Here is a 57,671-nt window from a genome sequence, read left to right as displayed (position 1 = left end):
CGAAGGTGTGCCCGTCGTCGCTTTCTGCAGTGACGCCCGCTTCCAGGGCGGCGCGATGGGCGGCGAGGGCTGCGAGCACATCGTGCACGCCTACGACGTGGCCGTCCGCGAACGGGTGCCGGTCATCGGGATCTGGCACTCCGGCGGTGCGCGACTCGCCGAAGGCGTCGAGTCGCTGCACGCCGTCGGCCGGGTCTTCGCCGCGATGACCAAGGCCTCGGGCGTGGTGCCGCAGATCTCCGTGGTCGTCGGGCCCGCCGCCGGTGGCGCCGCCTACGGCCCGGCGCTGACCGACCTGGTGATCCTGGCCGACTCCGGCCGCATCTTCGTCACCGGCCCCGACGTGGTCCGCAGCGTCACCGGTGAGGACGTCACCAGCGCCGCGCTGGGCGGCCCCGAGCCGCACAGCAAGCGCAGCGGCGTCGTACACGTCGTCACCAAGTCCGAGACCGAAGCGCTGCTACGCGCTCGGCAGCTGGCCGTGCTCCTCGGCCATCAGGGACGGGTGCGCACGACGGGCATCGGCGAGGTCGACTTCTCCACGCTGCTCCCGGAGTCGGCGCGGCGGGCATACGACGTCAAGCCGCTGGTCAACGGCCTGCTCGACGAGCCGGGCATCGAGCTGCACCCCAAGTGGGCACCGAACATCGTCACGTCGCTGGGCCGCCTCGGTGGCCGGACGGTCGGCGTGATCGCCAACAACCCGATGCGGCTGGGTGGCTGCCTCGACGCCACGTCCGCCGAGAAAGCTGCCCGCTTCGTTCGTATGTGTGACGCTTTCGGCGTCCCATTGGTTGTCCTCGTCGACGTGCCCGGTTATCTCCCTGGTGTCGGACAGGAGCACGACGGCGTGGTCCGCCGCGGCGCCAAGCTGCTGCACGCCTTCGCCGAGGCGTCGGTGCCGCGCGTCACGCTGGTCACGCGCAAGGCGTACGGCGGCGCGTACATCGCCATGAACTCCCGCGCGCTGGGCGCCACCAAGGTGTTCGCCTGGCCGACGACCGAGGTCGCGGTCATGGGCGCGGTCGCGGCGGTGCGCATCCTGAAGCGCCGCGAGCTGGCCGCGGCTCCCGAAGAGGAGCGGGCCGAGCTGGAGCAGCGGCTGGCCGAGGAGCACGAGAAGCTGGCCGGCGGGCTCGAGCGGGCGCGACAGCTGGGCGTGATCGACGAGGTCATCAAGCCGGAGGAGACCCGGAGGGCGATCGCCAAGGTCCTCGCCCAGGCCACCCCGGCCAGGGGCGCCCACGGGAACATCCCGCTGTAGCCGCCCCTTGTAGCCGTATGAGTTGGGCCCCGCACCTCCTTTGGTGCGGGGCCCCTTTCATGTTCAGGCGGGTGTCCCTCGGACGTTCTGGCGGGTGCCTCTCGGACTTTCAGGCGGGTGCCCGTCGGACGTTCTGGCGGGTGCCTCTCAGACGGGCGCCGGCGTGTGTGCCTCAGGCGTTGTGGCGTGTGTGTGCTTCAGGCGGCCTCGTGCGGGTCTCAGACGGCGGCGTGCAGCCAGCGGACGGGTGCCCCGTCGCCCGCGTACCTGAACGGCTCCAGCTCCTCGTCCCACGGCCGGCCGAGCAGCTTGTCCAGCTCGTCCTCCAGCACCGCGCGCCCCTGGGCGGCCATCATCATCGCGGTGCGGAGCCGGTCCTCGGGGATCATGATGTCGCCCGCGGCCCCGACGACCGCGCTGAAGGCGCCGAGCGTCGGCGTATAGGCATGCCGGGACCCGTCGACCCCCGGTGAGGCGTCCTCGGTGATCTCGAAGCGGATCCGCTGCCAGCCCATGAGGGAGGAGGTGATGGCCGCCGCGATGCCCGGACGACCCTCCCACTCCGCCTGCGCCCGCACGACATTGGGCGCGGCGGGTTGCGGCGTCCACGTCAGGTCCACGGGTACGCCAAGAACACCCGCGACCGCCCATTCGATATGAGGGCACAGCGCGGGCTGAGCTGAGTGGACGTAGAGCACGCCACAAGCAGACACCGGACCTCCCGATTCGGTACGAGGTGCGCCTTCCCCAACGGCCTCGCCCCGGGATGATCACAAGTGACTAGGGAGAGACTACCGTCGGTCGCTACCGGGCACCAGAGGGGGGCCATACCAACTTGGTGCCGCAGTGGCGTGTGACACGCGGGTGAGCGCGGAAAGATACCCGCTCATGGACATCCAATCTGTCGGCGAGTCGCTCATCCGGCCAGGTCAGATACTGACCGACCGGGGCGCGCTGTCCGCCGCGGCTCGCTGGACTCAGGCCGTCGCCGACGCCGACGGCGTCTGCGTGATCCACCTGTCACCTGGCGTCGACCCCATCGAGATCACCATGGATCTGCGGGAGCGCGGCTTCAGAGCCTCCCCCAACCATCTGCTCACGGGGCAGCCGCTGTTCTGGGGCGGGCCGGCGTCCCGGCCGTTCCCCACCTCGACCGTGCCGTACAAACCGGGCAGAGCGCGCTCGGACGTCGTCGTGGGCCTGCTCGACACCGGGATCGCCCCGCACCCGTGGTGGGCCGACAGCGATTGGTACAAGGAGCAGCCCGGGGACGACGCCGAGATGCTCGAAGGCCCCCAGGCGGGACACGGGACCTTCCTCGCCGGGCTGCTGCTGCGGCAGGCGCCGGGCGTGTCGCTGCGGGCGTGGCGGGTGCTCGACGGCCAGGGCGTCGGCGACGAGGCGGGCGTGGTCCGCGCCCTCAACCGGCTGCGCGAGCGCCCGCCGCAGATCCTGAACCTGTCATTCGGCTGCCACACCTTCGACGACCGGCCGCCGCCCCTCCTGGCCGACGCGCTGCGGAGCCTGACCGACACCGTCGCGGTGGCCTGCGCGGGTAACACCGCCGGCGACCGGCCGTTCTGGCCGGCCGCGCTGTCGGAGGTCGTGGGCGTGGGCGCGGTCGACGCGACGCAGGAGCACCGGGCGCCGTTCTCGGCCTACGGCTCCTGGGTCGACGCGTGCGCCCGTGGCGAGTGGCTGGCCAGCAGTTTCCTGGAGCGCGACGACTTCTCCGGCTACGCCGTCTGGAGCGGCACCTCCTTCGCCACCGCCCTGGTCGCGGGCGCCATCGCGAGCGCCGCCAAGGACCTGCCCGTCAAGGAGGCGGCCGGGCGAGTCCTTGACCCTGAGACGACCCGGCAAATTCCCGATCTGGGAGTTCTCATCAGGTCGAGTCTGTAGAGTTTACGCTCAGTCCTCGGCCAATCACGAGGAGGCAGGGTGGCCTCCTCGTCCGTCACGGCGAAGGAGGCCGCATGCACGAGCCACGCGATCCCGCGGAGCTGCTCAAGGCCGCGGCCGAAGGCGACCACACGGCCTGGGACCAGCTTGAGTCCAGGTTCGGCTCGCGCATGTGGGCGGTCGCCCGCGCGTGCGGGCTGAACGAAGCCGACGCGGCGGACGCGGTCCAGGGTGCCTGGCTGCGGCTGCTCGAAAACCTCCACACCATCAGGGAACCATCAGGCGTCGGCGCGTGGCTGGCGACGACCACGCGTCGCGAGGCGCTTCTGATCATCAGGAAGGAACCACCCGGATTTCCCTCCTTCGACGTCGTACACGACCCTGATCCGGCGTCTGCCGTCCTGGAGGCCGACGGCAGGCACCTGCTTTGGAAGTCGGTCTCCGCCATGCACGAGCCTTGCCGCACCCTCCTCCAGCTGGTGGCGACGGATATGGGGAGCCAGCAGGTGGCGATGCGGCTCGGCATGCCCGTGGGCACCGTGGGTCCAACCAGGATCCGGTGCCTGGAAAAACTGCGCACCCTGCTCTCACTACAGGAGACGGTGCAATGATCAACGATGAGTATTTCCTGGCGGCTCTCCGGCTCGCCGCCGGGAGTGATCCGATCCCTGGGCATGTTTCCGCCGCCGCACGCGATGCCTTCGGACTCCGGGTCTCTCAAGCCGTGACCGCCCCGCCCGCCGACTGCGCCGCACCCCGTGGCGTACGAGGCGGCGACGGTCCCGGCATGATCCGCTTCGTCGCGGCCGGCCTCACCTTCGATCTGGAGGTGACGGTGGGCGACGGACTCATCGACGTCGCGGGACAAGTGTTCCCGCATCCCGGCGAGGGCAGCCACGTCGATGTGAGGACCCCGCATCTGACGCTCACCAGGCGTCTTTCGCGTTCGGGCCAGTTCGCGGTCACCGGCCTGCCTCCGGGCTGGCTCAGCGTGGTCTGCCACCGGCCCGGCTTCGCACCCGTCCAAACCAGGTGGGTGCGGATCCGCCCATGACCAGCCGGGAGCCAGGCACCGCGTCCCACCCCCTGGCTCCCAACCCCTCCCCTACGAAGCCCAAGGCGCCATGATCGCAACGTCGGACGACCGTTCCGCCCCCGACACCATCGGGCCGCTGGTGGTGGCGGCCGAGACGGCGGTGCTGCGTTCGGTGGTCGATCCCCAGCAGGCGCTGCACGCCGGCCGCACCGTCCTGGCCGCCGCCCGGGCGGCGGACTGCGCCGAAGCCGCGGTGGTCGCCCACAGAGCGATGGCCCTGGCCGCCCGCGAGCTAGGCGATCTCGAAGCCGCGGAAGACCACCTCCGGCTGGCCATCGGCACTCCCGGCGCCACGCGACAGCGTCTGGCCCAGGCACGGCTGTCCTTGGTGACGGTACGCACCGAACGCGGCCATCCCCTGCAGGCGCTCCGGGTCGCCGCCCTGGCCTGGGCCTACCTCTCCCCGCTCGACCGGGCCAAGCTCGACACCCAGCGCGCCGTCGCGCTCGCCCACCTGGGCCGCTACCAGGAGGCCATCGCCTCGTGCGACCGCGCGCTCCAGGCGCTCGTGGCCGCGCCGGGCACCATCGACGACCGCCGCTTCCTGGCCGGCGGCCTGCTCAACCGCGGCCTCGTCCACGCCTACCGGAGCGACTGGGACGCCGCGACCCGCGACATCACCGCCTGCCTGGAGATCTCCCGTCACGCCAGGCTCGACCACCTGGCCCGCCTGGCCGCCGCCAACCTGCCCTTCCTCGCGGTCCGCCAAGGCGACATCACCGGAGCCTTCGCCCACTACCGGGCGGCCGAGAACACCCTGTTCGGCTTCCCCGAGCGGCTGGCCACGATGCGGGCCGACTTCGCCGGGGCCTTGCTCGCCGCACACCTCCCCGGCGAGGCCAGGGCGCTGCTCAGCCTGGCCGTACCCGATCTGGAATCGTCGGCCGCGCTGGTGGCGCTGGCCGAGGCGCGGCTGAAGCTGGCCCAGGTGGAGCTGCTCACCGGCGACGCGCGCCGCGCGCTGGCCGTGGCCGAGCAGGCGGCGGTCGAGCTGGCCGAGCAGGACCGCCTCTCATGGCTGCCGCTGGCCACGGAGGTGGTGCTGCGGGCCCGCCTCACGCTGGAGGGCTCCTCCCCGGACCTGCTCGACCAGCTGATCGCGTGCGCCGACGACCTCGAGAACGGTCCCGCCTTCCTGGCGGGCGCCGCCGCGCTACGCCTGGTGGCGGCGGAGGCGGCGCTGGCGCTCGACGACCACCCGACGGCGTCGGCGCAGCTGGCCCGCCTCACCGTGCACGCCCAGCGCGTCGAGCGCTGGGTTCCCGCCGGGACCCGTCTCACGTCATTGGCCTCGGAGTTGCAGGCCAAGCATCTCGAGCAGGTGTCACAGATCCCGGTGCTGGTGCGTCAGCACGCCCTCGCGCTGGAGGCGGCGCTGCGGGAGGACGTCACCCAGGCGTTCCGCGCGGTCCACGACGGGCTGGCCGACATGGGCGGCAGCATGGACTCGTTCGAGGATCCTTCGCTGCGGGCCCACGCGGCGCGGGCGGGTGAGCGGCTGGCGGCGTTCGGGCTGACGATGGCTGTGCGTGACGGGTGCGCCCGGGAGGTGTTCGACTGGGCCGAACGCTGGCGGGCGGTGGCCGCTCCCGCGCACGCCTGCGGGCTGGCCGATCCCGACGCCGTGCGGGCCGGGCTGGGCGGCGCGGCGCTGGTCGAGTTCGTCGTCGAAGGCTCCTCGCTGCTGGCCGTGCTGATCATCGGCGAACGGCTCACGCTGCGGCGGCTGGGCGATGTGCGGCCGATTCGCGAGGCGCTCGTCCGCCTGCGCTACGCACTGCGCCGGGCCGCGCTCGGCGACGGCGGCGCCGCCGCTGCCCGGGTCGAGCCGGCCGCGGCGGAGCTCGAACGCCTGCTGCTCCGGCCGCTGCACCCCGAGCTCGCCGACCGGCCGCTGGTCCTGGTGCCCGCCGGCCCGCTGCACACGGTGCCGTGGGGGGCGCTGCCGAGCCTGCGTGATCGTCCGGTGTCCGTGGCCGCGAGCGCGGCCGCCTGGCTGGCGGCTGGGCGGCGCGCCACCGTACCCGCTGAACGGCCCGTGATGATCGCCGCGGCCGGGCCGGGGCTGGCGCATGCGCGCGCGGAGGTCGCGCAAGTGCTCGCCTGTCATCCAGGGGGACGCGAGGTGCCCGCCCGCTCCGGGGCCGTGCTGGCGGCGCTGACCAGCGCCGACGTGCTGCATCTGGCGGCGCACGGGGTGTTCCACGCGCGTAGCCCGCTGCTGTCGGGCATCACGCTCTCCGACGGGCAGCTCATGGCGTACGACCTGCTCGGGCTGTCCCGGACGGCCGGGCTCGTGGTGCTGTCGGCGTGCGACTCGGGAATGGCGCACACGCCTACGGACGGCGCACCGCTCGGACTGGCCGGAACGTTCCTGGCCAGGGGTACGTCCTGCGTCGTCGCGGGGATGGTGCCGGTGCGCGATGAGGAGGCGTTGGCGGTGATGTCCGCCTTCCATGAACTCCTCGCCGACGGCCGGGCTCCCGCCTCGGCCCTGGCATCGGCCTCGGCCAAGACGGGAGTGCTCGGCTTCGTGTGCTTCGGCGCGGGAAACCGGCGGTTCACCAGAGGCCGGGCAGGGGCTCAGCACACCGGGGACTGGGCGGGAGCTCAGCCGGTGACGACCGACGCCGACGCTCAGCCGATGGCGATCGGCGCTCAGCCGATGGCGATCGGCCGGGTGGGGTCGGCGACCCACTCCGACCACGAGCCCACGTAGAGCGCCGCGGGCAGGCCCGCCACCTCCATGGCCAGCAGCTCGTGCGCGGCCGTGACGCCGGAGCCGCAATAGGCTCCAGCCCGCACTCCCGCACCCACCCCGAGGGCGGCGAACCGCTCGCGCAGGTCGGCTGCGGGACGGAACCGGCCGTCGGGGCCGATGTTCTCCGTGGTCGGCGCGCTGACGGCGCCGGGCACGTGCCCGGCGACGGGGTCGATGGGCTCCACCTCGCCCCGATAGCGCTCACCCGCCCGCGCGTCCAGCAGCACTCCCGACGTCGCGAGCGCCCCGGCCTCGGCGGCGCTCAGCAGTGGCATCCCGCCCGGCCTGGCGACAAAGTCACCGGGCGCCACCTCGGGCGTCTCCTTGACGACCGGCAAACCCGCGTCGGCCCAGGCGGACAGGCCGCCGTCCAGCACCCGGACGTCCGGGTGACCGAAGTAACGCAGCGTCCACCAGGCCCGCGCGGCGGCCATCGAGCCCGTGTCGTCGTAGACGACCACCGGCCGTTCGCCGGACACCCCCAGCCGCCGCATCGCGCTCTCGAAGTCGTCCGGCTCCGGCAGCGGATGCCGCCCGCCCGCTCCGGCCGGCGCGGCGAGGTCGGCGTCAAGGGCGCAGAAGACGGCGCCCGGCAGGTGCCCCTCGTCATACATCTCGATCCCCGGCGGGCCGCCGAGCCGCCACCGCACGTCGAGCAGGGTCACGCCGTCCAGCGTGGCGAGCTCCTCGGGCGTGATCAACGGGCTCATCGGGTGCTCACCCCAGTTGCCATGAATGACGTCATCGACTGCTTACCTCCAAGAGTGGTACGTGCTGTTCGGCCGTCGTCATCGAACCGTGGTAGCCGGTGAACAGCGCCTCGATCGGATGCGCGCTCGGCGCGGTGAGCGCCAGGTCAGCGTATGGGACGGCCACGACGTCGCCGATGCGCTCCAGCCATTCGGACCGCACGCGCGGCCCGAACCAGCCGGACTCGACCGCCTCCTGCCTCGACACCACCCATGCCCTGCCCGCCAGGGTCTCACGCCACGCGTCGAGCACCTCGGAGGCGGCGCCCGGCTCGGCGTACACATGCCTGGCCCGCGCCTCCCCGCCGAGCATCGCCACGCCCCGGCTCAGCGCCGGGTCGGTCTCGGCGTCGACCTTGTCGGTCACGTTGACCATGCCGTGGTCGGCGGTGATGTAGAGGGCGGAGCCGGCAGGCAGGTCCGCGGCCATGCGCTCGGCCATCCGGTCGACGATTTCCAGCTGGTCGAGCCACTCCTCGCTGCCCCAGCCGGTCATGTGGCCCATCGCGTCGAGGTCGCCGTAGTAGACGGTGACGTGGGCCCTCGGCTCGGCCATCGCCGCGCGTACCCTGGCCACGCGCTCGTCGACGCTGTCAGCGGCCAGATAACGCACGCCGCGGTAGACGGCCTCGGTCAGGCCGCTCCCCTCGAACTGGGCCGGAGCCACATAACTCGGCACGATCCCCGCGGCGGCGGCGCGCTGGAAGACGGTCTCGGCGGGCTGCCATCGGCTCGGCTCCATGAAGGCGCCGCCGGGCAGCGTCCAGCGCAGGCAGTTGAACAGGTGCCCGGCGCCCGGCACGGCCAGCATCAGACCCAGCATGCCGTGCTCACCCGGCGACACACCGGTGCCCAGCGAGCACAGGCTGGTGACGGTGGTGGCGGGGAACCCGGCGGTGAGCGTGGTCCGGGTGGCGGCGGCGAGGAAGGGCGCCCGGTCGGCGTGCGCTTGGAGCAGCTCATCGCCGAGCCCGTCCACGAGGAACAGGCAGACGCGGTCGGCGGGGGCGAGCTGGAGGGTGTTCGGCTCGGCCATGCCCAGCGCCGCGAGCAGCGCCCCGGGCAGCTCGGCAAGCGACGCGGTGCCGTAGCTGGGAATCAGTGGCGCGTATCCGCCCATGACGCTCCATTCCGTTCGTCCGAAAACTCGATCATCCAATCCCCCGAACCCGCTTGATCGCCGCAAACCCAAAAGCTGATCTTGTTGTACGGCACGGCCAAGTGGGCGCCACCCGCCGCACGGCCACTCCCAGCAAACCCCAGAAACCGACCTTCTTGTACGGCACGGCCAAGTGGGCGCCACTCGCCGCACGTGGCTGGGGGCCTCCAGGAAAACGGCCGCTGAGCCCGCACATGGCTGGGCGACGTTACGTGCGTATTCTTGGCCGTCTTCTTCGCCTGATCGGCTGGGCGCCGTACATATGGTGCGGGACCGTTCGTGGGGAATGTCCGGCTGGAGCGGCGCGCCCAAGCGCGGCCGCATGGGCACCGCAGACACCGTGGATGCGGTAGACACCGTGGATGCGGTAGACACCGTGGATGCGGTTGATGCCGTGGAAGCCGTGGCCGTGGAAGCCGTGGCCGTAGATGCCGTGGGGCAGCTGGGGCAGCCGCCATCGCAGGCGCACGGCCGCCGCCGTGGACTGGACGGCGCCGCCGGGACGCTGGTGCCTGGGCGTGGCTCATCTACCCCGCCCGAGAGCGCCGTGCGCTGTCGCCGAGGTTCCCTCCTGGGCGCGGTCCCACGGACCGGAGTGCGCGTTGTCTGCATGCCTCTTGCCCTGGTGGCGCCGAGAGGGTGGGCGCCTGGGAGTGGTCTTGTCAGGTCGTGGCGCGGGCGGTGGCTTCGGAGAGGGACTTGGAGAAGGCAAGGACGTGGTTGACCGCGTCGGGGCCGTCGGCCGCCTCGCTCACCCGGAGCGAGAGGTCGTCCGCGGTGATGGCGCCCGTGTAGCCGTGGTCGGCCTCGCAGTTCTCGTCGCCGCAGGTGGCCGGCTCAAGATCGACGTGGGAGATGGCGCCCCAGCCGATCGTGAGCGTGACCTCCGTGGGAGGGACGCCGGGCACGTAGGACGCGGGGTCGGGGACGACACGGGTGACCGCGACCGACTGGACGCGGCTCAGGCGCACCGCCTCCGTGGTCGTGGAGGCGTGTGAGGTCGAGACGCCTTCCACCGCCGGGTGTTCGTCGGTGTGGCAGACCAGCAGCCTCGTCGTCGACAGCACCAGTACGGTGACGTGTCTGCGCACTTCCATCGCGGGATCGAAGGTGGCCTCATGATGGACCACGAATGCGGTCACAGCCTCCTTCCCCAGCGCGGATTCGACCGCATCGGTGACGAGGTCGGGGTAGTAGCCGCTGCGCTCGATCGCTTCACGCAGGCCCGCGGCTGAGACTCGGGTTTCCCTCATGGGTCCATCCTGCCAGGACCGCGCAGTGCACTCACCCACCAGACATAACGCTCTATAACGTCTTTTATCCGTTATCTACGCGTACGGCCATGTGCAATTACCGGACGTGCCATTGCGCCTCATCACTGTCGCCACGCCGACCACTCGAGTGACAAATGGTGAAATTTCATAGAAATGAGGTTTGGCGAGCCTCCGAGAACCACCGTCCAGGCGGACGCCTGGGAACCCCAAGTTCGCGAACAGTGAAACGATCACAAGCTCTCAGAAGGAGCTAGTTACGGTCAAGACCCAAATTTTCCCGCAACGAGTCGTCTCCGCCACGGAGCACTGTGCACCCTATTGACGAGGCGTGCGTCAAAAGTTACGGTCGGGGCCGAAACTGAGCGAAATCGAACACGCTCGCTGGAGGTACGGACATGCCGCGATCCCCTCTGGTAACCCTGGCCGGGTTCATCCCACGCTTGTCGTCACCGCCACCGCCTGAAGCCGACGGCCGGAACCCGGCCGGCCTCAGGCCCGATGAGCACCGTCTCGCCGTGAGGGGGACGTTATGAGGCGCCTGCTGGCGGGGGCACTGTCGACGGCTCTGCTGGCGGCGCTGCTCACCGTCCCGCTCGCGCCGGCGCAGGCCGCCGACCTGCGGATCGTCAACGGCGGTTTCGACGACGGACTGACCGGGTGGAGCGGATCGCACAGCCCGGGCGGTGTCACGGCCGTGGCCTGGGACGGCCGCAGCACGGCGCGCATCGCCGACACCGAGCCGGGCAACGCGTACGGCAGGGAGAGCCAGCCGGGCCTGCCCGCCACCGCGGGTACGCGCTACACCGCCTATGCCCAGGTCTGGGCCGACAGCGGTAGCGCCGAGCTGTACCTGCGCTTCAGGGGAACCTCGGGCCAGCTCCTCGGCAGCGCGAACGCCTCGGTCACGGGCAAGCGGTGGAACGGCGTCACGGCCTCCGGCGTCGCGCCCGCCGGCACGGCCACGGTCTCGGCGCTCATCTACTCGGGCGTCGCCAATGTGGGCACCGCCTACTGGGACGAGGTGCTGATCACCAAGGACACGACCGATCTCGGCGTGCAGCTCGAGAGCAGCGTGCCCAACGCCACCACCTTCGCGGGAGGCGACGCGTACGCGATCTACACCGGCACCGCGGACGCCAACCCGCAGCTCGCGGAGATCGACCTGGCCACCGAGAAGGTGACCAAGAAGATCACGATCCCGGACAGCGCCGCCACGCCCACGGTCGGCGGCTGGGCGGCGACCACGGCCACCGACGGCAGCGTCTACCTCGGCACTTACCCCAACTCCAAGCTCTACCGGCACGTCCCCGGCCAGACGACGGTGACCGACCTCGGCAGGGCGGAGGGCGGTTACTCCTTCATCTGGGACCTGGAGGCGGGAGCGGGCGGGAAGGTGTACGGAGGCACGTACAACGACGGCCGCTACTTCAAGTACGACAACGGCGCCTTCACCACGATCGGCAGCGTGCCCATCGTGGCCGGTGCGCAGTACGTGCGCAGCCTCGCCCACGATCCGGTCGCCAACGCCACCTACCTGGGCACGGGGACGAATGCCGCGCTGGTCAGGTTCGACAACGTCACAGGGCGGACCGACAGCCTCCTGCCCGCCGCCTACGCGCACAACTCCATGGTGGGCGGCCTCACCTGGACCGGAGGCAGGCTGTTCGCCTGGATCGACCGTACGCTGCTCGTCCTGCAGATCATCAAGAACGCCGACGGCTCCTACCGGGCCGTCACCGACGCCACGATCACCGATGTGGACCTGCACCACTCACCGGCCGCCGACGGCAAGGTCTGGCTGGTCAAGGACGGCCTGCTGCAGTCCTATGACCTGGCCGCCAAGGCCGTGCAGGCGACGACCGTACAGCCCGGCTTGGACGTCACCGGCTACACCTGGGTGGACGGCACGCTCATCGGTCTCGGCGCGGCCGGCGACGGCACCAGGATCTTCAAGTACGCGCCCGCGACCGGTCAGTGGAGCAGCCGGGTCGTCGGCGGCACCCCGGTCCTGCCCGCCGCGATCAACGCGCTCGGCGCCGGTCCCGACGGGAAGATCTACACCGGCGGCTACCTGACGGGTGGCACCGGCGTGTACGACCCGCTACGCGGCGACGCTGACGATGGCAACCCGGACACGCCCACCCGTACCGGACTCACCCAGACCGACAGCCTGCTGGCCCACGACGGGCGGCTCTACATCGGCGCCTACCCCTCGGCCAAGCTCTACAGCTACGACCCGGCGGGACCGTGGCCGCCCACTCTCAAGTACACCGGCGGCGCGGTGGGCGACAAGGCCGACGACTGCGAGCCGGGTAACGGACCGCCGCCGCAGGACCGCCCGTACGCGCTGGCCGGCGGCCCCGACGGCACGGTGTACATGGGCACGGTGCCCAAGTACGGCAAACGCAGCGGCGCGCTCACCATCTGGAAGGACGGCACGGCGGGCCGGACCGTGTGCGTGGTGCGGGACCAGGCCGTCGTCTCGCTGGCCTACGCGGGCGGCAAGGTGTTCGGCGGCACCTCCACGCGCGGGGCGCTGGGCGTCGACCCTGTCTACGCCCCGGGAGCCTCGGCCACCCTGTTCTCCTACGATCCCGCGAGCGGCGCCGTACGCACCCACCCGCTGCCGCTGACCGCGCCCAAGGCCGTCACGGCCCTCACCGAGGTGGACGGCGGGCTCTGGGGCCTGGCCGGTGGGTCGCTGTTCACACTCGACCCGGCCAGCCCCGACGCGATCACCGTGAAAAGGCTGTTCGCCGACCCCGACTACACCGCCAAACCCAGCCTGGCCTGGCGCGACGGGGTCCTGCTGACCGTGGACAAGGATCCGGGCGGTGTGTACGGCACCTCCGGCGACCAGCTCTTCCGGATCGACAAGTCGACCAAGGCCATGACGGTGCTGCTGACCGACCCGGGGATGGAAGGGCTGACGGCCGACCGGTTCGGCAACCTCTATTACAAGATCAACGAGCGGCTGCACAGGCTCACGGTGACGGCGCCGTAACCGATCTCCCCCTGCACCACGTCCCAGAGAAGGACTTGAGCCCGTGAAAAGATTGCTTTCGGCGTTACTCTCGCTGCTGGCAGGCGTGGCACTCGCGGTGGTCGCCGTGCCTGCCCTCCCAGCCCAGGCCGGAATCTGGCACGAGTATCCGTCCGCGGCCAACAGAACCTGCAATGACACCCAGACGTACAACGGGACCGCCTACCAGGTGTGCCTGGAGTTCAACGACCACCGTACGCAGGTACGCGCGGTGGCCTTCATCAACCCGGGCGCGTACACCAACTTCCAGGTCAACCTGACCCTGAAGTTCGGCGGGGGCGGCCCGACCATCTCCGATTCGTGCCCGACGATGACCACGAACGCGAGCCGGGCGTGCTACACCGCGTTCACCGATCTCAGACGTCCCTACGCCGTCGCCGACGCCACCTTCGGCATCGCCGGAACCTGGCGGCCGACCGTCAGGGCCCTGGACATGAGGCTTTCGCTCAAGCAGCAGGAGAAGGCGAACTGGTGCGGGCCCGCCGCCGTGCAGATGACGCTGGCCACGATGGGCTACTCGGCTCCGCCGCAGGCTGAACTGGCCGACAAGCTGGGTACCGACGAGGCGATCTACGGCATCACCTGGCCGGGACGGATCCCCGGCGTCATCAACCAATACCTGTCGGCCTCTGACTGGCAGTATTCGTTCGAGGGGCTGGACGTCAGCATCGACCAGACCCGCAAGATCGTCTTCGACCGGATCATCACCTCCCTGTCCCGCGGCAATCCAGTGATGATCATCGTGAAACCTGGCGAGTTGCCATGGAACAACCACGCCTCTCTCTTGCGGCACTACCTCGTCATTCACGGATACGGCGGCTTTTACGCCGACGGGTCCTTCTATCCCACGACGTTCAAGGTCGCCGACCCCGCGGACGCGACCGAACACTCCATCGACGCGCTGAACCTCGTCCTGGACAACGCGGGCACGGCGTGGAACTGGATCGACAACGTCGCGATCGTGCACGGCTGACCGAGCCCTTGGCCGCCCTCGGGGCTCCTCGAGGGCGGCGGACCTCCAACTAGCAGGGGTGATCAGGCCAGCCTGCGGGGGCCGCCGTCCGGGCGGGGGCCGGGTGGGGTGCGGATCGTGGCGCGGGCGCCCAGGATGATGACGCCCTCCCTACCCACCAGGACCTGGTCGAGCTCGAGACGGGCCACCTCCGGCAGGTCGTTGGCCAGGCGACCCACCCTGACCAGGAGGTCCTCCAGGGCGTCGACCGCGACGGGCGGGTAGCCGTACTCGCCGAACAGCAGCGGGGCCCCGCGGACCGAACGCACCAGCCCGGCGGCGTCCTCGCCCGTCAGTGGTGCGAGCCTGAAGCCCTGGTCAAGGAGGAGTCGCGCCGTCACCTCGCCCAGCCCGAACGACACGACGGGGCCGAACGCCGGGTTCTCGGTGACGCTCACCACGGTCGGTACGGCGGGCTGCGGCGCCATCCGCTGGACCGCCAGCTCCACGTCCTCGCCGAACTGGGCGACGAACTCGGCGTGGGCATGCCGCACGCTGTCAGGCCCCGCGAGCCCGAGGCGTACGGTCCCGGCCCGGCGGGCGGCCTCGGCGCCGGCCACCTTGAGCACCACCGGCCAACCCAGCCGTTCGGCGGCCACCACCGCCTCGTCCGGGGATCGCACCACCTCGGCCGGCCAGACGCTCAGCCCGTAGCAGGCGAGCAGCTCGGCGACATCGGCCGCGTCGGCCTCGACCGGCGGGCCGGGCTCGGCGAAGAAGCTCCGCGCGGACGGGGACGCAGCGGAAGCGGAAGCGGAAGCGGAAGCCGCAGAAGCGGGAGTCGTGGATACGGAAGCCGCGTCAACGGCGGGGGCAGCGGTGACGGCCTGCTGGAGAGCGTGGTGGATCAGGGTGCGGGCGCGGTGGGGGTCGATGTCCGGGAGTTCGGGGGGCGGTAGAGACGGCCGGGCGCGCCATCTCGCGTAGCGGACCACGTACTCCAGTGCCCTGACCGCCTCCTCCGGCGCCGCGTACGAGGGAATGGACCCCCGCGAGGGCACCGAGCCCACCACCAGGTCGGGATGCATGCCGAGATGCCCCTGGAAGGTGGCGAGCACCGGCTTGGCCGAGTCCTGAGACACCCGCAGCAGTTCGGCCGCGACCGCCGAGTCCTCACCGGGGATCGGCGGCATGTAGATCACCACCACCGCGTCCACCGACGGCGAGTCGAGCCGGTCCGCGAGGGCCGTACCGAAGGCGGCGGCCCCGGCGCTCGCCCCCAGGTTGACCGGTGGCAGGGGCTCCAGGCCCGCGGCGACGCAGGCGTCGGCGGCGAGCAGGCCCAGGGCGTCGGAGTTGGTGACCAGCCCGACCCGAGGACCGGCGGGCAGCGGCTGATAGGCCAGGAGCTGGCCCACGTCGAACAACTGGATGAGGTCGTCCACCCGGATCAGCCCCGCCTGCGAGAACAGCGAGCTGACCGCCGAGTCGGGCAGCCCGAGCGCCTCGGCGGAGTGACCGGCGGGCGTGCCGCCGCTCTTGACGACCACGATCGGCTTGCTGCGGGCCAGGCGCCTGGCCAGGCGGGTGAACTTGCGTGGATTGCCCAGTGACTCCAGGTAGAGCAGGATCACCTCGGTAGAGGCGTCCTCCTCCCAGTATTGGAGCAGGTCGTTGCCCGACACGTCGGCCCGGTTACCCGCCGAGACGAACGACGAGATGCCCATCCCCCGCTGCGCCACCCGCTGGAGCAGGGCGGTGCCGAGCGCGCCCGACTGGCTGAAGAAGCCGACCCGCCCCCGGCCCGGCAAGGTCGCGGCGAGTGTGGCGTTGAGCTTGACGGCCGGGTCGGTGTTGGCGATGCCGAGGCAGTTGGGCCCGACCACGCGCAGGCCGTACGCGCGCGCGATGCGGGCCAGCTCGTCCTGCCGCTCACGACCCTCGGCGCCCGTCTCGCCGAACCCGGAGGAGACCACGACCAGCCCGTGTACGCCCTTCTCCGCGCATTCCTTGACCACCTCGATGACGCCGGAGGCGGGCACGGCCACCACAGCCAGGTCCACCTGGTCGTCGATGGCGCCCACGCTCGGATAGGCGCGTACGCCCGCCATGGCGCGTACCTCACGGTGAACCGGGTAGACGGGACCGCTGAAGTCGGCGGCGAGCAGGTTGCGCAGCACGGTGTGACCGACTCCGCCCGGCTCGCGCGAGGCGCCGATGACCGCCACCGAGCCGGGCGCGAGCAGGCGGGCGATGGACCTGGCCTCGGCGCGGTGTTCGCGGGCGGTCGTCACCCCGGTCGAGGTCTCCGTGGGGGTGAGGTCGAGCGTCATGCGGACGACACCGTCGGCGAAGGAGCTCTCGGCCGTGTATCCGGCCTGGCGCAGGACGCCCATCATCTTCATGTTGGCCGGGAGCACGTCGGCGACGAAGCGCTCGATGCCGCGCTCGCGGGCCGTGGCGGCCAGGTGCTCCAGCAGCACCGAGGCCACTCCCCTGCCCTGGTGGGCGTCCTCGACGAGGAAGGCCACCTCGCCCTCACCGGGCCCCGTCTTGTCGTAGCGGATCACGGCCACCATCTCGGTGCCGATGGTGGCGATCAGCGCGACCCTGTCGACGTAGTCGACGGTGGTGAACCACGAGACCTCCTTGTCGGAGAGCCGTGGTCTGGGGCCGAAGAACCGGAAATAGATGGATTCGTCGGAGAGGCGAGAGTAGAAGGCGCGCAGTCTGTCGGCGTCGGCGGGCTTGATGGGACGCACATGGGCGGTGCCGCCGTCCGCCAGGACGACGTCGGCCTCCCAGTGTGCCGGGTACGGAGCCTCCACAGTCCCGAGCGTAGACCCGCGTCCCGAATGCCACGCCCGGCAGGGCCTATTGGGCAACGCTTGTGCATCGACTGCCCCCCTGTGTCCGGGGTCCGCCCCACGGGTAGGCCGGAAGCTGTTAGTTTTGCCGTGGCCAGGCTCGTTCTGAAGGCAGCAAGGTGGTGGCATCATGACGCGGGTCGTCGTGGTGGGCGATCTCATGACCGACGCGGTCGCTCGCGCCCGTTATGCGCTCGCCAGGGCGAGCGACACTCCGGCGATCGTGACGATGCACGGCGGTGGATCAGGGGCGAACATCGCTTCCTGGCTGGCCGTCGAGGGTGCCGAGGTGGCCTTCATCGGCCGCCGGGGCGCCGACATCACCGGTCGCAACCGTGACATGGAGCTGATGGGTTACGGGGTCGATGCCCGGCTTGTCATGGATCCTGAGCGGCCGACCGGCACCTGCGTGGTGCTCGTCACGCACAAGGGTGAGCGGACCATGCTCTCCGACCCGGGTGCCAACGCGGCGCTCTCGCCGGAGGATCTGCCGCGCGACCTGTTCGGCGGCGGTCATCTGCATCTGTCCGGCTACACCCTGATCAACGAGGGGTCCCGCGACGCGGGGCTGGCCGCGCTCGACATGGCTCGCCGGTCCGGGATGTCCATCTCGGTCGACTGCTCGTCGTCCGCGCCGTTGGAGCGTACGGGGGCGGAGCCGTTCCTGGAGTGGACCAACGGGGTCAAGCTGCTGTTCGCCAACGTCGATCAGGCGAAGGTGCTGACCGGCCGCGACGATCCCGAGGCGGCGGCCAAGGTGCTCACCGCCTGGTTCCCGCAGGTCGTGATCAAGATGAACGATGAGGGCGCGCTCTGGTTCGGCAACAGCCGATCCGAGCCGATCCGGGTGGATGCCGAGCCGGTTGAGCGGATCGTCGACGGCACGGGGGCGGGCGACGCGTTCTGCGCCGGGTTCCTGCCGCCGTGGCTGGAGGGCAAGCCGCCGGCCGAGGCGCTGACGGACGGCTGCCGCCTGGCGGCCAAGGCGATTGTTCATCTGGGAGCGCGCCCGCGCCTCTAGTGCGATCTTTCCGGCGCCCTTTATCGTAAGAATCCTTATCGTAAGAAGCCCCGATAAGGGGCGATCCCCGATAAAGGACGATAAGGAGCCGGATGCTGGGCGTGCGTCCGTTACGGCCAGGCGACCCCGTGTCGGTTGGCTCCTATCAGGTCACCGGGTTCCTCGGCGAGGGCGGCCAGGGCAGCGTCTATCTGGGGACCTCCCCGAGTGGCGAGCGGGTGGCGATCAAGCTGCTGCACGCCAGGTTCGCCGACGATGAGCAGGCCGTACGACGCTTCCGGCGCGAGGCTGAGGCCGCCCGGCGGGTGGCGGAGTTCTGTACGGCCCGAGTGCTTGAGGTGGGCGCCGTCAACGACCAGCCGTACATCGTCGGCGAGTACGTGGACGGCCCGTCGCTGCAGCGCCAGGTGTCCGGGGAAGGCCCGCTGCGGGGCCAGGCGCTGGTACGGCTGGCCATCGCGACCGCCACCGCGCTGGCCGCGATCCACCGGGCCGGGGTGATGCACCGCGACTTCAAGCCGAGCAACGTGCTGCTGGCTCCCGACGGCCCCCGGGTGATCGACTTCGGCATCGCGCGGGCGCTGGACGTGAGCCAGAGTCTGACGACCAGCGTGGTGGGCACGCCCGCGTACATGGCGCCGGAGCAGTTCCACGGCGAGCCGTCACCGGCCAGCGACGTGTTCGCGTGGGCCGGGACGATGGTGTACGCGGCCACGGGGCACAGCGCGTTCGGGTTCGGGGCGCTGCCGGTGGTGATGCACCGGATCCTGAGCATGGATCCGGACCTGTCGGGAGTGCCGGAGCCGCTCGGGGCGCTGCTCTGGACGGCGCTGGTCAAGGATCCCCGGCGGCGGCCCACGGCGGAGCAGGTGCTGGGAGAACTCATCCGGACGAGCGCCCCTCCTCCACCGCCACCGGCCATGGCCTACCCACAGGCCAGGCCCCACCGGCAGTCCGGGCCGCAGGCGCCTGCCGGGCCTCAGGTGCCTGGGCCGTACCCGCGACCCACGGATCCCGGTGGTGTCACGCCCGTGACCGCGCCCGGCGTCCGGCGGCGCGGTGTGCTGGTGTCGGTGGGGGCGGTGGCCACGGCACTCGTGGTGGGCCTCGCGGCGTGGATCTTCATCCGCAACCTCCCTGAGACGGGACCGAATGGCGGGCCGACGACCCCGGCCACGACAGGGCCCACCGGCTTCGACGCGGCGGTCGCGGCGGTCGCCAACCCGTCCACCAAGACCGGCGGCACACTCCACCTGGCCTCGGCCTACAGCCTGGACTCCGCCGACCCGGGCAACACCTACTACCCCGACGCCATGAACGCCATCCGCCTCTACGGCCGGTCGCTGACGATGTTCAAGCCCGCGCCCGGTCAGGCCGGCACCCAGCTCGTTCCCGACCTGGCCGAGTCCCTGGGGCAGGCGAGCGACGGCGGGAAGACGTGGACCTACCGGCTGCGCGACGGCGTGAAGTTCCAGGACGGCACGCGGATCACCGCGGCGGACGTGAAGTACGCGGTGCTGCGGAGCATGGACAAGGCCACCTTGAGCAACGGCCCCACCTACTTCGACACCATGCTCGACCTGCCCGCCGGTTACCAGGGACCGTACAAGTCGCCCGACGCGAACACGGACTCGGCCATCCAGACGCCGGACGACCGTACGATCGTGTTCCATCTCAAGCAGCCGTACGGCGCCTTCGACAACCTCGCTCAGCTGCCCGAGACCGTCCCCGTACCCAAGGCCAAGGACACCGCCGCCAAGTATCGGTACGCGGTGATCTCGTCGGGACCGTACAAGTTCGAGAGCGCGACGGACAACAAGATCGTCCTCGTCCGCAACCCGAACTGGGACCCCGCGACCGACCCGAACCGCAAGGCCCTCCCGGACCGGTACGAGCTCCAATTCGAGCTGGCCGCGGCCGACGCGAGCGCCAAAATGCTGATCGGCCAGGCGGAGGTCAGCTCGCCGATCGCGACCTTGGACTCGACCAAGATCTACGACAACCCCGCGTACAAGAGCCGCGCCGACGCCCCTGTCGGCTCCCGGATCCGCTATCTGGCGATCGATCCGCAGGTGCCGCCGTTCGACCAGGTCGACTGCCGCCGCGCGGTGATCCGCGCCCTGGACCTGGCGACGATCAACCGGGCCTCCGTCGGCGGGCTGAACCAGGGCGGCCAGATACCGACCTCGCTCGTACCGCCGCTGATCCCCGGCACGCACGCGCCCCTGCCCGGCCTCTCTGCGTCCGGCGACACGACCGCCGCCAAGGAGTCACTCGCCGCCTGCGGCAAGCCCGGCGGGTTCAGCACCACCTACATCTACCGTGACACCTTCGGGGAGTCCGCCGTCGCGCAGGCCGTGCAGGCGTCACTTGCCAAGATCGGCATCAAGGTGCAGCTGCGGGGCTACCCGATCGCGGACTTCCACGCGAAGTACGGGGGCAATCCCGAATATCTCAAAAAGGCGGGTGTCGGCCTGATCGCCAGGGCGTGGGCGCCCGACTGGCCGGACGTGGAGACGTTCGTCTCCCCGCTGGCCGACAGCAGGGAGATCCTGGAGAAGGGTAACTCGATCAACGTGAACGTCCGCCTGCCCGCGCTCGACGCCCTCATCGACACGGCCAAGCGCGAACTCGACGCCACCACGCGCGCCCGGCGCTGGAACGAGGTCGAGCAGAAGATCGCCGACGAGGCCGTGCTGGTGCCGCTCTCCTGGGAGCGGTCACTGCTCGTACGCGGCCTGAAGGCGACCAACGTGCACGTCAACCCGGTCTACGGCGGCTATGACCTGGTGACGATGGGCGTCAGCTGACCGTCGCCAGGGCGAGCGGCAGCACGGCCGGGGCGCCCGCGTGGCGGACGAGCGCGGCGGCGAGCGTCATCGTCCAGCCGGTGTCGATGCGGTCGTCGATCAGCAGGACCGGACCACCGCACGCCGCCACGGCGGCGCCGACCTCCTTCGGCATGGCCAGCGTCGCCCTGACCGCCTGAACCCGCTTGGCGCTGTTGAACTGCTTGCCCGGCGAGCCGTCGCGGTAGCCGAGCTCGCCCAGGTAGGTCAGCCGCCCGACCTGCGCCAGCCGCTCGGCGAAGCCGCGCACGAGCAGAGGCCGCGACGTGGACGGCACGTTGACCACGGCGACGGGCCGCTCCCGCCAGTCCCAGGCGGACAGCACCTGGATCACGGCCTTGAACATGTCGTCGGCCATCGGCCCGTCGGCGCCGTTGAACAGCTCGCGCAGCCGGTTGCCCCAGCCGATGTCGGTGAGCCGCCCGAGCGCCCGGCCCGGCTCGGCGCCGAGCTCCGGCTTGATGCGGCCGGACAGGTCGGCCAGGCCGGTCGGCCACTGCCTGCGCGCGTCGATCTCGACGCCGGGCCTGGTCAGCCGCTCGCGGGCGCCCGCCACGGCCTGCTCGGCGATCTGCGGCGAACGGTGCTCGCCGGTGCAGTTGTCGCACCTGCCGCATGGGCCGGCCGTCTCGTCGTCGAGGTGGCCGCGCAGGTAGCGTTCGCGGCACTCGGTCGTGGTCAGGTAGCCGAGCATGGCCTCCTGCTCGGCCTTGCGCTCTCCGGCGATGCGGGCGTAGCGCTCGGCGTCGTAGTCCCATGGCTCACCGGTCGCCTCCCAGCCGCCCTTGACCCTGCGGACGGCGCCGTCGACGTCGAGGACCTTGAGCATCATCTCCAGCCGACTCCGGCTGAGGTCGACGGCCGACTCCAGCGCGGGGGTGGAGAGCACGCCCCGCTCTTCGAGCGCCTGGAGCGTGGCCCGCACCACCGGCTCTGGCGGGAACGCCAGTGAGGCGAAATAGGCCCAGATATCGCGGTCTTCGGTGCCGGGCAGCAGGATCACCTCGGCGCGTTCGACGCCACGCCCGGCCCGGCCGACCTGCTGGTAGTAGGCGACGGGCGACTGCGGCGCCCCCACGTGGACGACGAACCCGAGATCGGGCTTGTCGAAGCCCATCCCGAGCGCGCTCGTCGCCACCAGCGCCTTGATCTTGTTGTTGAGCAGCGCCTCCTCGGCCGCCAGCCGCTCGGCGGGATCGGTCTGCCCGGAGTAGGAGGCGACCTCATATCCCTGGTCACGCAGATATCCGGCGATCTCGTGGGCCGCGGCCACGGTCAGCGTGTAGATGATCCCGGAGCCGGGCAGCTCACGCAGCGCCTGGGACAGCCACGCCAGCCGCTGCTCGGCGGTCGGCAGCCGCACCACGCTCAGGTGCAGGCTCTCCCGCTCCAGCGGCCCCCGCAGGACCAGCGTGCCCTCGCCCATCTGCTCGGCCACGTCCCGCGTGACCCGCGCGTTGGCCGTGGCGGTGGTGGCGAGCACCGGAATGCCCGGCGGCAGCTCGTTGAAGAGCGTGGCGAGCCTGCGGTAGTCGGGCCGGAAGTCGTGCCCCCAGTCGGAGATGCAGTGCGCCTCGTCGACCACGACCAGGCCGGCGCTCTCGGCCAGCTCGGGCAGCACGTTGTCGCGGAAGTCGGGGTTGTTGAGCCGCTCGGGGCTGACCAGCAGCACGTCGATCTCCCCGTCGGCCACCTGCCCGTAGATCTCCTCCCACGCCTCGGGGTTGGCCGAGTTGATGGTGACGGCCCGGATCCCGGCCCGCTCGGCTGCGGCGATCTGGTTGCGCATCAGGGCGAGCAGCGGCGAGACGATGACGGTGGGCCCATCGCCGAGCTCGCGCAGCAGGGCGGTGGCCACGAAGTAGACGGCCGACTTGCCCCAGCCGGTGCGCTGGACGACGAGGCACCGCCGCCGGTCGATGACCAGCGCCTCGATGGCGGCCCACTGGTCATCGCGCAGCCGAGCGTGCTCACCGGCGAGCGCTCGCAACCGGGTCTCGGCCTCTTCACGCAGCATCTCGGCGTCTGGGGCGTCAATCATGAAGTCCTTGTTACCAGCTCCCACCGACCATTGGCGCATTGTTACTGTCCTGACAACCCTTTTCATCCGTTACGGCAAGCCACACCCACCGCCACCCACGTTGTTACGGCCCCAAACCCCTTCCATCCGTTACGGCAAGCCGCACCCACCGCCACCCGCCGCACATGGCTGAGGGCCTCCAGGAAAACGGCCGCTGAACCCGCACCGGGTCGGGCGCCGTTACGTGCGCATTCTTGGCCGGTGGCGGCCAGTGGTTCAGCCGGTGGTTCCCCCAGCGGCTCGGCCGGTGGGGCGGCTTGTCGTAACGAAAGACGACGGTTTATTGGTGTTCTGGGAAGGCGTTGATAGTCACGCGGTGCATGCGGCGGCGCTCCGTGTAGTCGGCCACCGCGTAGTGCTGAGTGGGGCGGTTGTCCCAGAACGCCAGTGTGCCCGGACGCCAGCGGAGTCGCAGCTGATACTCAGGCGACCGTATGTGGTCGATCAGCAGCGGCAGCAGCGCCTCGTTCTCCCGGTCGGACAGCCCCACCAGCCGGGTCGTGGACGCCCGGTTGACGAACAGCGCCTTACGGCCGGTCTCGGGGTGTACGCGTACGACGGGACGTTCGAGCGGCGGCCACTTCGCCTGGACCTCCGCCAGGTCGAACGGATGCCCCTTGGAGATGGCCTTCTTCATCGACATCGTGATGTCGTGCACCGCAGTGAGCTCGTCGCAGAGCCGTTGCAGCGGCGGGGACAGCGTCTCGTAGGCCAGGTAGGTGTTGGCCCAGCACGTGTCGCCGCCCACGCTCGGCAGCTGGACGCAGCGCAGCAGTGACCCCATCGGCGGCGTCGGCTCGAAGGTGTTGTCGCTGTGCCACTCGTCGCCGCCCTCCCCCTTGGGGTCGGTCTGGTCGAGTACGTGGATCGGGCTGGCGCTGTCCTTCTTGAAGGCCGGATGGTTGAGCGTGCCGAAGTTCAGGGCGAACTGCAGGTGCTGCTCGTCGTCGATTTCCGCGTCCCGGAAGAACAGCACGAGGTACTTGAGCCAACCGGCCCGCAGGGTCTCCACCTGTTCCTGGGACAGCGGCTTGCGCAGGTCTACGCCTGTCACCTCGGCGCCGATGTGCTTGGTCACGGGATGGAATTCGATCATGACGCCTCCGGAAGCGAGTCTGCCGCTTTCATTTCCGAACGTAAGCCCCAAGCAATTGCTTGGTCAAGGACACTTATCCGGACCGGCGCGGCCGATGCGTCGCGGGCACTCAACTTTCTTCGGCACAATGTTCGACATGGCCCGACGTACGACTGCACCCCCACCCGAGGACTTCGAGGAGCGGATCGTCGACATCGACGTCTCCTCGGAAATGCGCGCAAGCTATCTCGAGTACGCCTACTCGGTGATCTATCAGCGCGCGCTGCCCGACGCACGCGACGGTCTCAAGCCCGTGCAGCGGCGCATCCTCTATTCGATGAGCGAGATGGGCTTGCGTCCCGAACGCGGCCACGTCAAGTGCTCGCGGGTGGTCGGCGACGTGATGGGCAAGCTCCACCCGCACGGCGACGGCGCGATCTACGACGCCCTCGTCCGGCTGGCGCAGCCCTTCTCGATGCGCCTGCCCCTGGCCGACGGCCACGGCAACTTCGGCTCCCCCGACGACTCGCCGGCCGCCATGCGTTACACCGAGGCCAGGCTGGCCCCGGCAGCCATGCTGATGGTCGAGTCGCTCGACGAGGACACCGTCGACTTCAAGCCCAACTACGACGGGCAGGAGACCGAGCCCACGGTCATGCCGTCGGCGTTCCCCAACCTGCTGGTCAACGGCACGACCGGCATCGCGGTCGGCATGGCCACCAACATGGCGCCGCACAACCTCGCCGAGATCGTGGCCGCCGCCCGTCACCTGATCAAGAAGCCCGACGCGGGGCTCGACGAGCTCATGCGCTTCGTGCCCGGCCCCGACCTGCCCACGGGCGGCACGATCATCGGCCTGCAGGGCATCCGCGACGCCTACGAGAGCGGCCGCGGCACCTTCCGCATGCGGGCCAAGGTCAGGGTCGACCAGATCACGCCGCGCCGCAAGGGCCTCGTCGTCACCGAGCTGCCCTACAACGTCGGCCCCGAGCGGGTCGTCGCCAAGATCAAAGAGCTGGTCACCAGCAAGAAGCTGCAGGGCATCGCCGACCTCAAGGACCTCACCGACCGGCACAAGGGCCTGCACCTGGTCATCGAGATCAAGAACGGCTTCATCCCCGAGGCCGTGCTGGAGGAGCTCTACCGGCTGACGCCGATGGAGGAGACCTTCGGCATCAACAACGTGGCGCTCGTCGACGGCGAGCCGCGCACGCTGGGCCTGTGTGAGCTGCTGCGCGTCTACGTGGAGCACCGGCTCGAGGTCGTACGCCGCCGCTCGGAGTTCCGCCGCCGCAAGCGCGAGGAACGCCTGCACCTGGTCGACGGCCTCATCATCGCGCTGCTCAACATCGACGAGGTCATCCAGGTCATCCGCACCTCCGACGACTCGGCGCAGGCGCGCGCCCGGTTGATGGAGGTCTTCGACCTGAGCGACATCCAGGCCGCCTACATCCTCGACACGCCGCTGCGCCGCCTGACCCGCTTCGACAAGCTGGAGCTCGACCGCGAGAAGCAGACGCTCTCCGACGAGATCGCCGAGCTGACCGGGATCCTGTCGTCGGACACCCGTCTGCGCCAGGTGGTCTCGGGCGAGCTGGCCGACGTGGCCAAGAAATACGGCACGCCGCGCCGTACGGTCCTGCTGGAGGCGTCGGGCGTGACCCGTACGGCGGCGGTGGACCTGCAGGTGGCCGACGACCCGTGCCTGGCGATGCTCTCGTCCACCGGGCTGCTGGCCCGCACCTCCGACGCCTCGCCGCTGTCGGGCGGCGACGAGCGATCCGCGCACGACGTGCTGGTCTCCGTGGTCCGCACCTCCGCCAGGGGCGAGGTCGGCGTGGTGACGTCGGCGGGCCGGTTGATCCGCGTCGCGGTGGTCGATCTGCCCATACTGCCGCCCTCCGCCAACCCGCCGTCGCTGTCGGGCGGCCATCCCGTCTCCGAGTTCGTCGCGCTCGAACCGGACGAGACGGTCGTCGGGCTCGGTTCGCTCGACCCCGACGGTCCCGGCCTGGCCGTCGGCACCGCGCAGGGCGTGGTCAAGCGGGTGGTCCCCGACTATCCGACCAACCGCGACGACTTCGAGGTGATCACCCTCAAGGAGGGCGACACCGTGGTGGGCGCCGTGGAGCTCGAATCCGAGGAGCACGACCTGGTGTTCGTCTCCTCCGACGCGCAGCTGCTGCGTTTCCCGGCCTCGCAGGTACGCCCACAGGGACGTCCGGCGGGCGGCATGGCGGGCATCCGGCTCGACGACGCGGCCCGGGTGATCTGGTTCGGCGTGGTCGATCCGTCGCGTCCATCCCAGGTGGTGACGGTGGCGGGCTCGTCCACCGCCCTGCCGGGCACTCAGGTGGGGGGCGGCAAGGTGTCGGACTACGCGGAGTTCCCCGCCAAGGGGCGGGCCACCGGCGGAGTCCGGGCCCAGCGCTTCCTCAAGGGCGAAGACGTGCTGCTGCTGGCCTGGGTGGGGCCCGCGCCGGCCAAGGCGGTGTCCTCGGTGGGCAAGCCGGTGCCGCTGCCGGACGAGATCGGGCGCCGCGACGGCTCGGGCGTCCGCCTCACCAACACCATCGGCGCCGTCGGCGGCGCCCTGGCGGCGGGCCCGGCCGACGACTCGGCCGAACCCGCTCAGCCGGAAGACGAAGCGCCACTGTACTAGCGTGCGGGCCGCCCGGCCTGCGGACAGCCGGGCGGCATCACACAGGTTGACGGGGGTTGTTATAAATCGCTCCCGTGACACGATCCCCTCTAGGAGAGAGCGCTCTCTGCCTTCTTGGGAGGATCCATGTTCCGATTAAGGACCCCGCTTTGGGCGGCGGTGGCCCTGGTAGCCGCGCTGGTCACCGCGCCTGCGGCCCAGGCCGCCGCCGAACCGCTGACCGTCACCGACTTCGAGTCCGCGACCCTGCCCGCGGGCGTCTCCGCCTGGGGCAACGACACCGCCTCGACCCCGGCCCTGACCGTCGAGCCCGACGCGACCCGGCCCGGCGCCCCCGCGACCAATCAGGTGCTCAAAGCGGTCTACAACGTGAGCCAGTGGGGCGGCTGGTCCCACGATCTGACGGCCGCCCAGGACTGGTCCGCCTACGAAGGGTTCTCCTTCTGGGTCAAGGGCACCGGATCCGGGCAGAAGGTGTTCTTCGAGATCAAGGATGGCGGCGGCGGAGCGGGCAGCGCCGAGCTGTTCGAGTCGTCCTTCACTGATGACACGGCCGGTTGGCGGCAAGTGCAGGTGCCGTTCGCCGACTTCACCCGCCGCGGCGACTACCAGCCGGGCGGCGCCCCCACCGACGGCCAGCTCGACCTGGTCGCCATGTGGGGCTACTCGATGCGGCTCCCGGCCGCCTCCGGCACGCTGTTCTGGGACGACGTGCAGGTCTACGGCACCGCCCCGCCCCGGCCGGTACGCCTGGCCACGGACAAGCCGGTCTACCCGGTGAACGAGAAGGGCACGGCCGAGGTACGCGTCTCGGTCACCACCGCCACCGGCGCCCCACTTCCCGCCGACCTGGCCGTCGGCTACCGCACCGGCACCGGCACGGCCACCCCCGGCCAGGACTACACGCCGGTCGAGGGCACGCTGACCTTCCCCGCGGGCACCGCTTCGGGCTCGGCCAAGGCGTTCACGGTCAAGACACTGGCCGACGGCGCGGCCGAGGTCGCCGAGACCATCCCGATCGAGCTGTCCGGCACGGGCACCAGACCCCCGGCCGAGGCTCCGGCCATCGTGATCAACGCGCACGGCCTGCCGTACCTCGACGCTCGTAAGCCCGTCAAGCAGCGGGTCGCCGACCTGCTCGGCCGGATGAGCACCGAGGAGAAGGTCGGCCAGATGACGCAGGCCGAACGCGGCGCGCTCGGCTCGCAGAACGACATCGCCACCTACCTGCTCGGCTCGCTGCTATCGGGCGGCGGCTCCACCCCGCCGACCAACACGCCGAAGGCGTGGGCCGACATGATCGACGGCTTCCAGCTGCGCGCCCAGCAGACGCGGCTGCAGATCCCGTTGATCTACGGCGTCGACGCGGTTCACGGGCACAACAACGTGGTCGGTGCGACGATCTTCCCGCACAACGTCGGCCTCGGCGCCACCCGCGACGCCGACCTGGTCGAGCAGGCGGGCAAGGTCACGGCGAAGGAGGTCAAGGCCACCGGCATTCCGTGGGACTTCGCGCCGTGCCTGTGCGTGTCGCGGGACGACCGGTGGGGACGCGCATACGAGTCGTTCGGCGAGGACCCGGCGCTGGTCTCGCGGCTGACCACGATCATCGACGGCCTGCAGGACAACGGCGTGCTGGCCACGGCCAAGCACTATGTCGGCGACGGCGGCACCACCTACGGCTCCTCGACCGGCGACTACAAGATCGACCAGGGCGTCACCCAGCTCACCAGGGAACAGCTGGCGGCCATCCACCTCGCGCCCTTCGCCGAGGCGGTCAAGCGCGGCGTGGGCAGCGTCATGCCGTCGTTCTCCAGCGTCGACTTCGGCCAGGGGCCGCTCAAGATGCACGCGCACAAGGAGCTGATCACCGACGTGCTCAAGGGCCGACTCGGCTTCAAGGGCTTCGTGATCAGCGACTGGCAGGCCATCGACCAGATCCCCGGTGACTATCCGAGCGACGTGCGTACCTCGATCAACGCCGGGCTCGACATGATCATGGTGCCGTACGCGTATCCGCTGTTCACGAGCACGCTCAAGGCCGAGATCGCGGCCGGAGGGGTGCCCATGGCGCGGATCGACGACGCGGTCTCCAGGATCCTGACGCAGAAGTTCCGGCTCGGCCTGTTCGAGCACCCGTACGCCGACCGTTCCGGCATCGGCGACGTCGGCTCGGCCGCCCACCGCGCGGTGGCCCGCACGGCCGCCGCGAAGTCGCAGGTGCTGCTGAAGAACGAGGACCGGCTGCTGCCGCTGCGCCGCGACGCCAAGGTGTACGTCGCCGGATCCAACGCCGACGACCTGGGCAACCAGAGCGGCGGCTGGACGATCACCTGGCAGGGCTCGTCCGGGCCCATCACGCAGGGCACCACGATCCTGTCGGCGATCCGTGGCCGGGCGGCCTCCGTCACCTACTCGGCCGACGCCTCCGCGCCGCTGGCCGGGCATGACGTGGGGGTCGTGGTGGTGGGCGAGAAGCCGTACGCCGAGGGCCAGGGCGACGTGGGCGTCAACGGGCACACGCTCGACCTGTCGGCCGCCGACCGGGCCGCGATCGACCGGGTGTGCGGGGCGATGAAGTGCGCCGTGCTGGTCGTCTCCGGCCGCCCGCTGCTGCTGGGCGACCTGTCCAAGGTCAAGGCGCTGGTGGCGTCGTGGCTGCCGGGCACCGAGGGCGCCGGCGTGGCCGACCCGCTGTTCGGGGCCGTGCCGTACACGGGGCGGCTGCCCTTCACCTGGTTCCGTACGGCGGAGCAGGTGCCGATCAACGTGGGCGACGCGACCTACGATCCGCTTTACCCGTACGGCTGGGGACTGCGCACCGACCGGGCCCGCGACCGGCTCAAGGCGACCTACGACCAGCTCGCCGGCGGCGACGGAGCCTCCAGGGCGGCTTCGGCGGCGCTGCTGGTGGCGCTGCTGGGCAACAACTGGCACGCCGACGGCTCCGTGCGGCAGACCCGCGTCGTGCTGGGCGCGATCGGCACGGCGGCGGCGCTGCTCGACCGTTCGAAGACGGACGCGTACGCGCAGGACGACGCCGTCGTCTCGGTGGCCAGGGACATCGCCCAGACCACCGGCAGACGGCCCGACCTGCAGGCGTCGGCCGACCATGAGCTGGCGGCCGGCAACGTACACAAGGCGGTGGAACTGCTGACACAGGCGGCCCGCTGACGGCGACGGCGGTGAAGCTGCTGCTAACGCGAGCGGCCCGCTGACGCGAGGACCGGCTTCTGGCGCCAGCTCGCCAGAAGCCGGTCCACTCGTCTGTCAGACGTCCCTGCAGAGGCAGAACGTGTGGCCGGCCGGGTCGAGGAAGACGCGGAAGGAGTCGTCATCGCTCGGCTGGTGCTCGTGCTTGGTGGCACCGATCTCCAGCACCTGGGCCTCGGCCTTGTCCATGTCGCTGACCGTCACGTCGATGTGCATCTGCTGGGGATGCTCCGCACCGGGCCACACCGGCGGCCGGTAGTCGTCGACGGCCTGGAAGGCCACCCGCGCGGGCGGGCCTCCATTGGTGACAACGGCCCACTCCTCGTCGGACCCCTCCAGGATGGGCCAGCCGAGCAACCGCGAATAGAACTGGGCCAGCTCCATCGGATGGGCACAATCGAGGACCGTGGTCCGGAATTCCGCGATGCCGTTCATTACCTACCTCCGAGACTGTTATACCGATGGCCACCGACGGTTTCGTCGGGGCCAACAGCGACAATGGATGCCATGGCTGCCAACTCGTTCATGGTCCCACTCGGCTCTCCAGCGCCCGATTTCCATCTGACCGCGATCCACGGCGGCAGCGTCTCGCTCGCGGATCTCAAGGATTCGCCCGCCATTCTCGTGGCGTTCCTGTCGAACCACTGCCCCTACGTGCGACACATCGAGCGCGGCCTCAGCACCCTGGCCACCGACTACGGCCCCAGGCTGTCGATGGTCGCCATCTGCAGCAACGACAGCGTGAACTACCCCGACGACGACCCGACACACCTGGCCGAGCAGGCGGCTCGGGCGGGCTTCCCGTTCCCCTACTTGCTCGACGAGACGCAGGAGACGGCCAAGGCGTATCGGGCGGCGTGCACGCCTGACTTCTTCCTGTACGACGCGTCGTTCCGGCTGGCCTACCGCGGCGAGTTCGACGATGCCCGGCCCGGCAACTCCGCACCGGTGACGGGGTCCTCGCTGCGCGCGGCGATCGACGCCCTCTTGGCGGGCGACCCGGTGAGCGAGGAGCAGAACCCGTCACTCGGCTGCGGCATCAAGTGGAAGCCGGGCAACGCACCCGCCTGACCACTGCCGGACGTCAGGCGGAGGTGACGGCGGGGCGTCAGGCGGAGGTGGCGATGGCGGCCGGCAGGGCGAGCAGGAGTTCGTGGGGCTCGCCCTGCCAGCCCCGGATCAGCCGGAAGCCGGCCTCTCCGGGGTCGAAGTCGTCACAACCCAGCGGCCCGAAGCAGCCTGCCTGGTCGAGCAGCACGATGAGCGGGTCGTCCTCGGGCAGGCCGCCCGCGTAGGCGGCCGCGTCGAGGAGCGCCAGCGCGCACCTCGCATTGAGGCCGTCGTCTCGGGTCTCCACACGGTCGAGGCGGCGCCAGGCATGGGTACGCAGGTACGCGGCGAGCGATTCGGACCTACTCACGACAACCTTCTTCGGTCACACATGGACTGTTCATACATTGGGCTACGACATCATCACGCAAAGTGAGCATCGCGTGTGGGACCTTGGGCAACTTCCGCCGTGTCGCCACCCCGGAAACCGCAACGAAACGGACGTGAGGGATCATCTGTCACATGAGCCAGTTCGATGACCTGATTTCCGCCAATGCGAAATATGCTGCTAAATTCCGGAATTCCGAACTGACCGGCCGGGCCGCTCGCGGACTCGGCGTCGTGACCTGCATGGACTCCCGCATCGACCCCCTTGGCCTGCTCGGTCTAGAGGCGGGCGACGCCAAGATCCTGCGGAACGCGGGCGCGCGCGTGACGGACGACGTCCTGCGTACCCTCGTCCTGGCCGTCTACCTGCTCGGCGTAGAACGCGTGCTGGTGATGCCCCACACCGACTGCGGCATGTCCAAGGTCACCGACGCCGATGTGTACGAGCTCACCCAGCGGCACGGGGTCGACACCCGCAGCCTGGAGTTCCACACCGTCCCCGACCAGGACGCGGCCCTGCGCCATGACCTGACGCGGATCCGCTCCTCGCCCTTCCTGCCGCCGGGGCTGCCGGTGGGCGGCGCGATCTACGACGTGCATTCGGGCGAACTGCTGCCGGTCGACCTGGTATGACTCTCCGCTAACCTGATAGCTCTACGTTTTGTGAGAAATATCGCACCAAAGCGATCCCTCACTTTGCCGTGCTGTTACCTGTGATATCCCTGTGACCCGTCGGCGATCTTGTCGCCGCGACAGAAACGGGGATGTCATGTTAACGATCAATCCGGTACCGCCTAACGATCGGTGATCGTCGCCGGGGGTCAGTCCCCTGCCCGACGCCCTGAAGTCAGCGCATTCGCGCGCTACTCCACACCCATCGATCGTTAGGACGTTGATTTTGCGTAAGTCTCTCAACCGTTCCATGGGCCGCCTGGCCCTCGGGCTCAGCGCCGTGACCGTGCTCACCGCCGCCACGGCCATCCCGGCTTCGGCCGCTCTGGCCGCCACCGGCCAGAGCGCGGAGGACATCGCGTCGGCCCAGGCCGCCGCCGACGGCAAGCCCGTACCCGTGCCGAGCCTGTCGGACGAGTCCAGCACCACTGTCGCCAACCCCGACGGCAGTTTCACCGCGACCATCACCTCGGGCCCGTCCCAGGTGCAGCAGAACGGCCAGTGGGTGCCCATCGACACCTCACTCGTCGCCGACGGCGCGGTACTGAAGCCGCGTGCCTCACGCGCCCAGGTCGAGGTCTCCAACGGCGGCGAGGGCACGCTGGCGAAGATGACCGACGACAACGGCCGCGTGTTCTCGCTCAAGTGGCCGACCGCGCTGCCCAAGCCGGTCGTCAAGGCGAACGTCGCCACCTTCACCGACGCGGCGGGCCCGGGGGCCGACCTCGTCGTCACTGTCCTGCCGACGGGATTCCGTCACGACGTCGTTCTGCGCGAGAAGCCCTCCGGTCCGCTGGAGCTCCGCATTCCCGTACAGACCGAGGGCGTCGATCTGTCCGAGTCGGCCGACGGCCGCCTTCTGCTGACCAGTACGGCCGGTGACAAGGTGGTCGCCGCCGGGCCGCAGCCGGTCATGTGGGACTCGAAGGGCCACGGCAAGCCCCGCGGCGACTCGCTCTCGAAGATCGACACCACGGTCGAGACGCAGAACGGCACCAAGGTCCTCGTGCTCAAGCCGGACGCCAAGTTCCTGGCGGACCCGGCGCGCGTCTACCCGGTGACCGTCGACCCGGTGATCACGCTGCCGAGCGTGACGGACACCGACGTCGCCACCTCCTGGGCCTCGCACCCCGGCGACCCGATGATCATCGCGGGCACGATGCCCTGGGAGAACGGCCAGGGCGGCGACGTCATGCGCAGCCTGGTCAAGTTCGACACCCACAAGCTGACCGGCAAGCGGGTCATCTTCGCCAACATGGCGATGTGGAACCTGGAGACGAACGCCTGCGGCCTCCGCGTGGGCTCCGGCCTCACCGCCCAGCGGATCACCAGCTCGTGGGACGAGACCGACCTGAACTGGGACAACAAGCCCACCACCACCGCAGAGGGCCAGGCGACGAACCGCGCGGGCCGCGGCCGCACCTGGACCGCACCGTGCGCCGGGGGCGCCGGCTACCTGTCGTGGCCGGTGACCACCATGGCCAAGGCCTGGGCCTCGGGCGCCGCCAACTACGGCGTCCAGCTGAAGGGCACCGACGAGACGGAGGCCACCAACTGGCGCGCCTTCGCCGCGTCGGAGAACAAGGACGAGGGCGTCAAGCCCCCGACCCTGACGGTCATCTACTGGCGCTGACCACCATCTGAAACCCCGAAGGGGGCCGGGCTCTCCCGGCCCCCTTCGGCATGTCCGGACGAGCCCGGCGCATGGGGACACGCTCGGCGTCCGGACGAGCCCGGCGCATGGGGACACGCTCGGCTCCGGACGAGCCCAGCGTGCCCAGACTGGCTCAGCGCGCCCGCAGAGTCGAGGGCGGGGGTGTCAGCTCGTCGGGCTGGAGCGCATCTGCTCGACCTCGTCCTGGAACACGGCCTGCGTCTTGTTCATGAAGTCGGTGATCACCTCAAGCTGCTCATCGCTGTAATCACTCAACGAAGCCCGCCACGCCTTGATCAGCGGCGTGAACACCGGCGCCACATCCACCGCCGCCCGCTCCAGCACGAGCGTCACCACGACCTTCCGCCGATCGGCGTCGTCCCGCTCCCGCCGCACATATCCCACCGATTCGAGCCGATCGATGACCCCGGTGACGGACGCGGTGGTGATCCCGGCCCGCCGCGCCAATTCGCTGGCCGTCAGGGCCCCTTCACTCAACAGGTTGAGGCAGTGGAGATCGGTGGTGTTGATGCCGATGCGCCCCGCAGCCGCCTGACTCATCGAGACCGAAAGCACGTTGGTCTTGCGCAGCGCTTCGAGCAACGCGGTCACCAACGTCGCACGTCTTGACATCGCCCACCAAACTCTCTAGCTTTTCAAATATCTAGGGAAACTAGAGATAAGCATCTCTAGCAACTAGCCAATCGGAAGGATATCCCGATGAAGGACGTCGTCATGCGCCTGTACGACGAGGTGCTCAACCAGGGCAGGTTGGACGTAGCCGACGAGATCATCGCCAGCGCCCTCTCCACCGACCCCAACGACCCACCCGGCCCGGAGCGCGTCAAGCAGATCTCCACCCACATCCGCTCAGCCCTCCCGGACATGCACTTCGACATCCAGGACATGATCGCAGAAGACAACAAAGTTGCCACCAGATGGACCTTGAGCGGCACCCACACCGGCACCTTCTTCGGCGTCCCACCAACGAACCAGCCCTTGGAGATCAGGGCCTGTGTCATCTTCGAACTCAAGGACAACCAGATCACCAACCTGTGGCCAATCCTGGACACCAGCACCTTGCGCCCCACCTGACAACAGACCGAACCCCCTCGGGATAGCCGGACCTGCCGGTGCGAGCAACCATCCTGAGCCGGAACGCGCGCTTCTCTAGGGATCGGCTGGACCCAGCTGAACGAGGTGGCCAGCCTCGAACGCGACCATCATCCGGCCTCCGCTGGCATCGACGTCCTCGGACATGTGGCGGTCAAATCCCGGCGAGCCTGAGCGGCTCAGAGCGTGCCGAGCAGGTCCTGGGTGCGCTCTGGAACGGGCCTGAGCGGCCCTGGAGCGCACAAACCAGGCCTAGGCATGCCCTCAAGACGGGCCTGACGCGCCAAGGCCTGCCCAGCCCGCTACGGCGTCTGGGGCTCACCGTGCCGGCCGTAAAAGAAAGCCCGTAAAAGAAGAGCGCGCAAAAACGGCGCCGAGCAGACAAGACCGAGCAGACAAAAAGGGTGTGCTAGGCGTCGATATGGTCGCGGTCGACTTCGGCGGCGCTGCTGACGATGAACTCGCGGCGCGGAGCCACGTCGCTGCCCATCAGCAGGCTGAAGATCCCCTCCGCCGTCTCCGCGTCCTCGATGCGGACGCGGCGCAGGATGCGGTGGCGGGGGTCCATCGTGGTCTCCGCGAGCTGGTCGGCGTCCATCTCGCCCAGACCCTTGTAGCGCTGCACCGGGTCCTTCCAGCGCCGGCCGCGTCGCTCCAGGTCGCGCAGGACCTTCTGCAGCTCGGCGTCGGAGTAGCAGTAGATGTACTTCTCCTTGCCCCGGCCGGGGTTGGTGAGCTCGATGCGGTGCAGCGGCGGGACCGCGGCGAACACCCGGCCCGCCTCGACCATGGGCCGCATGTAGCGGTGGAAGAGGGTCAGCAGCAGGCAGCGGATGTGGGCGCCGTCGACGTCGGCGTCGGCCATCAGGATGACCTTGCCGTAACGGGCCGCCTCGATGTCGAAGGAGCGGCCGGAGCCCGCGCCGACCACCTGGATGATCGCGGCGCACTCGGCGTTCTTGAGCATGTCGCTCACGGACGCCTTCTGCACATTGAGGATCTTGCCGCGGATCGGCAGGAGGGCCTGGAACTCCGAGTCGCGGGCCAGCTTGGCGGTGCCCAGCGCGGAGTCGCCCTCGACGATGAACAGCTCGCTGCGGTCGATGTCGTCGCTGCGGCAGTCGACGAGCTTGGCGGGGAGCGCGGAGTTCTCCAGGGCGCTCTTGCGGCGCTGGTTGTCGCGGTGCTCGCGGGCCGCGATGCGGGCCTTGGCCGCGGCGACGATCTTCTCCAGCACGGCGCGCAGGGGCTGCTTGTAGCCGCGCGGCGGGTTGGCGAACAGCTCCTTGAGCTCGCGGGAGACCACGTGGGAGACGATGCGGGTGGCCGCCGAGGTGCCCAGCACCTCCTTGGTCTGGCCCTCGAACTGCGGCTCCGGCACCCGGACCGTGACGACCCCGGTCAGGCCCTCGGAGATGTCCTCCCCCCTGACCGGGTCGTCGCCGTTCTTCAGCAGACGGGTCTCGCGCAGCAGCTCGTTGATCGTGCGGGCCAGGCCGCGCTCGAAGCCGGTGAGGTGGGTGCCGCCCTTGGGGGTGGCGATCACGTTGACGAACGAGCGGACGGTCGAGTCGTAACCCTTGCCCCAGCGAACGGCCACGTCGACGGTGAGCTCGCGCTGCACCTCGGTGGCCGTCATGTGACCCTGATCGTCGAGCACCGGGACGGTCTCGTGGAAGTGACCGACCCCCTGCAGGCGCAGCACGTCGCAGACGGCCTCGTCGCGGGCCAGGAACTCGGTGAACTCGGAGATGCCCCCGTCGAAGTGGAACTCCTCCTCGACCCGCTCCTCGTGCCTGCTGTCGATCACGGCCAGGGTCAGGCCGGGCACCAGGAAGGCGGTCTGGCGCAGGCGGACGTGGATCTCGTCGAGCGAGACCTCGGCGTCGGGCAGGAAGATCTGCTTGTCGGCCCAGAACCGCACCCGGGTGCCGGTGGTCCGCTTGGGCAGCTTGCCGCCGTAACGCAGGCCGGACTTCTTCTTGAACTTGGCCTTCGGGCCGTCGCCGTCGAAGATGCCGGGCACGCCGCGGCGGAAGCTGATCTCGTGGATCTGGCCGTCACGGTCGACCTCGACGTCGAGGCGCTCGGACAGGGCGTTGACCACGGAGGCGCCCACGCCGTGCAGGCCGCCGGACGCGCCGTAGGAGCCGCCGCCGAACTTTCCGCCCGCGTGGAGCTTGGTGTAAACGAGCTCGACTCCGGCCAGACCGCTCTTGGGCTCGATGTCGACGGGGATGCCGCGGCCGTCGTCGCGCACCTCGATGGAGCCGTCTGGATAGAGCTCCACCTCGATGCGGGTGCAGTGCCCGGCGAGCGCCTCGTCGACGCCGTTGTCGACGATCTCCCAGAGGCAGTGCATGAGCCCGCGGCTGTCGGTTGACCCGATATACATGCCAGGGCGCTTGCGGACCGCTTCCAGCCCTTCAAGCACCGACAGGTGGCGAGCCGTGTAACCCGCCTCCACTAGCGTCACTCCGGCTCCCCTGCGTCTAAGCGTCGAACGTCAAAGCGTCGAACCGAGCATCGAACATGTGTGCGTAGCCTATCGTTCTTCCCCTACGCACGCGTACAAGCTTGCCATGACGGCAGGTTTGGTGTTACCAGGCGACGGCTCTCCATCACTTCCGGCCACATTCTGCTCTCGGCGTAGCCGGGCAGTGATTGGGAACGTCCACGTCCGGTTAGATGTTGTCCAAGTGACTGACGCCAGATCCTCGCTTCGGCGGGGGTGACCCGAAAGGCGATACGTGACTGGAGCTCTCGCCCCCGTTAAGCCGCTGACGGCCCTCGACCGTTGCGACCGTTGCGGCGCCCAGGCCTACATTCGCGCGACCCTGCCCGTGGGTGGGGAGCTGCTGTTCTGCGCTCATCACGGGCGTCAGCACATAGCAGCGCTCCGCGATAAGGGCGCCGACATCCTGGACGAGTCTGCTCGGCTCAGCGAAACCCCAACAGTGGCCCCCAACGACGAGCGCTAACCGGCGCTGGTCGTGATGAGATAACAACATATTGCACGGAGCGGAACGGCGATCCCGGCAGGCCCGGGACCGCCGTTTCGTCATGTCTCAGGCCGTCTCACCAGGCGGACACATCGCCGCCTGACCTCACAGGCATATCGCCGCCGTCTGATCTCACGCGGCCCTACTTCGCTCTGTAGTGATAGCGGGCCCGCGCTTCGAAGCCCTCGCTTCGGTACAGGGCCTGGGCCGCCTCGTTGGGCGCGGTGGTCACCAGATAGGCCGTACGCGCCCCGCTACGCCGTACGAGAGCACGCAACACGCTCCTGGCCAGCCCACGGCGGCGAGCCTGGGGCAACGTGGCCATGCAGTAGATCCCGATCGTCTCCCCCTGCGGCACACCCCGGCCGACGGCGACGGCCTGACCGTCCTCCTCGACCGCGGCGTACAGGGCAGGCACCCCTCGGCAGATCCGCTCAGCCACCTCGACACCCTCGGCGTAGCGCCCGTCCACGGCCCACCAGGTCTCCAGCCACCCCGGCCAGGGCCGCTCCTCCACCCGCACCGGATGAACGGCCTGGGAAACACCGCCGCCCCCGACCATGATCACGGTCGGGTCGACGGTCTCATATCCCCGCGCCGACAGCTCGTCATCGAGCCCCGGCATGGCCCCCATCCCCACGGAGAACACGCTCCGCTGCCCCTTCTCGGCATAGAACGCCTCGGCGGCCTCGATCGCGCCAGTGAGATCGGCGGGCCGTCCCAGGGGGAGCACGGAGTTCGCCCGCTTGGTCACGCCTCCGGCGTAGCGAAGGATCCAGCCGTCGTACGTCCGCTGCTCATAGGCGGGCCAGGCCTCATGTACCAGCAAGTCGAAATCCACTCGCGCACCCTACCCAACCAGCGCAGACCTCCCGCGAAGCGGCCAAACCTCGGCGGCCGCATTCCGGAATAACCCTCAGCAGGCAGGGCAACCAAGACACAAGCAGTGAGCGGCGGGCGGCAGGCTGTGGGCGGTGGGTAGTGGGCATTGACTATGCTGTGGCGTGCTGATTTTGTTGCCTCCCTCGGAGGGGAAGGCCGGTGCAGGCAGCGGTCCTCCTCTGGGGGATCTTTCGTTCCCCGCCCTGGACAGACCGCGCAAACGCGTACTGACCGCGCTCATGAGAGCGTCCAGACGGCGTGACGCCCTCGACGTCCTCGGCCTGTCGCCCGGCCTGGCAGGCGAACTGGCCAAAAACCTGGAGCTCCAAACCGCTCCGGCCCTCCCGGCGGCCGATCTCTATACCGGCGTCCTGTACGAGAAGCTCGGTCTCGGCACCCTGGCGGACGAGGCCAGGAAGCGGGCCGAGGAGTCGGTGCTCATCTTCTCCGGCCTCTGGGGCGTGTTGCGGATCACCGACCGCGTCCCGCCCTACCGGCTGTCGATGGGGGTGACTCTGCCGGTGCTGGGCGGGCTGGCCGCGTTCTGGCGGCCCACGGTGTCCAAGGAACTGGAGCGCCTGGACGGGCTGGTGGTCGATCTGCGTTCGGCCACCTACGCGGGAGCCTGGCAGCCCGGGGAGCGGTCTGTGGCGGTACGGGTGTTCCGCGATGGCAAAGTGGTCAGCCACATGGCGAAGGCGACCCGGGGTGAGATCGCCCGCACCCTGCTGGAGACCGGGGCAGATCCCGCCACACCCGGCGAACTGGCCGCGCTCCTCACCGGCCACGGCCACACGGTCCACCTGATCGAGCCCACCCGGCCCAACCGCCCCTGGACCCTCGACGTCAGCCTGTGAAGTCACCCAGATGGTCCGCCGCCCAGGCCGCGAACGTACGGCCGGGGCGGCCGATCAACCGCTCGACGTCCGTGGTGATCTCGACCGGCACACCGTCGTTCGACTGCCACCAGTCCAGCAACGGCTCGGCGAACTGCTCGGGGATGTAGTCCGCCATCTCCGCCTTCCACTCCTCCCGCGTGACGTTCTTGATGGTGATGTCCCTGCCGGTCACGTGGCCGAGGATGGCGATCTGCTCGGCGAAGGTGATCGATTGGGGCCCGGTCAGCAGGTACGGCCGGCCGCCCAGGGCCGGGTCGGTGAGCACGGCGGCGGCCGCCTCGGCGATGTCGGCCTCGTGGATGGGGTCGTTGTGCGAGTTGGGGTATGGCAGGCTCACCGGCTCGCCCGCCTTGACGGGCCAGGACCAGCCCAGCGCGTTGCCGGCGAACGAACCCGGGCGCAGCAGCGTGCTGCGGACGGGCGCGGCGGTCAGGGCCCGTTCCACGTCCAGGTGGGACTTGGCCAGGGGGCTGGCCTCGGGGTTCGGGCCGAGCACGGAGGAGGACGACAGCAGCACGATGTGCTCGACTCCGGCCTCGGTCGCCTCCTTGACGAAGGCGTCGATGTGCGACGATTCGGCGTACAGGAAGACCGAGGTGACGCCGGCCAGGGCGGCGGGGAACGTCGCGGGGTCGCTGAGGTCGCACGCGATGGTCGACGGGTCACCGGGCTGGCGGGAGGCCGGGCGAACGGGCAGGCCGCGTCGGCGCAGGATGGCGATGAGCTCAGTGGCGACGGCGCCACGAGCGCCGGTAACAAGGGTGGTCATATCGGGAAATGCCTTTCTGGGTGATGATTCTGGGGCTTTGTAGGCAGGCCGCTTGGGTCATGGTGCGGCTGAGCTCTGTACAGCGTTGTCACGGCTGAGCTCTGTATGGCGTTCTCAGTGGCGGCGCGGCTGGGCCTTGCGCGGCAGGAGCCACACCAGGCCGCAGCAGGCGATCACGGCGACGACCACGACGAGCAGGCTGCCGGTCGCGGCCTCCATCTGGTCGCCGGTACGGAAGTAGACGGTGGTCACGGCCGCGGCGCCTATGGCGTTGGCCAGCTGCTGAACCGCGGAGAGCGACCCGCTGGCGCTGCCGGCCTCACGCGGGTCGATGTCACCCAGGGTGACGTCATAGATGGTGCCGAAACAGGTGCCCATGCCCAGCCCGATGACCAGCGCCGCCAGGACGAGCGCCCAGGCGCCGTCCACGACTCCGGAGACGACGGCCAGCAGCCAGCTGGTGCCGATCAGCGCGATGGTCAGGCCGATGGTGATCAGCGTGCGGCCGAACCGGTCGATGAGCCGGTGGCAGGCCACCGAGGCGATGACGATGCCCACCGCCACCGGGGTCAGGCCGAGCGCCGCCTGTACGGGCGTGAAGCGCAGGCCGTACTGCATGAACAGCACGAGCACGTACAGCAGGCCAGACACGGCCGCGAAGAAGACCATGCCCAGGACCAGGCCGGCGGTGAAGCCGCGGTTGCGCAGGAGCGACGGCTCGATCAGCGGGTTGGTGGCGGTGCGCTGGCGTACGCAGAACAGGCCGAAGAACACCAGCCCGCCGGCCAGGCACAGGATCGGGACGAGCCTCCACCCATGGGCCGAGCCGTCGATCAGGCCGTACAGGAGACCCACCATGGTCACCGCCAGCACCCCGGCACCAACACCGTCCACCCCAGATCCACTGGAGCGATCACCGGGAGCATCGGCGGGCAGGAGCCGGGTGGCGGCGATGAGCGCGGCGCCCCCGAGCACGATGTTGATCAAGAACATCGCGCGCCACCCCAGCCCGAACAGATCGGCCTCGATCAGAAAGCCCGCCACCACCGGCCCTCCGACCGAAGAGACGCCAAGCGCGGGGGCGAACACGCTGAAGGCCTTGCCAAGCTGATCACGGGGAAAGACGGCCCCCAGAATCCCGAAGCCCTGGGGGATCATCAGCGCCCCGAACCCGCCCTGTACCAGCCGGGCACCGATGAGCACCCCCGGACTGACCGCCAGCCCGCAGGCGACGGACGCGAGCGTGAAACCGGTGATGCCGAGAAGGAAGAGGCGGCGGCGGCCGTAGCGGTCGCCGAGCCGCCCGCCGACCACCAGCAGGACCCCGAGCGCCAGCGCGTACGCGGCGCCGAGCCACTGGATGAGGGCCGCTCCCCCGCCGAGGTCGGCCGCGATGGTGGGGGCGGCGACGTTGGTGATCGTCGCGTCGAGCAAGTCCAGGACGGCGGCGGCGATGATGACGCCCAGGACGGCCCACCGCCGGTCCGCCTGGACGGGTGAGGCACGGATGAGTGCGGACATGCGGATCCCCTCGATAGAATGCGTACGTGACACAAAGAGTGCGTCACGCAAAGATTGTGTGACGCACATAAATATGAGGTACGGAGCAACCTGGTGTCAAACCGAGCGGAAACGCTGAAGCGGATCATCGATGAGAGCCAGCGGCACTATGCGGCATATGCGCTGTTCAATCAGGCGCTGGCCGACCATCTGGGCATTCACCCGACAGACCTGCAGTGCGTGGCACTGCTGGATCTGGAGGCCGGGCCGGTGAGCACCGGGGAGATCGCCCGGCTGACGGGCCTGACGCCCGGCTCCGCCACGCGCCTGGTGGACCGGCTGGAGAAAGCGGGTCTCGTCGTACGGCACACCGATCCAGCGGACCGCAGGCGGGCGCTGGTCGCCCTCGCCCCCTCGGCCCAGACCAGGATCGGTGACGCCTGGGAGACGCCGGGCAAGGCGTTCGCCGAGGTGATGGAGAGCTACTCGGACGCGGAGTTGGCCGTGATCGCCGACTACCTGCGCCGGGCCGGCGCCGTCGGCCGCGCCCAGGCCGAACGCCTCGGCAAAGGGGCATGAACGCACCTGGCCCCGCACAGCCGGAGCTGTGCGGGGCCAGGGGTGAAACGATCTTCCATTAGTCCAGGTAGTCGCGGAGCACCTGGGACCGGGACGGGTGACGCAGCTTGGACATCGTCTTCGACTCGATCTGCCGGATGCGCTCACGCGTCACCCCGTAGACCTTGCCGATCTCGTCGAGTGTCTTCGGCTGCCCGTCCGTGAGGCCGAACCGCATCGACACGACGCCCGCTTCCCGCTCCGACAACGTGTCGAGAACGGAGTGCAGCTGCTCCTGGAGCAGCGTGAAGCTGACGGCGTCGGCCGGCACGATGGCCTCGGAGTCCTCGATGAGGTCACCGAACTCGCTGTCGCCCTCCTCACCGAGGGGGGTGTGCAGCGAGATGGGCTCGCGACCGTATTTCTGGACCTCGACCACCTTCTCGGGGGTCATGTCCAGCTCGCGGGCCAGCTCTTCCGGCGTGGGCTCCCGGCCGAGGTCCTGCAGCATCTGCCGCTGAACCCGGGCCAGCTTGTTGATCACTTCGACCATGTGGACCGGGATGCGGATGGTCCGCGCCTGGTCGGCCATGGCCCGGGTGATCGCCTGCCGGATCCACCATGTGGCGTAGGTGGAGAACTTGTAGCCCTTGGTGTAGTCGAACTTCTCGACCGCGCGGATCAGGCCGAGGTTGCCCTCCTGGATCAGGTCCAGGAACAGCATGCCGCGTCCGGTGTAGCGCTTGGCCAGCGAGACCACCAGACGGAGGTTGGCCTCCAGCAGGTGGTTCTTGGCCCGGCGGCCGTCCTCGGCGATCCACTCGAGCTCGGCCCGGACGTCGACCGGCAGACCCTCGGTCTCGCCGCCGCCCAGCTGCTCCTCGGCGAACAGTCCCGCCTCGATGCGCTTGGCCAGCTCGACCTCCTGCTCGGCGTTGAGCAGGGGGACCTTGCCGATCTGCTTGAGGTAGTCCTTGACCGGGTCGGCGGTGGCGCCGGCGGCGGCCACCTGCGCGACCGGCGCGTCATCGTCGTCGTCGGAGAGGATGAGGACTTCGTCCTCGGTCTTCTCCGTGGCGGCGACGGCTGCCACGTCGGCGGCCTTGGGCTCATCCTCGGTGTCGTCGTCGGAGTCGCCCTCGGAGTCGGAGTCGTCCGCGGCGACGATCTCCTCGTCCTCGACCTCGATGTCTTCGAGATCCTCAAGCTCGACGTCTCCCTCGAGCTCGATGTCCTCGTCGTCGTCGACGCCCTCAGGGCTCTTCGGCTTGGTCTCGGCAGGCCCAGCGCTCTTCGGCTCGGCCTTCTTGGCGGGCACGGCCGCCTTCTTCGCCGCCGGAGCGGCCTTCTTGGCGGGAGCCGCCTTCTTGGGGGCGGGCTCGGCTTCGGCGGCGCCCACGACCGCGGTCACGGTCTCAGGCTGCTGCTCTTTGGCGGCCGCTGCGGCCTTGGTCTTGACGGGGGCAGCGGTACGGCGCTTTGCTGGACCACGAGACTTTTTCGGCGCAGCCGAATCCGCGGCGGTCACCACCACGGTCACGCCCTCTTTACTGAGGTTCCGCAAAAATGCGGCGGCGTGCGACATGGGGATGTCCGCCTCCTCGAAGGCCTGACGGACATCCTCAGACTCGAGGAAACCCTGCGAGCGCCCACGCTCGAGCAGTCGCTGAATGACGGGCTCGTTCAGCTCTTGTGGCTTCGAGCGAGTCGAACTTGCAGGCGACACGAACACCTCTCGAACGAACGCGTGGCGACTATGGACCCAGATACCCGCTGGGGGGCTGTTGCCTCTCTCGGAGAACGATGCGGCCGTGCGGATCGCGACGGACCTGTCCAGCATTCTGGCACGACCACGCACTCCATACGGCCACCTCCCGGCGGTTGACCTCCACCCTAGGCCGACCCAGACAGTAGTGCGTACGTAAGCGCGGCACTGATACCCGAAAGCAACCCTTATGACTGATTCATTCAGTCACTCTTCGTGGCGGGCGGCACATGGATAGCCAGGGCGGTAACGTCATCATCCTGTTCATATCCAGACAACATCCGGTCAACCAGGAAGTCCAGCAACATGTGCGGACTACTGACCACCTCAGGCGGCGCTTCGGTCACAACACTGCAAAGCTCTGCGAGTCCTGCGTCCAAACCGCGTTTCCGGTTCTCCACCAAGCCGTCTGAGTAGAGCACGGCGGTGTGTCCCGGCGGCACCACGAACCGGAACTGCCGGCGGCTGGTCGGCCAGCCCAGCGGTGTGCCCGGCTCCACGTCGCCCAGGACCGCGGTGCCCTGCGGGGAGACCAGGACGGGCGGCGGATGGCCCGCCAGGGCCAGCGTGCCCTCGCCGGTGACGGGCTCGACCACCATGTAGGCGAGGGTCGTGACCTGCTCTTCTTCCTCGGTGGCGTCGAAGACCCGGTCGAGGCCGGTGAGCACGGCCGCGGGCGGCGGGTTGGTCAGCGCCAGAGCGCGCATGGCGTTGCGGATGCGGCCCATGCCCGCCGCGGCCTTGACGCCCTTGCCCATGACGTCGCCCACGACCGCCGCGACCCGGCCGTCCTGCAGCACGAACGCGTCGTACCAGTCGCCGCCGACCTGCACGTGACGGCTGCCCGAGCGGAACCGCTGGGCCAGCACCAGGCCCTTGACGACCGGCAGGCGGTCGGGCAGCAGGCTGCGCTGGAGCGTCTCGGCGGTGCGGTGCTCGCGTTCGAACAGCGTGGCCCGCTCCACGGCGAGCGCGCACTGCCCGGCGAGCGCCTCCAGGAAGACGCCGTCCTCCTGGGAGATCTTCTGCGGTCTGGTGAAGGAGAAGCGCAGCGCGCCCAGCGCCCGCCCGGCCGCCAGCAGCGGCAGGCCGACCCAGGCCCGCTCATCACTGTGCGTGAGATAATTGGTCAGCACCTGCTCGTCGCCACCGGCTTCGAGAAGCTGGGATTTCAGCCTGTCGGGCGACTCGGCGAAGACCGGCCGGCGGCTGTTGACCGCCATGGTCATCACGCTGGAGGAGGAGAGCGGGATCTCCTCGCCGAGCGTGTCGGACGCCTCGGGGACGCCCTCGCCGTTGATCAGCTTGAGCGCGGCACGGTCGGGGTCGAGCAGCGCGACCGCGGAACGGTCGGCGGCCAGGGCGGTGCGGCCGACGTCGATGATGACCTGCACCACCTGCTCGACGGTGAGCGCCTCGGCCAGCTGGGCGGTGGCGCCCTGCAGCCGCGCGGTGCGCAGGGCCGCGGCGCCGAGCTGGTCGGTCAGCCTGCCGCGCATCTCCTCGGCCTCGCGCTGCGGCGTCACGTCGGTGTTGGCGCCGACCCACTCCACGACCCTGCCGTGCCTGATGATGGGCACGGCCCGCACCTCGAAGTGGCGGTAACCGCTGGCCCGGGTGCGCACGCGGTAGTTCCACTCGAACATCGTGCGGCCGCGCAGCGCCTCCTTCCAGGCTTCCTCGGTCTGCTGGCGCTCCTCCGGATGCACGGCCTCCAGCCAGCCCAGGGCGAGGTATTCCTCCAGCCCCTGGCCGGTGATGGCGCGCCACTGCGGCGCGTCCTCCACCACCGTGCCGGTCGGCGAGGTGATCCAGACGAGCTGCGACTGCGCCTCGACCAGCGAGCGGTAGCGCTCCTCGCTGCGGCGCAGGTCCTCTTCGATCTGGCGGCTCTCGGTCACGTCGAGGCCGATGAGCGCGATCGCCCGCAACTCACCCGCGTCGTCGTGCACCGGCGAGAACGACAGCGACCAGTGCCTGGTCTCCCCCTCGGACGAGCGCACGCGTACGCGACTCTCAGTGACCGGAGAGTCGCTCTCGGTGACGGCCTGGACCGCATGGGTGATGAGCTGGCTGAGGTCGGCCGTCAGCGTCTCGGCTGGCGCGCGGCCGACCAGCCGCTCGGCGGGTACGCCGACGACCTCGGTGAACACGTCGTTGACCAGTTGTACGTGGCCGGCGGCGTCGAAGAACGCGAAGGCGAACTCCGCCTCCGACAGCATGCCCTTGAAGAGGGCGGAGTCTGAGATGTCCACATCCGACTCCCGGGGACGGGGAACGGAGGTCTCGGCGCTCATGGTCGGCACCTCCGTCGCGTGCCAGGGTCTCCCACGCGGCACATCTCCATAACTGTGTATCGGCGTAGCGCAGCTCCGGGCGACCGGATTCTGCAGTACATCATCGGCGATGGGCAGGCGCGGACGGAAGCCCCGGCCGCCATACGGTCAACGCATCCTGTCAAAATCGCTCCACGTTGCGCAGCAAGATCAGGCTACTTGGCCTTGGCCGCGCGCTTGGCCTCCTGCTTGGCGGCCCGAACGCGACCCAGTGTGTCGGCGTCGACCACATCCGCTACCGAACGCAACGACCCCTCCTCGCCATAGGGTCCAGCCGCCTCGCGCCATCCTGGCGGTTGAACCCCCATTTGCTTGCCGAGCAATGCCAAAAATATCTGAGCCTTCTGCTTGCCGAAGCCGGGAAGTCCCAGGAGCCGGTTGAGCAACTCTTTGCCGTCGGCGACGTCACTCCAGACCCTCTCGGGATTGCCGTCGTAGTGCTCCACAAGGTAGGCGGCCAGCTGCTGGACCCGGTCCGCCATCGCCTTGGGGTAGCGGTGCACGGCCGGCTTGGCGGCCAGCAGCGCGGCGAACTCCTCGGGATCGCGAGCCGCGATCTCCTCCGCTGTGAGGTCGTGCCCGAGGCGTTCGGAGATGGTGTGAGGCCCCGTGAACGCCCATTCCATCGGGATCTGCTGATCGAGCAGCATGCCGACGAGCAGGGCGAGCGGACTTCGGCCGAGGAGATCGTCGGCCTCCGTCCGCTGGGCGAGCTGGATGCGCATGGGAACAGCTTCGCACGAATGCGGTTCCGAAGAAGCGAACACAAGCGTTGTGGAGGCTTGACACTCAGCCGAGAAAAGATGAAATGGGAGCGCAAGTCGCCCTGCATCCATTCCCTGGGGGTTTGCCCCGGGGCTCCAGAGGAATCTCACATCTATGCTCGCTCTGGCCACACGCTTCCTCAGGGAGCCGGTCAGTCTCAGGCTGGCCGAAGAGTTCCTGACCATACCCGTGGACACCATCGACCGCTGCGTGTCCGACGTCTGCGCCTGCGCGCAGCACCTCGGCATCTCCCCGACGCCCGATGTCATCGAACGCATCGCCCGCGAACATCTACTGGCGATCGTGAACTCCGCACCGCCGCCCCGGACTCCCCGATAACATCGGGGTCACCAGGCCGCGTTCTACGCACCGTTTCGGTCTGGAATGCGAGAGAGTGAGGGCGTGCGCCGACACCGACGAGATCCCCGGGAGAGCACCCCACCAGACGATGTGTTCAAGGAGATGGTGCAGGCGGCTCGCGAGCTTCTGGCCGTGCGCAGCCCTCTTGACGCGGAGCTGATGGTCTCCGACATGATCGGAGCCTGGTGGGGCAGGCGCGTCAGGGGTGGTGATGTCGAACAGGTACTCGGCGAGGGTCTGGTCGACTACGCCGCCAAGGCCGGCACTCCGGCGTCGCTGACGCTGCTCATCTGCCTGGCCTATCTCGGCACGGCCCGCCAGGGCGCCAAGGCGGAGGGCGCGGCGCTGGCGATGATGGAGTCGGGCGTGGCCCGGCCCGGCTGGGCCGACCGGGTCGGTGCGGTCAAGCCGACCGGCTGCTACGTCTCCCGCGACGCCTACGGCGACCAGGACACCGTGATCTGCACGTTCGGCTACCGCTGGAGCGAGGGCCCCCGCGACGAGCAGGCGGGCGGCGAGGCGCCGGTGACCTTCGAGCGCGAGCAGGACCGGCACGCGCTGGTCATGGTCGTCGACCACAACATGTCGGGCATGGCGCGCGACGCCTGGGTCTCCTCCCAGGTCGACACGCTGCTGGACAAGGCACGGGTCGAGGCGGCCGGCAACCCGATGCTGCTGTTCGAGGAGATCGAGCCCCAGCAGGCCAGGGCGCTGCTGGAGTCGGCCATGAAGGCCACCAGGGAGCCGAAGACCCCGCCGCCGGTCAGCGACAGCTACAGCGCCTATCACGCCTTCGCTCGCGCCCGGCTCAAGGCCCTCCCGCCGGGCCGCAAGCGCCCCGCTCCCCTGCACATCGAGGCCCCCTACAGCCGCGAGCGGCGGGCGATGCTGGCCGCGGAGTTCCTCGCCTCCGACGCGGCCGAGCACCTGTCCGACCCGTCGGCGGCCTCGCGGTGCGCCGACCACATCATCGACTACGGCTGTGAGCAGGACTTCAACCGGCCGCTCCGGGTGAGCCCGACCAAGTGCGAGACGTTCCTGCTCGACTGGCTGCCGCGCAAGGTGATGTTAAGCGTGGCCGAGCAGGAGGCCATGCCGCACGTGCTGTCGGCGTGGATCCGTTTCGCCGCCCGCCGCACCGGCCTGCCGGACACGGGGCTCAAGGACACGCTGGACGCCGTGTGGGAGGCGACCGGCAAGTTCCCGGAGGCCTACCGGGATCCGACCTCGTTCGGCCTGGACCGGCCGCTGCTGGAGCGGCTGCTGCCGGACGGCGACCTGTCGGCGCTGGCCAGGCGGGCCTTCGCGTTCCCGTTCCTGCAGGGCGTGCACGGCGGCATCGACCTGGACGCGCTCAACCCGGCCGACGAGGCCGACCGGCGTACCCTCCTGGAGATCGACCACGTCGGCGCCATCGACGAGGAGCACCTGGCCTGGCACGAGGAGATCGCCGCGCGGCTGTGGGACGGGGACCCGCCGCAACTGTGGGAGGCGGCCCAGCGGCTGCTCGACCTCGGCCACGACCGGCACGACGTGCTGCACGTGCTCATCGAGATCGCCGAGCGCATCGGCGGCGACCCGGACGAGCTCGCCTCCGCCCTCGACGACATCGCCGACATTCCCGACGAGATCTAGCGCGCCGTACGCCCGCCTCACCGCGGGCCGGCGTCCGTGACCCCATCGTCGCGCTGAGGTGGCCGTTACCGCCATGATGGGAGCATGGTGATCGACCTCAACGCGGATCTGGGCGAGGGCTTCGGCGTCTGGCGGCTGGGCGACGACCTGGCGCTGCTCGACATCGTCACGAGCGCGAACGTCGCCTGCGGATTCCACGCCGGCGACCCGGTGACGATCAGGCGCACCTGCGCGGCCGCCGTGGACCGGGGCGTGGCGATCGGGGCGCAGGTGTCCTACCGCGACCTGGCCCACTTCGGGCGCAGGGAGATGGACGTCGAGCCGGAGGAGCTCTGCGCCGAGGTGCTCTACCAGCTCGCGGCCGTCGACGGCATCGCGCGGGCCATGGGCGGCCGGGTCTCCTACGTCAAGCCGCACGGCGCGCTCTACAACCGCATCTGCCGCGACGAGGAGCAGGCCGCCGCGGTGATCGAGGCCGTGGCCGACTACGACACCTCCCTGCCGGTGCTCACGCTGCCCGGCTCGGTGGTGCACGGGGCGGCCGCCGCCGAGGGCGTGCCGACGATCACCGAGGCGTTCGCCGACCGTGCCTACACGGCCGCCGGGACGCTGGTCTCGCGGCGCGAGCCCGGAGCGGTGATCCACGATGTCGCCACGGTCTCCGCCCGCGCCGTGCGGATGGCCGTCGAGGGCCGGGTGACCGCCGTGGACGGCAGCCCGGTGTCGGTCTCCGCCAGGTCCATCTGCGTGCACGGCGACACACCCGACGCGGTACGACTGGCGCAGGCCGTACGCGATGGGCTGCTGGAGGCGGGAGTGGTCCTGCAGGCCTTCGCATGATCCGGATGGCCGGCGAGCACGGGCTGCTCGTGGAAACGGGGTCACTGGCCGTGTCACACCGGCTCGACGCCGTGCTGCGTGCCGCGCGGCCCGCAGGGGTGGTGGAGGTCGTGCCGGGGCCCGAGACGGTGCTGGTGGTGGCGCCTGGGGCGGACCAGGGGCGGCTGCGGTCGCGGCTCGACGAACTGCTCGGCGAGATGCTCCAGTCCGGAGAGCCTGGCGAGGTGGTCGAGACCCGGGAACCTGGCGGGGCTCTCAAGCCCCGGGAGCCCGGCGAAGTGCTTGAGTCCCGGGAGCCTGACGGGGCCTTGTTCGGGGCCGGAGGGCAGGAGGTCGTGGTCATTCCCGTTGTCTATGACGGGGAGGATCTCGATTCCGTGGCCGAGCTGGCCGGGATGTCGGTGGACGATGTGATCGCCCGGCACACCGGGCGGGAGCTGGTGGTGGGCTGGCTGGGGTTCGCGCCGGGGTTCGCCTATCTGACCGGGCTGGATCCGGCGCTCCACCTGCCACGGCTGGCGACACCGCGTACGTCGGTGCCCGCCGGTTCGGTGGCGATCGCCGGTCCCTACTCCGCGATCTACCCCACCGCCTCGCCGGGCGGGTGGCGGCTGCTGGGCCGTACGACGACGCGGATCTGGGACGTCGACGCCGAGCCGCCGTCACTGTTCCGGCCCGGAACCCGCGTACGGTTCGAGCCGGCATGATCGAAGTGCTCACGCCGGGCCCGTACGCGACCATCCAGGACCTGGGCCGCCCCGGCTACGCGCACCTGGGCGTGCCCCGCTCCGGCGCGGCCGACGAGGCGAGCCTGCGGCTGGGCAACCGGCTCGTCGGCAACCCCGAGGACGCGGCGGGGATCGAGCTGACGTACGGAGGGGCGCGGCTGGCGTTCCGCTCGGGCGCCTGGGTCGCGGTCACGGGCGCGCCCTGCCCACTGATCGAGCCTTCGCCCACCACAGTGGTGGCCGGGATGAATGTGCCGTTCTGGGTTCCGGCCCGGAGTGAGTTGCGGTTCGGGGCGCCTGTATGGGGGTTGCGGACCTATCTGGCCGTGCGGGGCGGGATCGCCGTCGAGCCGGTGCTCGGCAGTCGTTCCACGGATTCGCTGTCCGGGCTCGGCCCGGCGCCGCTGCGCCAGGGGACCGTGCTCCCGGTGGGCGGCTCCGGGGGCCTGGTGGAGATCTCGGTGGATCTGGCGCCCGCCGGGGAGCCACCGCCCGCCGTACTACGGATCGTGCCGGGGCCGCGCGACGACTGGTTCGCGCCGGACGCGCTCGCCGAGCTCTGCGCCGAGCCGTACGAGGTGAGCCAGGACAGCAACCGCGTGGGGGTACGCCTGCGCGGCCGAGAGCTGTCGCGGGCGCGTGAGGGCGAGTTGCCCAGCGAGGGCATGGTGACGGGGGCGGTGCAGATGCCGCCGAGCGGGCAGCCGATCGTCTTCCTCGCCGACCACCCACCGACCGGCGGCTACCCGGTGATCGGCGTGGTGCGGTCGGCGGACCTGCCGATCGCCGCCCAGCTCCGGCCGGGCGACAGCGTGCGGTTCACAGTTCGACCCGGCCGACAACGCACGTGACACTGGAGCCGCCCACCCAGACCACCGGCTCCTGACCGTCCTCGGGGCTCTGGCCGGTGGTGATGTGGACGCGTCCGGCGCGGCCCAGCATGGTGCCCTGGCCGGCCACGTAGGGGGCCGTGACGCGGCCGGTGCGCAGCAGCCACTGGGCGACCGAGGCGTTCAGACTGCCGGTCACCGGATCCTCGGCCGTACTGCCGTTGACCGGGAAGAACGCCCGCAGCTCGATCGCGAGCGGCGACCCCGGCGGATAGGGGCCCACCACGCCCAAATCGATGTCGATCGGGCCGGGGCGCAGCGCGAGCACATCGTCCGCGCTCCGCAGCAGCACCGCCACCCAGCCGGGCCCGTTGTCGGCCCACTCGGCGTCGACGATCTCGTCGCGGCCGATGCCCAGCATGCCCGCGATGCGCTCGACCAGCGGCTCGTCCACCGGGCCCGACCGCAGCAGCGCGGGCGCGGCGAACGCCAGCCCGCCGTCCGTCCTGCGCAACGTCACCAGCCCGGCGCCGCACTCCTGCACAACCGTCTCCGGCTCCTTCGGTGTGCCTCCGTTCTCCAGCCAGGCGTGACAGGTGCCCAGCGTGGGGTGCCCGGCGAAGGGCAGCTCGCTCGTCGGGGTGAAGATCCGCACCCGGTAGTCGGCGCCGGGAGTGGTGGAGGGCAGGACGAAGGTGGTTTCGGATAGGTTCGTCCAGTGGGCGAACCGCTGCATCTCCTCGGTGCTCAGGCCGTCGCCGTCGAGGACCACCGCGAGCGGGTTTCCCTGGTACGGCGTGGCGGTGAAGACGTCGACTTGGCGGAAGGTGCGCAACATACGTCAAGTATCCACTCAAGACCCAGAACGTCCTGATCACGCCGCCTACCGCCTACCTGGCCCAGGCGGTGCGGCTCAACGGCCAGCGATCCCAGCCCGCACTCACGAACGGCCGGCCATCCCAGCCCACACCCACCAGCGGCCGACGGTCCCGGCCCACACCCGCCAACGGCCGGTGATCCCGGCCCACATCCCGTCATCAGTTCTCGGGCGGGGTGGTGGTGAGGAGGGGGCGGACGCGGGAGAGCGCGTCGTCGAGGAGGCTCTCGGGGACGGGCTCGAACAGGTCGGTCGTGATTCGCCCGTTCTTGGCCTCCCAGACCCCTGCGACCCGTCCCCGGTGCACGATGACCGGCGAGATCCAGCCCGCCTGGCGGCTGACCTTGGGTTTGGCGGCGGCGGGCAGCAGCGGTGTGAGGGTGCGGGGGGCCGCCAGGATGTACTGGTCGAAGCCCGGCAACAGGTGCACTTCCTCGGACGGCTCGGTGGCGGCGAGCTCGTCCAGCTGCTCGGTGAGGGCGAGCAGCGTGTGCCCGTCATCGGTCTCGACCTCGGTCAGCTCCGGAGCCAGATCGCGGAACCAGCCCTTGAGCACCGCCTTCCTGGCCACGCCCCCGAACAACCACGTGTCGAACATCTCCGGAGTCGCCGGCCCATGCGCGCCGAGGAAGGCCCGGGCCAGCCGCACGCCTGCCTCCTCGTACGGCGGCAGTTCCGACGGCCAGCCGGGCAGCCAGCCGCGGGGGGCGGTGAAGGTCACCCTGCCGTCGCGGGGCGGGCCGTAGCAGAGCTCGCCGAGGCGGGCGAGCGGCTTGAGCAGGGCGCCCCAACCGGAGGTGAGCGCCGCACGCAGGTGCTCGTCACCGGTGACCTCGACGACGGCCTCGACCAGCTCCTCCCGAGTCAGCGCGGGGCTTGGCGATGCGTCCGGGGTCAGCGCCGGGTCAGGGGAGGCGTCCGGGGTCAGCGCCGGGTCAGGGGAGGCGTCCCGGGTCAGGGCCGGGGACGCGGCTCGGGATGTTCGCAACGCTTCGGGGACCGCCTCGATGATCGCGGCGATCTCCGCCGCCGTGACGCCATGGCCGCGTTGCCAGGAGCCTTTCTCCCAGGTCCGCAGCGTGGCCAGCACCGCGCAGTAGTCGGCCAGCTCGTCGGCGGGCAGCAGGTGCAGGGTGCCGCGCATGATCCACGTCTTGACCAGCGTGCGCTCCTCCCACAGCGCCCGGCCGATCCCGCCCGGGTCGGGCCGCGCGCTCCGCACCGCCACGGCCAGCTGTGCCGAGGAGGCGACCTGGGTCTGCACGCCGCACAGTCGGCGCGCGATCGCCACCGCGTCGCTCCCGTCGGCAGCGCTCACGAACTGCCTGCGCAGGCGCCAGGCGAGGATCTTCGGCCAGGTCAGCTGGATCGTCACGGCTTCACTTCTACACCGGAGCTACGACAGTTCCCCCCAGCCCCCAGAGAGGCCACGGGTGCGGCGGCAACGGTCCGGGCATAATCTGATTGATGACGGCTCAGACATGACGGCAGTGAAAGCCTGAGCCGCTGGAGCAGTCATGACTGAGGTGGCATCGCACGTCGGCGAGTGTCAGCACGCCTCGGACGGCCAGAACGCATCATGATCCAGGCAGAGCGCGGTCGTACGATCCGGGCCCGTCCTCGCATGGAAGGGTCCAGCTTCGTCGGGCGCAGGCACGAGCTGGCCGCGGCCAGGAGAGGGCTGTCTCAGGCCCGGTTGCTGACCCTGACCGGCACCGGCGGTGTCGGCAAGACCCGGCTCGCGCACCGGGTCGCGGAAACCCTTCAGAGCGCCTACAAGGACGGCGTGGAGGTCGTCGAGCTGGCCACTCTGGAGGCCGGCCACCTGCTGGAGCCGGTCGTCGCCGGGGCGCTGGGACTGCGCGAGGCGGGACCCGACCCCATGACCGCGCTGGTGGACCACCTGTCGGACAAGCGGATGCTGCTGGTCCTGGACAACTGCGAGCACCTGCTCGACGACTGCGCCCGCTTCGTGGCCCGGCTGCTGCGGGGCGCTCCCCGGGTGCGGATCCTGGCGACCAGCAGGCAGACGCTCAGTGTGTACGGCGAGCAGGTGCTGCAGATCTCGTCCCTGTCCGTGCCGGGCTCCAGCCGCCCCCTCAGCCACATCGCCCGGCAGGATTCGGTGCGCCTCTTCGTGGAGCGGGCGGCGAGTGCGGCGCCCGGCTTCTCCCTGGACACGAGCAACGCGGCGACCGTGGCCCGGCTGGCCCGGCGTCTGGAGGGGATCCCGCTGGCGATCGAGCTGGCCGCGGTGCAACTGCGCGCCTTGCCCCTGGAACAGCTGGCGCGCGAGCTGGACGAGCGCTTCGAGGTGCTGGCGACGGGGAGCCCCGCCGCGCTGCCCCGCCATCAGACGCTGCGCGCGACCATGGACTGGAGCTTCCACCTGTGCTCACCGGCGGAGCGGCGGCTGTGGACCCGGCTGTCGATGTTCCCCGGCGGGGTCGACCTGGATGCCGCCGAGGCGGTGTGCTCGGGCGAGGGGATCTCCCCCGCCGAGGTGATCGATCTGGTGGCCGGGCTGGTGGACAAGTCGATCCTGGTCTGCGAGCGGTGGGAGGCCGGGCTCAGGTATCGCATGCTGGAGAGCATCCGCGCGTACGGGTGCGAGCAGTTGTCGCCCGCCGAGAGGCGCGTACTGTGCCGGCGCTACATCGACCACTACCGCGATCTGGTCGACCAGCACCAGATCGACGAGATCGTCCCGGACCAGGCCGAGCGATACCTGCGCCTGCGACAGGAGCTTCCCAACGTGCGCGTCGCACTCGAGCTGTGCCTCAGTGAGCCACGCCTGGCTCACGTGGGACTTGAGACGGCGTCGAAGCTGTGGTGCTTCTGGCTCCTGGCCGGCGCACTCACCGAGGGCCGCTACTGGCTGGAGCGCGCCCTGGAGCTGACGCGTACGCCCGACAGCGCGCGGGCGACGGCGCTCTGGGTGGACAGCATGCTCGCCCTGCGCCAGGGCGACCTGGCGGCGGCGGTGCCGAGACTTCGGGAATGCCACCTCATCGCCCGGCAGCCGGGGAACGAGGATGTCCTGCCGTTCGCCATCCGGACCTCCGGTGTCGCCGCGTTCTCCACGGGTGACACCCAACGTGGCCTCGCGCTCCTGGAGGAGTCGCTCGCCCTCTTCAGGGCCGCCGGAAACGTTCACGGCGTCGTGCTCAACCTGTACTACGCGGCCGCGTACGGCTCGATCGAGAACCCGGAGCGAGCCGTCCGGCTGGGCGAGGAGCTCCTGGCGCTGTGCGAGACCCATCACATGGTGGTGTCCCGCGGGTACGCCCAGCTGGCGCTCGGTATCGCCGTGTGGAACCTGGGTGACTACCCACGAGCCGACGCGCTGGTGAGGGCGGCCGCCGAGTTGACCGAAGAGGTCAACGACCGCTGGTGCCTCGCACAGTGCCTGGAGGTGCTGGCGTGGATCGCCGGTGCGCGTGGGGAGCATGAACGGGCCGCCCGGATGCTGGGGGCGGCGCACTCGCTGTGGCAGGCGGCGGACGCCTCACCCACTCGGCTGTGGTACCACGCGAGATGGCACGAGCGCTGCGCGGAGCAGGCCCGCGAGACGCTGGGGAATCGGGCGTTCGCGGCGAGCTTCCGAGACGGGACGCGACTCGGTGTGGAAGGCGTGCTCACCTGTGATGTGCCGACTTGTGCGGTGAAAGACTGAAACCGTCCGACTTCGCGGCGCAGTCGGCGGAGAGTTCGAACCAGACGGTCTTCCCACTGGGCGTGGATTCACTGCCCCAGCAGCAGGCCAGCAGGTCGATCAGGTCCAGTCCGCGGCCATGCTCGTCGCCGGGCGTGGCCTGGTGGAGACAGAGCGGCGCGGTGCCCGCGTCCTCGACCTCGCCGCGCAGCAGGCCGTCACTGGCGTAGAGGGTGAACCGGTGCGGTCCCGGCGCATGGCGCAACGCGTTGGTGACGAGCTCGCTGACCAGGAGCTCGGCGACCTCGGCCAGCTCATCGAATCCCCATGCGGCGAGACGGGCACGGGTGAGACGTCGCGCCTCGGGCACCGAGGACATGCCCGGGGAAAGCGACCAGGAGGCGACCTCCATACCGGGGAGGTGGCCGGAGCCGGTGACCAACTCCCCGAGGCGCCGGATGCCGGCCTTGAGGCGGTCCCAGACCGGCGTGTGGCTGTCCCAGGGCATGACCCTGTCCCCCGGGTCGTCCTGCCGGAGTGTGCTCTCGGTCATGAGCGCGGATCCGGAGTGCTGGTTCATGCTGCCCGCCCGAGGTGGCAGTAGTGGGCGGGAACGCTACGCCCGTCGGGCAGGATCTCACCGTTGTCCTCGAAGACCACCACGCCGTTGCACAGCAGACCCCACCCCTGCTCGGGATGGAAGGCCACCAGGCGCGCGGCCTCGCGGTCGCCTGCGTATGCGGATGGGCACCGAGGCTGGTGCTGACACATGATCATTCCTTGGTTCGGTCGCCGCTGTCACGACGTTCTTTGCTGACCACACCAGCATGCGCACGCGGACCGTGGAAGTAGGACGGGATAAATGCCCGGATAATTACCCGTTCCTACCTACGTAGGTAAGGAGCACGTAGGTATCGGGCGGCTATCATCGCAGGTCAGGACGCCATCAGCTGAGTGACCGCTCACACCGGGCGCACCGAACTCGCGCGGCCGAGATGAGTTAGCCTGAAATTGTCATGGGGACGATGACACGGCGGCAAGCGGGGAACCTGCCAGCCGAATTGACGAGTTTCGTTGGTCGTCGGCATGAGCTAACCGAGACCAGACGTCTGCTTTCCGCTGGCCGGATGGTGACGTTGACCGGCGTCGGCGGAGTGGGCAAGACGCGGCTGGCGCTGCGGGTCGCCGCGGAGATGTCACGGGCCTTCCCTGACGGGGCGTGGTTCATCGACCTGGCGCCGCTGGTGGCCGAAGAGCTGCTCGCGGAGACCATCGCGGCCACGGTCGGCTGCCGCCAGCCGACCGTGGCCGCGCTGTCCGAGCATCTGCTCAACAAGCGCTTGCTCTTGGTGCTGGACAACTGCGAGCACGTGCTGAACGAATGCGCCATCCTGTCCAGCAAGCTGCTCTCCGCGACGACTGAGCTG

At 70.0% G+C, this 57,671-nt stretch carries 46 protein-coding genes (2 of these 46 only partly in view); 25 read left to right on the top strand and 21 right to left on the bottom strand.

Going from position 1 to position 57,671, the window contains the following annotated elements; translation table 11 throughout:
* Positions 1–1,264 carry the 3' portion of a carboxyl transferase domain-containing protein gene (locus tag AB0L53_RS19535; RefSeq protein WP_363995372.1) on the top strand. The gene continues 161 nt to the left of window position 1, outside the view, so only the last 1,264 of its 1,425 coding nucleotides appear in the window; the start codon falls outside the window, past its left edge; the stop codon is at positions 1,262–1,264.
* Between the two features lie 218 nt (positions 1,265–1,482).
* Here the strand turns inward: AB0L53_RS19535 and AB0L53_RS19530 are convergent, their stop codons facing one another.
* Positions 1,483–1,977: a DUF3145 domain-containing protein gene (locus tag AB0L53_RS19530; RefSeq protein ID WP_357940353.1), complete on the bottom strand. Its 495-nt coding sequence runs from the start codon at positions 1,975–1,977 to the stop codon at positions 1,483–1,485.
* A gap of 175 nt (positions 1,978–2,152) precedes the next feature.
* On the opposite strand from AB0L53_RS19530, the gene AB0L53_RS19525 reads away from it, so the two are divergent.
* The 4 genes from AB0L53_RS19525 (at position 2,153) to AB0L53_RS19510 (ending at position 6,981) form a co-directional block, all read left to right on the top strand.
* Positions 2,153–3,166 carry a S8/S53 family peptidase gene (locus tag AB0L53_RS19525; protein WP_363995368.1) on the top strand — a complete coding sequence of 338 codons (1,014 nt, stop codon included), beginning with the start codon at positions 2,153–2,155 and terminating at the stop codon, positions 3,164–3,166.
* 74 nt (positions 3,167–3,240) lie between these two features.
* A complete protein-coding gene (locus tag AB0L53_RS19520) occupies positions 3,241–3,777 on the top strand; it encodes a sigma-70 family RNA polymerase sigma factor (RefSeq protein ID WP_363995365.1) in 537 nt (178 codons plus the stop codon).
* Positions 3,774–4,220: a hypothetical protein gene (locus AB0L53_RS19515; RefSeq protein WP_363995362.1), complete on the top strand. Its 447-nt coding sequence runs from the start codon at positions 3,774–3,776 to the stop codon at positions 4,218–4,220. The genes AB0L53_RS19520 and AB0L53_RS19515 overlap by 4 nt, the downstream gene beginning before the upstream one ends.
* A 70-nt stretch (positions 4,221–4,290) precedes the next feature.
* Complete coding sequence (locus AB0L53_RS19510) at positions 4,291–6,981, top strand: CHAT domain-containing tetratricopeptide repeat protein (protein ID WP_363995359.1); 2,691 nt, start codon at positions 4,291–4,293, stop codon at positions 6,979–6,981.
* On the opposite strand, the gene AB0L53_RS19505 is transcribed toward AB0L53_RS19510, so the two are convergent.
* The 3 genes from AB0L53_RS19505 to AB0L53_RS19495 all read right to left on the bottom strand — a co-directional run bounded on the left by AB0L53_RS19505 (position 6,921) and on the right by AB0L53_RS19495 (position 10,184).
* Entirely contained in the window at positions 6,921–7,733 is an 813-nt protein-coding gene (locus tag AB0L53_RS19505) for a sulfurtransferase (RefSeq protein ID WP_363995356.1), read from the bottom strand. The genes AB0L53_RS19510 and AB0L53_RS19505 overlap by 61 nt on opposite strands.
* Before the next feature lie 31 nt (positions 7,734–7,764).
* On the bottom strand, positions 7,765–8,892 hold the full coding sequence (locus tag AB0L53_RS19500) for an alkaline phosphatase family protein (protein WP_363995353.1): 1,128 nt from the start codon (positions 8,890–8,892) through the stop codon (positions 7,765–7,767).
* Positions 8,893–9,593: 701 nt separating this feature from the next.
* Positions 9,594–10,184, bottom strand: coding sequence for a DUF5998 family protein (locus AB0L53_RS19495; protein ID WP_225288990.1), 591 nt, complete (start codon positions 10,182–10,184; stop codon positions 9,594–9,596).
* Between the two features lie 550 nt (positions 10,185–10,734).
* Between AB0L53_RS19495 and AB0L53_RS19490 the strand changes: the two genes are divergently transcribed.
* The gene (locus AB0L53_RS19490; protein WP_363995350.1) at positions 10,735–13,209 is read left to right on the top strand and encodes a hypothetical protein; all 2,475 of its coding nucleotides are present in this window, start codon (positions 10,735–10,737) and stop codon (positions 13,207–13,209) included.
* A gap of 43 nt (positions 13,210–13,252) precedes the next feature.
* On the top strand, positions 13,253–14,221 hold the full coding sequence (locus AB0L53_RS19485; RefSeq protein ID WP_363995347.1) for a C39 family peptidase: 969 nt from the start codon (positions 13,253–13,255) through the stop codon (positions 14,219–14,221).
* Positions 14,222–14,283: 62 nt separating this feature from the next.
* Here the strand turns inward: AB0L53_RS19485 and AB0L53_RS19480 are convergent, their stop codons facing one another.
* Positions 14,284–17,028 (bottom strand): GNAT family N-acetyltransferase, encoded by a 2,745-nt coding sequence (locus tag AB0L53_RS19480; protein ID WP_363995344.1) that lies wholly within the window; start codon positions 17,026–17,028, stop codon positions 14,284–14,286.
* Positions 17,029–17,197: 169 nt separating this feature from the next.
* On the opposite strand from AB0L53_RS19480, the gene AB0L53_RS19475 reads away from it, so the two are divergent.
* Positions 17,198–18,088, top strand: coding sequence for a sugar kinase (locus AB0L53_RS19475; RefSeq protein ID WP_363995341.1), 891 nt, complete (start codon positions 17,198–17,200; stop codon positions 18,086–18,088).
* A gap of 92 nt (positions 18,089–18,180) precedes the next feature.
* Positions 18,181–20,898 (top strand): ABC transporter substrate-binding protein, encoded by a 2,718-nt coding sequence (locus tag AB0L53_RS19470; RefSeq protein WP_363995338.1) that lies wholly within the window; start codon positions 18,181–18,183, stop codon positions 20,896–20,898.
* Here the strand turns inward: AB0L53_RS19470 and AB0L53_RS19465 are convergent.
* Both AB0L53_RS19465 and AB0L53_RS19460 read right to left on the bottom strand, forming a co-directional pair.
* A complete protein-coding gene (locus AB0L53_RS19465; protein ID WP_363995335.1) occupies positions 20,891–22,978 on the bottom strand; it encodes an ATP-dependent DNA helicase RecQ in 2,088 nt (695 codons plus the stop codon). The two genes, AB0L53_RS19470 and AB0L53_RS19465, sit on opposite strands and share 8 nt — an antisense overlap.
* A 319-nt stretch (positions 22,979–23,297) precedes the next feature.
* Positions 23,298–24,113, bottom strand: a complete 816-nt coding sequence (locus tag AB0L53_RS19460) for a TauD/TfdA family dioxygenase (RefSeq protein WP_225288983.1) — start codon at positions 24,111–24,113, stop codon at positions 23,298–23,300.
* A 127-nt stretch (positions 24,114–24,240) separates the two neighbouring features.
* Between AB0L53_RS19460 and AB0L53_RS19455 the strand changes: the two genes are divergently transcribed.
* Positions 24,241–26,754 (top strand): DNA topoisomerase IV subunit A, encoded by a 2,514-nt coding sequence (locus tag AB0L53_RS19455; protein WP_363995332.1) that lies wholly within the window; start codon positions 24,241–24,243, stop codon positions 26,752–26,754.
* Between the two features lie 126 nt (positions 26,755–26,880).
* Positions 26,881–29,928 carry a glycoside hydrolase family 3 N-terminal domain-containing protein gene (locus tag AB0L53_RS19450; protein WP_363995329.1) on the top strand — a complete coding sequence of 1,016 codons (3,048 nt, stop codon included), beginning with the start codon at positions 26,881–26,883 and terminating at the stop codon, positions 29,926–29,928.
* A 96-nt stretch (positions 29,929–30,024) separates the two neighbouring features.
* On the opposite strand, the gene AB0L53_RS19445 is transcribed toward AB0L53_RS19450, so the two are convergent.
* Positions 30,025–30,402: a VOC family protein gene (locus AB0L53_RS19445; protein WP_363995326.1), complete on the bottom strand. Its 378-nt coding sequence runs from the start codon at positions 30,400–30,402 to the stop codon at positions 30,025–30,027.
* Positions 30,403–30,474: 72 nt separating this feature from the next.
* Here AB0L53_RS19445 and AB0L53_RS19440 point away from each other — a divergent pair, with 72 nt between their 5' ends.
* Positions 30,475–31,038, top strand: coding sequence for a thioredoxin family protein (locus AB0L53_RS19440; protein WP_363995323.1), 564 nt, complete (start codon positions 30,475–30,477; stop codon positions 31,036–31,038).
* 37 nt (positions 31,039–31,075) lie between these two features.
* Here AB0L53_RS19440 and AB0L53_RS19435 read toward each other — a convergent pair whose 3' ends face one another.
* Entirely contained in the window at positions 31,076–31,387 is a 312-nt protein-coding gene (locus tag AB0L53_RS19435; protein ID WP_363995320.1) for a hypothetical protein, read from the bottom strand.
* 152 nt (positions 31,388–31,539) lie between these two features.
* Here AB0L53_RS19435 and AB0L53_RS19430 point away from each other — a divergent pair, with 152 nt between their 5' ends.
* The gene (locus tag AB0L53_RS19430) at positions 31,540–32,037 is read left to right on the top strand and encodes a carbonic anhydrase (protein WP_363995317.1); all 498 of its coding nucleotides are present in this window, start codon (positions 31,540–31,542) and stop codon (positions 32,035–32,037) included.
* A gap of 265 nt (positions 32,038–32,302) precedes the next feature.
* Positions 32,303–33,709 (top strand): DNRLRE domain-containing protein, encoded by a 1,407-nt coding sequence (locus AB0L53_RS19425; protein ID WP_363995314.1) that lies wholly within the window; start codon positions 32,303–32,305, stop codon positions 33,707–33,709.
* 186 nt (positions 33,710–33,895) lie between these two features.
* Here the strand turns inward: AB0L53_RS19425 and AB0L53_RS19420 are convergent, their stop codons facing one another.
* Entirely contained in the window at positions 33,896–34,342 is a 447-nt protein-coding gene (locus AB0L53_RS19420; RefSeq protein ID WP_363995311.1) for a MarR family transcriptional regulator, read from the bottom strand.
* Positions 34,343–34,450: 108 nt separating this feature from the next.
* On the opposite strand from AB0L53_RS19420, the gene AB0L53_RS19415 reads away from it, so the two are divergent.
* Positions 34,451–34,825: an ester cyclase gene (locus tag AB0L53_RS19415; protein WP_363995309.1), complete on the top strand. Its 375-nt coding sequence runs from the start codon at positions 34,451–34,453 to the stop codon at positions 34,823–34,825.
* Between the two features lie 427 nt (positions 34,826–35,252).
* Here the strand turns inward: AB0L53_RS19415 and AB0L53_RS19410 are convergent, their stop codons facing one another.
* Positions 35,253–37,319, bottom strand: coding sequence for a DNA topoisomerase IV subunit B (locus tag AB0L53_RS19410; RefSeq protein WP_363995306.1), 2,067 nt, complete (start codon positions 37,317–37,319; stop codon positions 35,253–35,255).
* Positions 37,320–37,593: 274 nt separating this feature from the next.
* On the opposite strand from AB0L53_RS19410, the gene AB0L53_RS19405 reads away from it, so the two are divergent.
* Positions 37,594–37,824, top strand: coding sequence for a hypothetical protein (locus AB0L53_RS19405; RefSeq protein ID WP_357940303.1), 231 nt, complete (start codon positions 37,594–37,596; stop codon positions 37,822–37,824).
* Positions 37,825–37,987: 163 nt separating this feature from the next.
* Here AB0L53_RS19405 and AB0L53_RS19400 read toward each other — a convergent pair whose 3' ends face one another.
* Positions 37,988–38,686, bottom strand: coding sequence for a GNAT family N-acetyltransferase (locus tag AB0L53_RS19400; protein ID WP_363995303.1), 699 nt, complete (start codon positions 38,684–38,686; stop codon positions 37,988–37,990).
* A gap of 163 nt (positions 38,687–38,849) precedes the next feature.
* On the opposite strand from AB0L53_RS19400, the gene AB0L53_RS19395 reads away from it, so the two are divergent.
* Entirely contained in the window at positions 38,850–39,584 is a 735-nt protein-coding gene (locus AB0L53_RS19395; RefSeq protein WP_363995300.1) for a peroxide stress protein YaaA, read from the top strand.
* Here the strand turns inward: AB0L53_RS19395 and AB0L53_RS19390 are convergent.
* Positions 39,574–40,395 (bottom strand): NAD(P)H-binding protein, encoded by an 822-nt coding sequence (locus AB0L53_RS19390; protein WP_363995297.1) that lies wholly within the window; start codon positions 40,393–40,395, stop codon positions 39,574–39,576. The two genes, AB0L53_RS19395 and AB0L53_RS19390, sit on opposite strands and share 11 nt — an antisense overlap.
* A 114-nt stretch (positions 40,396–40,509) precedes the next feature.
* Complete coding sequence (locus tag AB0L53_RS19385) at positions 40,510–41,916, bottom strand: MFS transporter (protein ID WP_363995294.1); 1,407 nt, start codon at positions 41,914–41,916, stop codon at positions 40,510–40,512.
* A gap of 93 nt (positions 41,917–42,009) precedes the next feature.
* On the opposite strand from AB0L53_RS19385, the gene AB0L53_RS19380 reads away from it, so the two are divergent.
* Entirely contained in the window at positions 42,010–42,474 is a 465-nt protein-coding gene (locus AB0L53_RS19380; protein WP_363995291.1) for a MarR family transcriptional regulator, read from the top strand.
* A gap of 58 nt (positions 42,475–42,532) precedes the next feature.
* On the opposite strand, the gene AB0L53_RS19375 is transcribed toward AB0L53_RS19380, so the two are convergent.
* The 3 genes from AB0L53_RS19375 to AB0L53_RS19365 all read right to left on the bottom strand — a co-directional run bounded on the left by AB0L53_RS19375 (position 42,533) and on the right by AB0L53_RS19365 (position 47,279).
* On the bottom strand, positions 42,533–44,179 hold the full coding sequence (locus AB0L53_RS19375; protein WP_363995289.1) for an RNA polymerase sigma factor: 1,647 nt from the start codon (positions 44,177–44,179) through the stop codon (positions 42,533–42,535).
* A gap of 242 nt (positions 44,180–44,421) precedes the next feature.
* A complete protein-coding gene (locus AB0L53_RS19370) occupies positions 44,422–46,515 on the bottom strand; it encodes a SpoIIE family protein phosphatase (RefSeq protein WP_363995286.1) in 2,094 nt (697 codons plus the stop codon).
* A gap of 194 nt (positions 46,516–46,709) precedes the next feature.
* Positions 46,710–47,279, bottom strand: coding sequence for an HhH-GPD-type base excision DNA repair protein (locus tag AB0L53_RS19365; protein WP_357940286.1), 570 nt, complete (start codon positions 47,277–47,279; stop codon positions 46,710–46,712).
* A gap of 154 nt (positions 47,280–47,433) precedes the next feature.
* Between AB0L53_RS19365 and AB0L53_RS19360 the strand changes: the two genes are divergently transcribed.
* The 5 genes from AB0L53_RS19360 to AB0L53_RS19340 all read left to right on the top strand — a co-directional run bounded on the left by AB0L53_RS19360 (position 47,434) and on the right by AB0L53_RS19340 (position 51,733).
* Complete coding sequence (locus tag AB0L53_RS19360; protein ID WP_225288959.1) at positions 47,434–47,658, top strand: hypothetical protein; 225 nt, start codon at positions 47,434–47,436, stop codon at positions 47,656–47,658.
* A 123-nt stretch (positions 47,659–47,781) separates the two neighbouring features.
* On the top strand, positions 47,782–49,314 hold the full coding sequence (locus AB0L53_RS19355) for a hypothetical protein (protein WP_363995482.1): 1,533 nt from the start codon (positions 47,782–47,784) through the stop codon (positions 49,312–49,314).
* An 84-nt stretch (positions 49,315–49,398) separates the two neighbouring features.
* Positions 49,399–50,154 carry a 5-oxoprolinase subunit PxpA gene (locus tag AB0L53_RS19350; protein WP_363995283.1) on the top strand — a complete coding sequence of 252 codons (756 nt, stop codon included), beginning with the start codon at positions 49,399–49,401 and terminating at the stop codon, positions 50,152–50,154.
* 5 nt (positions 50,155–50,159) lie between these two features.
* On the top strand, positions 50,160–50,861 hold the full coding sequence (locus AB0L53_RS19345; protein WP_363995280.1) for an allophanate hydrolase subunit 1: 702 nt from the start codon (positions 50,160–50,162) through the stop codon (positions 50,859–50,861).
* Positions 50,858–51,733, top strand: a complete 876-nt coding sequence (locus AB0L53_RS19340; protein ID WP_363995277.1) for a biotin-dependent carboxyltransferase family protein — start codon at positions 50,858–50,860, stop codon at positions 51,731–51,733. Before AB0L53_RS19345 ends, AB0L53_RS19340 begins: the two co-directional genes overlap by 4 nt.
* On the opposite strand, the gene AB0L53_RS19335 is transcribed toward AB0L53_RS19340, so the two are convergent.
* Positions 51,702–52,550: a PhzF family phenazine biosynthesis protein gene (locus AB0L53_RS19335; protein WP_363995274.1), complete on the bottom strand. Its 849-nt coding sequence runs from the start codon at positions 52,548–52,550 to the stop codon at positions 51,702–51,704. The genes AB0L53_RS19340 and AB0L53_RS19335 overlap by 32 nt on opposite strands.
* Before the next feature lie 199 nt (positions 52,551–52,749).
* Positions 52,750–53,964, bottom strand: a complete 1,215-nt coding sequence (locus tag AB0L53_RS19330) for a crosslink repair DNA glycosylase YcaQ family protein (protein ID WP_363995271.1) — start codon at positions 53,962–53,964, stop codon at positions 52,750–52,752.
* Between the two features lie 249 nt (positions 53,965–54,213).
* Here AB0L53_RS19330 and AB0L53_RS19325 point away from each other — a divergent pair, with 249 nt between their 5' ends.
* Positions 54,214–56,265, top strand: a complete 2,052-nt coding sequence (locus AB0L53_RS19325) for an AAA family ATPase (protein WP_363995268.1) — start codon at positions 54,214–54,216, stop codon at positions 56,263–56,265.
* On the opposite strand, the gene AB0L53_RS19320 is transcribed toward AB0L53_RS19325, so the two are convergent.
* Both AB0L53_RS19320 and AB0L53_RS19315 read right to left on the bottom strand, forming a co-directional pair.
* On the bottom strand, positions 56,228–56,824 hold the full coding sequence (locus AB0L53_RS19320) for an ATP-binding protein (protein WP_363995265.1): 597 nt from the start codon (positions 56,822–56,824) through the stop codon (positions 56,228–56,230). The genes AB0L53_RS19325 and AB0L53_RS19320 overlap by 38 nt on opposite strands.
* On the bottom strand, positions 56,821–57,015 hold the full coding sequence (locus tag AB0L53_RS19315; RefSeq protein WP_363995262.1) for a DUF5999 family protein: 195 nt from the start codon (positions 57,013–57,015) through the stop codon (positions 56,821–56,823). The genes AB0L53_RS19320 and AB0L53_RS19315 overlap by 4 nt, the downstream gene beginning before the upstream one ends.
* A gap of 356 nt (positions 57,016–57,371) precedes the next feature.
* Between AB0L53_RS19315 and AB0L53_RS19310 the strand changes: the two genes are divergently transcribed.
* Positions 57,372–57,671, top strand: partial view of a LuxR C-terminal-related transcriptional regulator gene (locus AB0L53_RS19310; protein WP_363995259.1) — the 5' portion only. It continues 1,911 nt past the right edge of the window; the window shows 300 of its 2,211 coding nt (coding positions 1–300); its start codon is at positions 57,372–57,374; its stop codon lies off the right edge, out of view.

This window comes from Nonomuraea sp. NPDC052129, assembly GCF_040680095.1.
Lineage (GTDB): Bacteria > Actinomycetota > Actinomycetes > Streptosporangiales > Streptosporangiaceae > Nonomuraea.
The sequence above is the reverse complement of the archived record's forward strand: the minus strand, read 5'-3'. Positions and strand labels throughout refer to the sequence as shown.

What these genes read in the sequence shown, in the direction of transcription:
- AB0L53_RS19490 (WP_363995350.1), top strand. Translation starts at nt 10,735, where the DNA reads ATGAGGCGCCTGCTGGCGGGGGCACTGTCGACGGCTCTGCTGGCGGCG.
- AB0L53_RS19385 (WP_363995294.1), bottom strand. Translation starts at nt 41,916, where the DNA reads ATGTCCGCACTCATCCGTGCCTCACCCGTCCAGGCGGACCGGCGGTGG.
- AB0L53_RS19335 (WP_363995274.1), bottom strand. Translation starts at nt 52,550, where the DNA reads ATGTTGCGCACCTTCCGCCAAGTCGACGTCTTCACCGCCACGCCGTAC.
- AB0L53_RS19390 (WP_363995297.1), bottom strand. Translation starts at nt 40,395, where the DNA reads ATGACCACCCTTGTTACCGGCGCTCGTGGCGCCGTCGCCACTGAGCTC.
- AB0L53_RS19325 (WP_363995268.1), top strand. Translation starts at nt 54,214, where the DNA reads ATGGAAGGGTCCAGCTTCGTCGGGCGCAGGCACGAGCTGGCCGCGGCC.
- AB0L53_RS19510 (WP_363995359.1), top strand. Translation starts at nt 4,291, where the DNA reads ATGATCGCAACGTCGGACGACCGTTCCGCCCCCGACACCATCGGGCCG.
- AB0L53_RS19495 (WP_225288990.1), bottom strand. Translation starts at nt 10,184, where the DNA reads ATGAGGGAAACCCGAGTCTCAGCCGCGGGCCTGCGTGAAGCGATCGAG.
- AB0L53_RS19520 (WP_363995365.1), top strand. Translation starts at nt 3,241, where the DNA reads ATGCACGAGCCACGCGATCCCGCGGAGCTGCTCAAGGCCGCGGCCGAA.
- AB0L53_RS19350 (WP_363995283.1), top strand. Translation starts at nt 49,399, where the DNA reads ATGGTGATCGACCTCAACGCGGATCTGGGCGAGGGCTTCGGCGTCTGG.
- AB0L53_RS19430 (WP_363995317.1), top strand. Translation starts at nt 31,540, where the DNA reads ATGAGCCAGTTCGATGACCTGATTTCCGCCAATGCGAAATATGCTGCT.
- AB0L53_RS19345 (WP_363995280.1), top strand. Translation starts at nt 50,160, where the DNA reads ATGGCCGGCGAGCACGGGCTGCTCGTGGAAACGGGGTCACTGGCCGTG.
- AB0L53_RS19460 (WP_225288983.1), bottom strand. Translation starts at nt 24,113, where the DNA reads ATGATCGAATTCCATCCCGTGACCAAGCACATCGGCGCCGAGGTGACA.
- AB0L53_RS19500 (WP_363995353.1), bottom strand. Translation starts at nt 8,892, where the DNA reads ATGGGCGGATACGCGCCACTGATTCCCAGCTACGGCACCGCGTCGCTT.
- AB0L53_RS19515 (WP_363995362.1), top strand. Translation starts at nt 3,774, where the DNA reads ATGATCAACGATGAGTATTTCCTGGCGGCTCTCCGGCTCGCCGCCGGG.
- AB0L53_RS19525 (WP_363995368.1), top strand. Translation starts at nt 2,153, where the DNA reads ATGGACATCCAATCTGTCGGCGAGTCGCTCATCCGGCCAGGTCAGATA.
- AB0L53_RS19440 (WP_363995323.1), top strand. Translation starts at nt 30,475, where the DNA reads ATGGCTGCCAACTCGTTCATGGTCCCACTCGGCTCTCCAGCGCCCGAT.
- AB0L53_RS19315 (WP_363995262.1), bottom strand. Translation starts at nt 57,015, where the DNA reads ATGTGTCAGCACCAGCCTCGGTGCCCATCCGCATACGCAGGCGACCGC.
- AB0L53_RS19455 (WP_363995332.1), top strand. Translation starts at nt 24,241, where the DNA reads ATGTTCGACATGGCCCGACGTACGACTGCACCCCCACCCGAGGACTTC.
- AB0L53_RS19360 (WP_225288959.1), top strand. Translation starts at nt 47,434, where the DNA reads ATGCTCGCTCTGGCCACACGCTTCCTCAGGGAGCCGGTCAGTCTCAGG.
- AB0L53_RS19475 (WP_363995341.1), top strand. Translation starts at nt 17,198, where the DNA reads ATGACGCGGGTCGTCGTGGTGGGCGATCTCATGACCGACGCGGTCGCT.
- AB0L53_RS19365 (WP_357940286.1), bottom strand. Translation starts at nt 47,279, where the DNA reads ATGCGCATCCAGCTCGCCCAGCGGACGGAGGCCGACGATCTCCTCGGC.
- AB0L53_RS19445 (WP_363995326.1), bottom strand. Translation starts at nt 30,402, where the DNA reads ATGAACGGCATCGCGGAATTCCGGACCACGGTCCTCGATTGTGCCCAT.
- AB0L53_RS19505 (WP_363995356.1), bottom strand. Translation starts at nt 7,733, where the DNA reads ATGAGCCCGTTGATCACGCCCGAGGAGCTCGCCACGCTGGACGGCGTG.
- AB0L53_RS19320 (WP_363995265.1), bottom strand. Translation starts at nt 56,824, where the DNA reads ATGAACCAGCACTCCGGATCCGCGCTCATGACCGAGAGCACACTCCGG.
- AB0L53_RS19370 (WP_363995286.1), bottom strand. Translation starts at nt 46,515, where the DNA reads ATGAGCGCCGAGACCTCCGTTCCCCGTCCCCGGGAGTCGGATGTGGAC.
- AB0L53_RS19415 (WP_363995309.1), top strand. Translation starts at nt 34,451, where the DNA reads ATGAAGGACGTCGTCATGCGCCTGTACGACGAGGTGCTCAACCAGGGC.
- AB0L53_RS19340 (WP_363995277.1), top strand. Translation starts at nt 50,858, where the DNA reads ATGATCGAAGTGCTCACGCCGGGCCCGTACGCGACCATCCAGGACCTG.
- AB0L53_RS19450 (WP_363995329.1), top strand. Translation starts at nt 26,881, where the DNA reads ATGTTCCGATTAAGGACCCCGCTTTGGGCGGCGGTGGCCCTGGTAGCC.
- AB0L53_RS19355 (WP_363995482.1), top strand. Translation starts at nt 47,782, where the DNA reads ATGGTGCAGGCGGCTCGCGAGCTTCTGGCCGTGCGCAGCCCTCTTGAC.
- AB0L53_RS19465 (WP_363995335.1), bottom strand. Translation starts at nt 22,978, where the DNA reads ATGATTGACGCCCCAGACGCCGAGATGCTGCGTGAAGAGGCCGAGACC.
- AB0L53_RS19470 (WP_363995338.1), top strand. Translation starts at nt 18,181, where the DNA reads ATGCTGGGCGTGCGTCCGTTACGGCCAGGCGACCCCGTGTCGGTTGGC.